This window comes from Halobacillus sp. ABD4_316 (assembly GCF_056161385.1).
In genome coordinates this window covers 1,196,858-1,254,528 of sequence record NZ_JBSWZA010000001.1, presented here as the reverse complement: position 1 = coordinate 1,254,528, position 57,671 = coordinate 1,196,858, and the positions used below count along the sequence as shown (strand labels likewise).

Here is a 57,671-nt window from a genome sequence, read left to right as displayed (position 1 = left end):
ATCTTTAGTTGGAAACAACATAAATAGATTACTTTTGAGGTGATGAGAATGAAAAAAATTGGAGTACTTACGAGTGGTGGAGACGCCCCGGGTATGAACGCGGCCATCCGTTCAGTTGTCAGGAAAGCGATCTATCATGACATTGAAGTGTACGGGATCAAGTACGGTTACCAGGGTTTGATCGACGGTGATATCGAAAAAATGGAACTTGGATCCGTGGGTGACATCATTCAGCGTGGAGGAACCAAGCTTTATTCTGCCCGTTGTGAAGAGTTCAAAACCGAAGAGGGTCAGTTGAAAGGGATTGAACAATTAAAAAAACATGGCATTGAAGGCTTGATAGCTGTCGGTGGTGATGGTACCTTTATGGGGGCTAAGAAACTTACGGAAAAAGGCTACCCATGTATCGGTGTACCAGGAACGATTGATAACGACATACCTGGAACTGATTTCACAATCGGGTTTGATACAGCATTGAATACCATTATTGATGCCATCGACAAAATTCGTGATACAGCTACGTCCCATGAGCGGACGTTCATCATAGAAGTCATGGGCCGCGATGCAGGGGACCTTGCCCTTTGGGCTGGACTTGCAGATGGTGCGGAAAGTATCATGATTCCGGAAGCGGAAGATGAGCTGGGAGATATTATCGATCGTCTTCGAAGAGGACATGAACGTGGCAAGAAACACAGCATTATCATCGTTGCCGAAGGCGTCTGCACCGGAGGCGAGCTTGCCCGCCGCATTGATGAAGCTGCCGGCTTGGAATCCCGTGTCACTGTACTGGGGCATACCCAGCGCGGAGGATCCCCGAGCGCTGCAGATAGAGTTCTTGCAAGCCGCTTAGGCGCTTATGCCGTCGATCTGCTTCTCGAAGGTAAAGCAGGCCGCATGGTCGGTATCCAAGCGAACAAATTGGTGGACCATGACATTGTGGAGATTTTGAACGCCAAGCATACGGTTGACCTTGATATGTATCGTCTTTCCAAAGAACTATCTATATAAACGTAAGAGGCACTAGAGGAGGAAATAATATGTTTAGAAAAACAAAAATCGTCAGCACGATTGGACCAGCGTCTGAATCTGTAGAAAAGTTGACACAGCTTATCGAATCAGGGATGAATGTTGCCCGTCTGAACTTTTCACATGGAGATTTCGACGAACATGGTGCACGTATCACAAACATTCGTGAAGCTTCAAAAGCCGTAGGGAAGACTGTAGCGATTCTTCTGGATACCAAAGGTCCGGAAATTCGTACCGGTTCTCTAAAAGGTGGAGAGTGCTACCTTGAAAAAGGATCCACAACGTACGTATCCATGAAGGATATCGAAGGGGATGCAGGGCGTTTCTCTGTAACTTATTCCGGTCTCATTAACGACGTACACCCTGGATCCAAAATTCTTCTTGATGACGGTCTTGTGGAACTTCAGGTGGAAGAAGTGGACAAGGAAAATGAAGAAATCAAGACAACGGTCCTTAACAATGGACCATTGAAAAACAAAAAAGGCGTCAACGTTCCAAACGTTAGCGTCAACCTGCCTGGTATTACAGAAAAAGATGCCAAGGATATCGAGTTCGGTATTGAGCAGGGTGTTGACTTCATCGCTGCATCTTTCGTACGCCGTGCGTCTGATGTTCTTGAAATCAAAGAACTTCTTGAGAAGCATAACGCCAACCACATTCAAATCATTCCAAAAATCGAGAACCAGGAAGGTGTCGACAACATCGACGAAATTCTTGAAGTCAGTGATGGATTGATGGTTGCCCGTGGTGACCTTGGTGTTGAAATTCCAGCAGAAGATGTACCTCTTGTACAGAAGCAGTTGATCCGCAAATGCAATAAAGCCGGCAAACCGGTTATTACGGCCACACAAATGCTTGATTCCATGCAGCGCAACCCACGTCCAACGCGTGCGGAAGCTTCTGACGTAGCCAATGCCATTTTTGACGGCACCGATGCGATCATGCTTTCCGGCGAAACAGCTGCTGGTGACTATCCGGTGGAAGCCGTCCAAACGATGCATAATATTGCTTCCAAAACAGAAACAGGCTTGAACCACGTATCCCTGTTGCAGGACCGCTCCAAGCACAGTGATATGACGATTACAGATGCCATCAGCCAGTCTGTTACGCACACAGCGATCAACCTGGATGCAGCCGCCATTGTTACGCCGACTGAAAGTGGACATACCGCCCGCATGATCTCCAAGTATCGTCCAAAAGCTCCGATCGTAGCGATTACGTCTGACGAAGAGGTCAACCGTAAGCTTTCACTTGTATGGGGAGTGTATGCAGTCATGGGGCCGCGCGCGTACTCTACGGATGACATGCTAGACGTTGCGGTTGAACGCAGCCTTGCTTCCGGCCTAGCTGACCGCGGGGATCGTGTCATCATTACGGGTGGTGTACCTGTTGGAGAGAGCGGTACAACCAACCTGATGAAAGTTCACGTTATCGGTGATGTTTTGGTCAAAGGCCAGGGTGTCGGCCAGAAGAGCGCGTATGGTCGTGCCATCATCGCTAAAGATGCTCAGGATGCCATCAACCGTGTAGAAGACGGTGATATCATCGTGACTCACGGAACAGACCGTGACATGATGCCTGCCATCGAAAAAGCGGCAGGAATCGTTACACTTGAAGGCGGTCTGACTTCCCACGCAGCCGTTGTCGGACTAAGCCTTGGTATCCCGGTTATCGTGGGCGTACCAAATGCTCTTGAACTGATCAAGGATGGTTCCGATCTTACCATCGACAGTTCCCGTGGTGACATTTACGAAGGACATGCAAGCGTCCTGTAATAGATAGAAGGAAAGGCAGGGATGAGATCCCTGCCTTTTATTTTTTACCTTACAGCTTTAAAAAGGTATAATGGAGGAAAGGAAAAGAAGGGAAGATGCTATGTTTCGCTGGTTATTCATCCTCATATTGATCATACCCGCATTGGAAATCGGTCTGCTGATCGGGGCCGGAAATGTCATCGGTCCATGGTGGGTCATCCTTCTGATCATCAGTACGGGGGCCCTGGGAGCCTGGCTTGCCAAGAAACAAGGGATGGAAACGATCCAGAATGTCCAGCTCTCTATGCAGCAGGGGCGTATGCCTCAGGATGCTTTATTGGACGGGGCTTGTATCCTTGTAGGAGGAGCTGTCCTGTTAACGCCTGGGTTCATTACAGACGCCGCAGGATTCATCCTTCTCCTGCCCATGACGAGAACGCCGTTAAAAGGACTTGTGAAACGGGCGATTCAGAAAGCAATGGATAAAGGAACCGTGACCATTTACAGAAAATAAAAAGACTCCATTTCCGTTCTGGAAATGGAGCTTTATTTTGCTGTAATAAAATGAAAGAGTTCTTTAAAAGCTCCAGTCCTCTTTAATGTCTGAATGACCATCAGCAAAAGCGGACTGAGCATGATTCCATAGACGCCGAGAAGTTGAAAGCCCGCCGCAAAGGTAAGCAGCAGGACAATGGGGGGGACACCGAATTGATCGGCCATCAGCTTGGGCTCCAGAAGCTGCCTTGTCGTAACGACGACAGCATATAGAACAGCAAGCCCAATCGTCATTGGGAAATCTCCAGAAAAAAACTGGAACAGCATCCATGGAATGAAAATCACCCCTGTCCCCACATAAGGAATGAAGTCGACCAGACAGGCGGCAGCCGTTACCGTGAGAGCGTGGGGAGCATCAAGCAGATAGAGTCCGCTGCCTATAATGAGGGTGCTGATGCTTACAAGCATACATTGAGCTCTGATCAGTCCTTTGAATGTCTTTCCGATTTCAACACGCACCTGTTCGGCACGGTCCAGGACAACAGCTGGAATAATCCTCCGGAAAGGCCGGTGAATCGCTTCCCAATCCTTACTGAAGAAAAAAGTACCGATCATAACGATACCTGTGTAAGCTAAAGAAGTCGGAATCATCCCTGCGATATACCGGATACCTTCGAACACCCCGCTTAACAAATCCATACTTACCCGTCCCGCCTGACTCTGCACCGCCTGCAGGTATTCATCAATGGAAGAGGTCACGATTCCGGAGTGCTCCAGAGAGGACTGCAGTCTTAACGTCAACGGTTCCGCCCATTCTCTTCCTTGATTCATTATAAACACTGATAAAGCAGCTGCCTGAGCAGGGAGGTCTGTGGAATAGTGCTGAAATCCCTTGATCAGCTCAGCTACCACAAGGGCGAAGATGCTGAGTGCAAGCAGGGTGAACATCCCGAGAACAAGTAGAATAGAAAGGAAACGGGGCAGACGAAGCCTGCGGGATATCAGAAGGATGAAAGGACGAAGAAGTGCTGCAAAAAGGTAGGCACTCAGAAAAGGATGTAAATAATTCCATAGGAACAGGAAAAGCATAGCTGCTGCCGTTAAGCCTCCAAGAAGCAGAACGGACCTTAAAATGATGGAAATAAGGTGGTTGGTCAACTCCGGCACCCTCTTTTTTCGATGTGGATTGTAAGACTTCTGCCCTGTTTGCACCCTGTTCACTAAGGGAATAAAAGGAAAAAGGTTCGATAAATTCCATCAAAATTAAACGGTTTCAATTCACATTCTCTTCAGAATACTTTATAATTGTTTGTGGGGTCATTTTCCTATTAAGGAATTCTGTTAAATGTAAAGCGTTTTCTTGTCAAACGGACAAGCATTCGTTTGGAACTTTTCGAAAGGGAGAGATTGTATGTCATCATCAACTAAAGGTCTTGAAGGGATTACAGCAACGGAATCATCCATCAGTTCCATCATAGACGATAAGCTTACGTATGTTGGGTACGATATCGATGATTTAGCTGATAACTCAAGCTTTGAAGAAGTGATCTACCTTCTTTGGAACTTAAAGCTTCCTAATTCACAGGAATTGAAAGAGTTCAAAGAAGATTTAATTTCCAATATGGATATTCCAAAAGAGGTCATTGATCATCTTAAATCCTATGATTTAACGACCGTTCATCCAATGGCTGCCCTGCGTACAGCCGTTTCAATGCTCGGTCTGTACGATTCTGAATCCGATGTGATGGAAGAGGAAGCGAACAACCGCAAGGCGCTTCGTCTGCAGGCGAAAATTCCTACTGTGGTCACGGCTTTTGCCCGGATCCGTAAAGGGAAGGAGCCTGTCTCACCTAAAAAAGAACTCAGCTTTGCAGCGAATTTCCTTTACATGCTAAATGGAAAAGACCCGGAAGATCTTGAAGTTGAAGCCTTCAACAAAGCGCTTGTCCTGCACGCAGACCATGAATTGAACGCATCTACATTCACAGCCCGTGTTTGTGTTGCCACTTTATCCGATGTATATTCCGGTGTAACAGCGGCTATCGGGGCACTGAAAGGACCGCTTCATGGTGGTGCCAATGAGCGTGTGATGAAGATGCTTACGGAAATTGATAGTGTGGAAGATGCCGTACCGGCCATTGAGAAGAAACTTGAAAACAAAGAGAAAATCATGGGGATGGGCCACCGTGTCTATCGTTCCGGTGATCCACGCGCCAAGCATTTGAAAGAGATGTCCCGTGAGCTCACAAAGCTGACCGGCCACTCCAAATACTATGAAATGTCTATTAAGATTGAAGATTATATCAAGGAAAACAAAGGACTGCCGGCAAACGTGGACTTCTATTCTGCTTCTGTCTATCACAGTCTTGGAATCGATCACGATTTGTTCACGCCGATATTCGCCGTCAGCCGTGTGTCTGGATGGCTTGCTCATATCCTTGAACAATATTCCAACAACCGCCTGATCCGTCCTCGTGCGGAGTATGCAGGGCCTAAAGGCCAGACGTACACGCCGATTGAAGACCGTTAATAACCGGCAGTGAAGTTGTACCGGCTTTTTATTCATCCTATTTTAACGTATGATAGAATAGGATGAATCATCCATGATTACAGAAAATTTAGGAGGGTTTATTTTGACACAAGCACAAAAAATCGCAGTAGAACAAAACGGAACATTAAACGTACCTGATCGTCCGGTGATCCCATATATTGAAGGTGATGGTATCGGTCCTGACATCTGGGCAGCAGCCAGCCGCGTCATTGAAGCAGCTGTAGATAAAGCCTATAATGGTCAGAAATCGATTGAGTGGAAAGAAGTCCTTGCTGGTCAGAAAGCTTATGATCAGACAGGGGAATGGCTTCCGGAAGCTACACTGGATACGATCCGCGATTATAAGATTGCAATCAAAGGACCTCTGACGACTCCAATCGGTGGTGGAATCCGTTCCTTGAACGTAGCGCTGCGTCAGGAATTGGATCTATTCACATGTCTTCGTCCGGTCCGCTACTTCAAAGGCGTCCCTTCTCCGGTAAAACGTCCTGAAGATACGGATATGGCAATCTTCCGTGAGAATACTGAAGATATTTATGCAGGTATTGAGTGGCAGAAGGGCACTCCGGAAGTCAAAAAAGTCATCGATTTTCTGCAGAACGAAATGGGTGTACATAACGTTCGTTTCCCTGAAACTTCCGGTATCGGTATCAAACCAGTATCTGAAGAGGGTACGAAACGTCTGGTCCGTGCGGCGATTGATTATGCGATCAACGAAGGACGCAGGAACGTAACGCTTGTCCACAAAGGAAACATCATGAAGTTCACAGAAGGTGCCTTCAAGACATGGGGTTACGAAGTAGCGGAAGAAGAGTATGCAGGCAAAGTCTTTACATGGGCTGAATATGACCGCATCGTTGAGAAAGAAGGCAAGGATGCAGCCAACAAAGCTCAGGATGAGGCGGAAGCGGAAGGCAAAATCATCGTCAAAGATGCGATAGCTGACATTTTCCTTCAACAGATCCTGACACGTCCGAAAGAATTCGACGTCGTTGCTACGATGAACTTGAACGGAGATTATATTTCTGATGCTCTTGCTGCTCAAGTCGGCGGGATCGGAATTGCTCCTGGAGCAAATATTAACTTCGAAACCGGCCATGCTATTTTTGAAGCGACTCACGGTACCGCTCCTAAATATGCCGGGCTTGATAAAGTGAATCCATCATCTGTCATCCTGTCCGGTGTCCTTATGCTTGAACACCTTGGCTGGAGAGAAGCGGCTGATCTTATTGCTCAATCCATGGATAAAACCATTGGAAGTAAGGTCGTTACTTACGACTTCGCCCGTATGATGGAAGGGGCAACAGAAGTGAAATGTTCAGAGTTTGGTGACGAACTGATTAAGAACATGGACTAATGGCAAGTGGAAGGAGAGGAACGATGAGTATTCAAAGAAGGAAAATCTCTGTCATCGGTGCCGGATTTACTGGTGCAACGACGGCATTAATGCTTGCTCAGAAGGAACTTGGGGATGTCGTCCTTGTAGATGTTCCGGATATGGAAGATCCGACGAAAGGGAAGGCACTGGATATGCTGGAAGCCAGCCCTGTCCAGGGGTTTGACGCGAAAATCCAGGGAACTTCGGACTATGCGGATACGGAAGGTTCCGACCTGGTGATCATTACCGCCGGTATTGCCCGGAAACCCGGGATGAGCCGTGATGATCTTGTCAGCACCAACTCCAAGATAATGAAGAGCGTAACGAAAGAGATTGTGAAAAACTCCCCGGACTGTTTCATCGTTGTATTGACGAACCCTGTCGATGCGATGACCTACTCCGTCTTCCAGGAAGCCGGTCTTCCTAAAAACCGGGTCATAGGTCAGTCCGGTGTTTTGGATACAGCCAGGTTCCGTACGTTCGTGGCAGAGGAATTGAACATTTCCGTGAAGGACGTCACAGGCTTTGTGCTCGGCGGCCACGGGGACGATATGGTACCAATGCTTCGTTATTCCTTTGCGGGAGGTATTCCGCTTGAACGCCTGATTTCAAAAGAGCGTCTCGAGGCGATTGTCGAACGCACGAGAAAAGGGGGAGGAGAAATTGTAGGTCTGCTTGGAAACGGCAGCGCCTATTACGCTCCTGCCGCTTCTCTTGTTCAAATGGCCGAGGCGATCTTGAAGGATCAGCGTCGTATTATCCCAGCCATCGCCTACCTGGAAGGTGAGTACGGGTATGACGGTATTTACCTCGGTGTGCCTACCATCCTTGGTGGTAACGGTATTGAGGAAGTCATTGAGCTCGAATTGACAGAGGAAGAAAAACAACAGCTGGATCAATCAGCTGACTCTGTTAAAAATGTCCTCCATGTATTAAAATAAAGAAGAGAAGGGGTTCGGGGATATCTCGGACCCCTTTTTTACACCAAATAAGCAAACGCTTTCAAAAAAGGAGTGGCTGCCATGATTGGGAAGAAAAGAAAACTCGGCAGAAAAATACAGGCTTTGAAAGTAGGCGATACTTTTACAACCACATCGAGAGTAGAAGACCGGGATCTGCTTATCTACCTTGGGCTGACCGATGATGCAAATCCGCTTTATATTCAACATGATTATGCATCCCAGACCCCCTTCAAACAGCCGATCGTACCCAGCGTTATGCTGTGTGGTATGGCATCATCCATCGTGTCCATGCATCTTCCGGGACCGGGGAGTCATATCATACATCAGCAGTTAAGTTATCCCCACCCTCTTTACCACTATGCAGAAGTCCGGTTTCATGCTGAAATAACGGATATTAATCATCAGGAACATTACGTCGTTGTGGATATGCACGGATATGACGAGGAAGGAAAAGAAGTCATCAAGGGACAACTGACGGTTATTCCGCCATATGAGCCGGCCTCTATGAATGCCGTTTCTCTCGAAAACTTTTATTGAGTCATTCTCTCGTCTTATGGACAAGCTCTCTCAAACAGGCCTGCGGGGTTTTATCCCGCAGGCCTGTTTCTTTAATGGGTGTAGAAATAGAGTCTTCACGTATGAAGACAGGAATTGGGACTATATTAAAATTAAGTAAAAATCATAAAGATCCGTATTCAAAATGTAAACTTCATTGTATGATGAGATTAACTTTGCAGTTGAGGTGATGGGATTGGAACAACAAAGAATACTAATTGTCGATGATGAAGAATCCATCGTGACATTGTTGAAATACAATATAGACCAGGCAGGATTTGAAACGGAAGTAGCCTATTCCGGAACGGATGCGCTTGAAAAAGCATCAAAATCCACGTTCGACCTCATCGTTCTGGACGTTATGCTTCCAGGGATGGATGGCATGGAAGTGTGTAAACAGCTCCGTCAGATGCAGGTGTCCACGCCGATTTTGATGTTAACAGCCAAGGATGATGAATTCGATAAGGTGCTCGGCCTGGAGCTTGGGGCGGACGACTACCTGACGAAACCTTTCAGTCCAAGAGAAGTTGTCGCTCGGATTAAAGCGATCTTAAGAAGGATGGTACGCGAACCGGCCGGTCCGGAAATGAAAATGATTCAAGTGGCCGATTTGGTGATTTATCCGGAGCAGTATGAGGCATCCATTAAAGACAAGCCTCTGACATTCACACCAAAGGAGTTTGAACTGCTTCTCTATTTAGGGCAGAACCTCGGACGTGTCTTATCCAGGGACCAGCTGCTGAGCGCGGTCTGGAATTATGATTTTGCTGGAGATACCCGTATTGTTGATGTCCACGTCAGTCATCTGCGGGAGAAAATTGAACCGGACACGAAAAAACCGGTGTATATCAAGACGATCCGCGGCCTGGGCTATAAGATGGAGGAGCCGAAATAAATGGCTTCCTCCAATACAAGACCACTCATGACATACTCCGTACTCGTCGTCATCGTCATGCTTGGTCTTGGTGTCATTCTTGCCCAGCTGACGCGCGGGTATTTCATAAACATTTTTGAAGAGCGGGTGGAGCTTGAAAGCCGGTATTTCGTCACCTACCTGGAGAGATTCACGGATGAAGAGGATGTCAGTCAGGATGAACTTTTAGAATTCAGTGATCAGCTGAATACCGGAATGGTCTTCATTTCAGATGATGGTGATACACTGCTGGATACTGTGGAGGCTGTTCCCATTATCAGTAATAGTGAAAAACAGCATATCCTGACTAGAGTGAAGGCCGAACAGATTGAAGATAATGAAGGGTACTTGATCGACAATATCTTTTATTATTCGGTTGATAACCAGGTCAACGATGTCGACGGGACGCTCATTCTCCTCTCGCCGGTCAATTCTTTAACCAACATTACAAAGAACATCTGGCTGTTGATCGGATGTACACTGTTAATCGGACTGGTGATAATCTTCGTTCTTGGCTACAATGTCTTTTCAAAATACATCCGTCCGATCCGTTCGGCAGCTGATGTAGCGAATGAACTGGCAGAAGGGAATTATAAGGCGCGCACGTATGAAGGGCACTTCGGTGAAGCTGGTCAGCTTAGTCAGTCGATTAATATCCTTGCGCGCAACCTTCAGGAAATGACCAGTACGAAGGGGATGCAGGAGAACCAGCTGGAAGCAGTTATTAACAATATGGGTAACGGTCTGATGCTGATCGATGAAAAAGGGTACATCCTTTTGACCAACCGTGCCTTTATGGAGACTTTCGGCGGGGAGCAGAAGGATTACATCGGATATCTTTACCACGATGCCATTCCATATACGACCATTCATGAGACGGTTAAAAAGATTTATATGTTTGAAGAAACCATCAGTGAAACATTTGTGCTCCCGGTCAATATCGATCGGAAACACCTTGAGGTCACAGGAGCCCCTATTTTCAGTGAAGGCCGGAAATGGAAAGGCGTTGTGCTGGTCTTTCATGATATTTCAGAATTGAAGCATTTGGAGCAGATGAGAAAGGACTTTGTGGCTAACGTCTCCCATGAGCTGAAAACACCGATCACCTCCATCCGCGGGTTTTCAGAAACGCTTCTGGACGGCGCAATGAAGGATGAGCAGATGCTGGAGCAGTTTCTTCAGATTATATTGAAGGAAAGCGGTCGTCTTCAATCTCTTATTCAGGATCTCCTGGAGCTGTCCAAACTGGAGAGGGAAGATTTTCTTCTCAATATTGAGAAAGTCGATGTCCAGCGTCTTCTACACGATCTTTTACCCATTGTCGGGCAGCATGCTGAGCAAAAAGGCGTGCACCTTCAGGCATTTGTGGAAGGGGAAACCATTATCCGCGGAGATTCCAGTCGTTTAAAACAGGTGTTTATGAACTTACTGGCCAATGCGATTAACTATAGTCGTGATGATGGAGGGGTTTCATTAACATTTAGAGAAAAAGAAGAAACGGTGATGATTTCCGTGTCTGACAATGGTGTAGGTATTCCGGAAGACGAGGTTCCGAGGATTTTCGAACGCTTTTATCGTGTGGATAAGGCAAGAAGCCGGAATTCTGGTGGTACAGGGCTCGGTCTGGCTATCGTCAAGCATATCGTAGAAGCCCATCACGGAAACATCCACGTGGAGAGTGTAGTAGATCAAGGGACGACCTTCCATGTTGAAATTCCGAAGAAGTTTACGGAAAATTAATATTTCATTAAATTGGCATTAACAATGTTTCGATAAAATATCTTTGAAACCCTTTCATCCAAGGTGTTTTCTCTTATTGGCAGAAGCTTCCCTCGCTTCTGTCTTTTTTTATGTCAAAAAACGAGGTTTTGAAACCTTTTTGTTACAGTTTCGTAAATATTAGTAATCTACATATAAAGGGGAAATCGACATGAGTCTGAAACAGATATATAAGTGGGCCGGCTTAATTGCCGGGGCGGCGGTCCTGCTTGTCGTATTCATGACCACATGGTACACCGTTGATGAGTCCGAGCAGGCGGTCGTGCTTACGTTCGGAGAAGCGGAGGATGGCATTACAGAGCCCGGTCTTCATTTTAAGATGCCGTGGCCTGTGCAGGAAGTAGAGAAAATGTCCAAGGAAACATTCAGCCTTGATTTTGGTTTTGATGAAGAGGGAGAAGAGGCTGATAAAGTGACGATGATTACAGGAGACGACATGATCGTGCAGGCGGACCTTGTCGTTCAATGGAAAATCACCGATCCGTCCGGTTACTTATTTGCATCGGAGAACCCTGAGCAGGTGCTGTTTAACGCCACCTCATCCACACTGAGAGGGGTCATAGGCAGCAGTGAAATTGACGAGGCGCTAACATCAGGAAAGGCTGAAATCGAAAACGAAGTAAGAGAAGACCTTGTCCGTCTGATTGAAGGCTATGAGATTGGGATATCCATCATAGACGTCCGTCTGCAGGAGGTGGACCTGCCCAACGAAGACGTCCGCAGTGCCTTTACAAAGGTGACGGATGCGCGTGAACAAAAACAAAGCAAAGTGAACGAAGCTGAAAAGTATGCCAACCAGATGCGGGAGGAAGCCAAAGGTGAAAAAGATGCCATTATACAAAGAGCAGAAGGGGACAAGGTGGACAGGGTCCGCACAGCGGAAGGAGCGGTGTCCAAATTTGATGCACTGCTAAGTGAATATCAAGGTAACGAAAGTGTAACAAGAGAGCGTCTTGTCATGGAAACGCTCGAGGAAGTCCTGCCTGAAGCAGATGTGTATGTGATGAACGATGATGGAGATACGATGAAGTACCTTCCTCTTCAGCAGCAGAATCAGCCTGCCGCACCTGCACAGGAAGGTGGCGAGGAAACAGAACAAGAAGAGGAGGAGCAATCATGACCGACGATCGAATTCAGGATATCAATGAAAAGCAGCAGAAGGATTTTCGGAAATTCATCAAAGGCGGCCTTGCTTTAGTAGCTGCTGCCGGCTTGATATTGATCGCCCTCAGTTCTGTGGTGATTGTCAAAGAAGGGGAATATAAGGTAGTAAGGCAGTTCGGTGATGTCATTAAAATCCACGAAAGTCCCGGCTTGAAATTCAAGATACCGATGATTCAGGAGGTATCCACGCTTTCTCAAAAGAAAATGGTGTATGACGTGGATGAGAAGGAAATCACCACGCTTGATAAAAAAAGGATGATCATTGATAACTATGCTGTCTGGAGTATCTCTGACCCTGAGAAAATGATTTCCAATGCGAGAACAATGATGAGTGCGGAAGCGCGGATGGGAGAATTCATCTTTTCGATCGTCCGGGCGGAACTTGGGAAAATGAATTTTTCTGAAATCATCAATGAGGAAGAAAGTTCACGGGGAACATTGAACGAAGAAATTGCCAAGCGGGTGAATGAATACCTGGATCGTGATAATTACGGTATAGTCGTGGATGACGTCCGTATTAAGCGTTCGGATCTTCCTCAGGCGAACGAGGAGGCCGTGTTCAATCAGATGATCACGGACAGGGAGAAAATTGCCCAGACGTATTTGTCGGAAGGGGAAGCGGAAAAAAGCCGGATCCGGGCTTCTGTGGATAGAGAAGTCAAAGAGATGCTGTCTACAGCCAGGGCCGATGCGGAAAAGATCCGGGCGGAAGGTGAACAGGAGGCTGCGCAGATTTATAACAATTCCTTCTCTGAGGATCCTGAATTTTATCAATTGTACCGGACGCTGGAGTCATACAAGAAAACCATTGACGGTGAAACAACGATTATTCTGCCTCAGGGATCACCATACGCCGACCTGCTTCTCGGCTACTACGAATAACGGCGGGGTGCGCCTTTTCCTTCTCTCCATGAATCATGGTAGAATGAAGGAAAAGGCGTTTTCTTTAAGGGAACACTGGAATAATTACACTGGAAAATGCAGACGCTCCTCTTCACAGGAGAGAAAGGCATTTCCAGTTAAGGAGTGAGTTTATGGCTGAGAAAGTTGTATTGATTGATGGAAACAGTATTGCTTACCGGGCCTTTTTTGCCCTGCCGCTGCTGAATAATGATAAAGGTGTATACACGAACGCCGTCTATGGTTTTACGACAATGCTGCTTAAAATACTGGAGGAAGACCAGCCCGATCATCTTCTTGTCGCATTTGATGCCGGGAAAACGACTTTTCGTCATGAAACGTACCAGGAATACAAAGGTGGAAGGCAGAAAACACCATCTGAGCTGTCCGAACAGTTTCCTGTACTTAAGGAACTGCTCGATGCGTTTGGAGTGAAATATTATCAGCTTCCGAACTTTGAGGCAGATGATATTATCGGTACGCTGGCGACCCAGGCTGGAGAGAAAGGTCATGAGGTGAAGGTCATCTCCGGAGACAAGGATCTTCTACAACTGGTTAATGATCAGATCACGGTCAGCCTTACGAAGAAAGGGATTACGAACGTCGATACATATACCCCTTCTTTCCTGATGGAAAAAATGGAGGTGCGGGCAGATCAGATTATCGACTTGAAAGCCCTTATGGGAGATAACTCCGATAACATCCCGGGTGTTCCCGGTGTTGGAGAGAAAACAGCCGTTAAGCTGCTGAAGCAGTTTGATACGTTGGAAAACCTGTATGAGAACCTGGACGAGGTCAGTGGTAAAAAGCTGAAAGAAAAGCTGGAGACAAACCGCGGCAATGCTTTCATGAGTCAGCAGCTCGTAACCATCGAGAGAAATGCCCCGATTGAAGTCAGCGTCGATACGATTGGCTATGAAGGATATCAAACGCAGCAGGTGAGCGGTTTCTTCAAAGAACTCGGCTTCCAGTCACTCCTTCCGAGGATCCAGGAAGGGGGAGAAGGAGAGTCTGTCGCAGAGGCGCTGCCGGAGATCGATGTTGAGGTTGTAGAAGAGGTAACTTCTGATTTATTCACTGGTGCAGAAGCCCTTGTCGTGGAAATGCTTTATGAAAATTATCATACCGCTCCAGTTGAAGGGATTGCCATCGTCAATGACGATTCCAAAGTCGTCGTTTCCATGGAGAATGCGGTGAAATCAGAAGCATTCGTCTCCTGGGCGGAGGATGCGTCCAAGGAAAAATGGGTCTTCGATGCAAAACAGACCGCTGTAGCTCTCATGAGACATGACGTGGACATCAAAGGGATCAGCTTTGATCTGCTTCTTGCTTCCTACCTGCTGAACCCTTCTGAAAATAATCATGATATTCCCGCCATCGCCCATCGAATGGGGGAGACCGCGGTCCAATATGATGAAGAGGTCTACGGAAAAGGAGCGAAAATGAAGCGACCGGACGACGATCAGGTCGTCTACGAGCATATTGCAAGGAAGGCTGCCACCCTGTATAAGCTGAAAGGGAATATGGAGGAACAGCTGAAGGCTAATGAACAGTTTGAGCTTCTCGTTGAGCTGGAAATGCCTCTGGCTGTTATTCTCGGACGTATGGAGCACCGGGGCGTCTCAGTGGATGTCGGCCGTCTGCAGGAAATGGGGGCAGAGCTTGAAGAGCGTTTGAATAAAGTAGAACAGGAAGTCTATGAGCTGGCGGGCGAAGAGTTCAATTTGAATTCTCCAAAACAGCTTGGACCGATTTTGTTCGAAAAACTCGGCCTTCCTGTCATTAAGAAAACGAAAACAGGCTATTCCACCTCCGCAGATGTATTGGAACAGCTGGAGGATCAACACGAAATCATTTCTAAAATTCTGTTGAACCGTCAGTTGTCCAAGTTGAAATCCACCTATATCGAAGGACTGCTGAAGGTCGTTCATGAAGATACCGGTAAGATCCACACCCGTTTCAATCAGGCGCTTACCCAGACAGGACGGTTGAGTTCCACGGATCCGAACCTGCAGAACATTCCGATCCGGCTTGAGGAAGGACGGAAAATCCGCCAGGCGTTCATTCCGTCCAGAGAAGGCTGGGTCATGTTTGCCAGTGACTATTCCCAGATTGAACTGCGTGTGCTCGCTCACATTGCAGGGGATGAGAAGTTGATTGAAGCATTCCGGGCGGATAAGGACATTCACACGCAGACCGCCTCGGAAGTCTTCGGCGTGCCGGCTCCGGACGTTACGGGTGACATGCGCAGACAGGCGAAAGCCGTCAACTTCGGCATTGTCTATGGAATCAGCGATTATGGTTTGTCTCAGAGTCTCGGTATTCCGAGAAAAGAAGCGCAGGCGTTCATTGATAAATATTTGGAAAGTTATCCGGGAGTCAAAACCTACATGGAGGAGTCTGTCCGTGAAGCGAAGGAAACGGGCTATGTGCGGACGTTCATGAACCGCCGGCGTTATCTTCCGGATATTACAAGCCGGAATTTCAATAAGCGCAGCTTTGCTGAACGGACGGCAATGAATACCCCGATTCAGGGAAGTGCGGCCGATGTTATTAAAAAAGCCATGATCGATCTGGAAGAAAAGCTCCAGGAAGAAAAGATGGAAGCAAGAGTTCTCCTGCAGGTGCACGATGAACTCATCATTGAAGCGCCGGAAGCCGAAATTAAAAAGCTGGAAACGCTCGTCGCAGACGTTATGGAGAACACCGTAGAGCTTGATGTACCATTGAAAGTGGATTCCTCTTATGGAAATACATGGTACGATGCGAAATAAGTAAGGAGAATGAAAGATGCCGGAATTACCAGAAGTGGAAACTGTAAGAAAAACTTTAAAGCATTTAACCGTAGGAAAAGAAATAAAGGATGTCTCCATTTTCTGGGGGAACATCATTAAACAGCCGAAGGATCCCAATGCCTTCGGTGACCTGCTTAGAGGACAGTCCATCATCGATATCGATCGTAAGGGGAAGTTTCTCATTTTCCACCTTGATGACATTGCCCTCGTTTCCCATCTGCGGATGGAGGGGAAATTCGGCGTTTATGATGGAACACTTGAGAAACCGAAGCATACCCATGTGATTTTCCATTTTACAGATGGAACAGAGCTCCGCTACAACGATGTCCGGAAGTTCGGGACGATGCATGCGTTTAAAAAGGGCGAGGAAGCCTTGAATAAACCACTGGTCCAGCTCGGTCCCGATCCTTTTGACGAAGCTTTCACCCTCGATTATTTTCATCAGAGGCTGCTGAAAACGAGCCGCAACATGAAGGCGGTGCTCCTTGATCAGTCCATTGTTGCCGGTCTTGGCAATATCTATGTAGACGAAGCGCTGTTCCGAGCCGGACTTCACCCGGAGAGAATTGCCAATACATTGACGAGAGAAGAGGCCGAAAGCATCCGGGAAGCGAGCATCACTGTCATTCTGGAGGCGATTGAGCAGGGAGGCACGACGATACGCTCCTACTTAAACAGCCAGGGTGAAATCGGAATGTTCCAACAGCAGCTCCGTGTGTATGGAAAGCAGGATATGGAGTGCCTGAACTGTGGGACACCGATTGTTAAAACGAAAGTTGCCGGCAGGGGCACGCACGTCTGTCCAGTCTGCCAGCCGCTTCACGTATCTGAATAAACAGCCATATACTATCCCACTTCCATGTTAAAGGAGTGGGCGGTATGGGCATCGGGATGTTCATTTTTTTATTTGTGACAGCCGTGAGTGTCGACAGCTTCGGGATTGGCTGTGTGCTCGGGTTGAAAAAAGTAAAACTCGCATTCTGGGGCATTGTGGTGATTGCCTCTGTTTCAGGTATGGTTTTTCTTCTTTCCTCCTACTTTGGTCAGCTGCTCGTTCATGTTGTCAAACCGGAGATGGCGGAAAAGGCTGGAGCGGTGGCCTTAATTGCCATCGGCATTTATTTTTTAAGACAGTTTTTTAAAAAACATACTGAGGATCAGCAGGACCCCTGGCTGAACCCTGCAAAAGTTTTGAATGATCCGGTGACCGCTGATGTGGATAGGTCCGGAGGGATTCAAGGAAAAGAAGTGTGGCTGCTTGGAACCGCCCTCTCCCTTGATACTATAGGGGCGGGCATCAGCGGAGCGCTGATCGGTCTTCCCGTTCTATTGACGGGTGGGCTTATCGCTTCATCCACGTTTCTCATGCTTGGAACTGGGATGATGGCCGGTGCAAAACTGACGAACAGGGTGGAAAGCATCTCCATTCTCCCGGGGGTTCTATTAATAATCATCGGCTTGATCAAGCTATCGTAAAGGAAGGGTTTTATGACACTGGTCATTGGTTTAACCGGTAGTATCGCAAGTGGAAAAAGTACCGTATCCCGCATGTTCGATGAGTGGGAGATTCCTGTCATCGATGCGGATCAAATATCAAGGGATGTCGTCCGCCCCGGTGAGCCCGCCTATGAGGACATCGTACGGGTTTTTGGGAAAGACGTCCTTTTTGATGATGGAACACTGGACCGGAAAAAGCTCGGGAAGGTGATCTTCAGCAGTGAAGAACGAAGGAAAGAACTGAACGGCATCGTTCACCCTCGTGTCCGGGAAGAAATGATCCGGCGGCGGGAATCTTATAAAACAAAAGAAGCAGATGCTGTCGTCCTGGATATTCCCCTTCTATATGAGAGTGGACTGACGGATTATGTAGAAAAGGTGCTTGTCGTTGCGGTCGATGAGGAAACGCAGCTCCAAAGGCTGATGGAACGGGATGGCTCATCGAGGGAAGATGCGCAGGAGCGGATCGCTTCGCAGATTCCTGTCACCCGCAAAGCGGAAATGGCGGATGCGGTGATCGATAATAATGGAACAAAAGAGGAAAGCTTTCTCCAATTAAGAGACATACTTCACCGGTGGGACCTCGTATAATAACACGTCTGAGAAAGACGTGTTATTTTTGTGTAAAATTATTGAACCCACTTCAAAAGCGCTTACAATATGTTATACTATTCCTAGAAATGATCCAAAAAGTATATCATATATAGGGGGCTGGAACATCATGGGGAAAACAAAGATCGCCATTAATGGCTTGGGAAGAATCGGACGTATGGTATTCAGACAGGCGGCAGTAGATGATACCGTGGAGCTTGTGGCTGTCAATGCCAGCTATCCTGCTGAAACGATCGCTCACATGGTGAAATATGACAGTGTTCATGGACGATTCGACGGAGAAGTACGTACGATTCCTGAAGGGTTAATGGTAAATGGGAAGAAAATCAAGCTCTGTTCTACGAGAAACCCGGCTGAGCTCCCTTGGAAAGAGCTTGGTGTGGACATCGTAATCGAAGCTACCGGGAAGTTCCGTACGAAGGATGAGGCTGCTCTCCATCTGGATGCAGGCGCAAAAAAAGTCATCATTACAGCTCCGGGTAAGGAAGTCGATGCGACCATTGTGATGGGGGTCAATGAGGATTCCTATTCCCCTGAAACGCATGATGTTATTTCCAATGCTTCCTGCACGACCAACTGTCTGGCGCCGGTAGTCAAAGTGCTGGAAGATGAATTCGGTATTGAAAACGGCTTGATGACGACGGTTCATTCTTTTACCAATGATCAGAAGAACCTGGATAACCCTCACAAGGATCTGCGGAGAGCCCGAGGGTGTACACAGTCGATCATACCGACCTCCACAGGAGCAGCCAAAGCCCTGGGAGATGTCATTCCAAGTATGAAGGGAAAGTTGAATGGAATGGCTTTACGTGTACCGACACCGAACGTCTCTTTAGTGGACTTAGTCGTCGATCTAAAGAAAGCGGTTACGAAGGAAGAGTTGAATGAAGCGTTCGCATCTGCCTCACAGAGGGACATGAAAGGCATTCTGGAGTACAGCGATGAACCTCTGGTATCCATTGATTACACGACCTCTCCGTCTTCCGCCATCATTGATGGGCTGTCCACACAGGTGATGGAAGGCTCAAAAGTGAAAGTGCTTGCCTGGTATGATAATGAGTGGGGCTACTCCTGCCGCGTTGTTGATCTGGCCAAATATGTGGGAAAATTATTGAAACAGGAAAGGACGGCGAGAGTGTCTTAAAAGACGCCTCTGATTCCAGGTGAAGACTCTTCACGGCCCTTTTCAGGCTTCTTAAATATATCTTGCAAAAACGGGATAAACCCTTTATACTTTCTTTTGAACTTCTGAATTTCAAAAATCTTCATGTCTACTCAAAGGGTTAGGACCTCTCAGGACTAACTTTCCCCCGTGGTAGTACATGGCCGCAATTTCAGAGGGGAAGAAGTTAATGTACAAAGGGGGATCCGTTATGGATACAATGGGAAGACACGTAATTGCTGAACTATGGGATTGTAATGAATCAAAATTGAACGATATGTCGTATATAGAACAGGTTTTTGTTGATGCTGCACTGAAAGCCGGTGCAGAAGTGAGAGAGGTGGCTTTTCACAAGTTTGCCCCTCACGGTGTTAGTGGAGTTGTTATCATTTCAGAGTCACATCTGACGATACACAGCTTCCCGGAGCACGGATATGCAAGCATTGACGTGTATACGTGTGGAGACCGGATCGATCCGAATGTAGCTGCGCACTACATTGTGGAAGCTTTGGAAGCCGGCCGGAATGAAACGGTTGAAGTACCAAGAGGAATGGGTCCTGTAGAAGTCAAGGAAGCCCGTGCTCTGTAAACGCACAAAACGAGAAAGTCATGCAGAAGGTTCTGCATGGCTTTTTTTTCTGCTTACCTATTGGATCAGGCTGTCTGCCCTCTCCTTCTGTAAAACCGTTTCTAATTTTTTAAAGTCATGTTAAAATAAATTAAGATTATGTCGAATGGACTGAAGGAGTCAGATTAGTGAAAGCATTTATTTCCAGGTATCTCAGCACTCATTCCGAAACCAGTGAACAGCATAAGGACACGGCCCTTATCACACACTATTACAAAGCCAAGCATGATGAGGTTTTCCGCGCCGTGGAAGAAATGTTCCCTTCACCATCTGAGATCAAAGCCGTCTCCAGGGAGCGCGGAGAACTGACGATCACTTATAAAGGAAAGCGGCGGGCGTTTGTTGTCGCAACAATTATTATGGTCCGTCCGTTCCGCACGGCCGTGGACTTTTCGGTCACCACTGATTCAGGAGGCCCTGTGGATTTCGGCTACAGCCGTAATCTGATCGTGCAGTTCTATGAACAGCTGGACCGGCAGTTTACAGCTGTGGATCCCGGATGATCAGATGATGAAACGAAGACGATGTGGAGTTGATCAAAGGTGAAGTGTCCAAACTGTCACTACAAAAGCACGAAAGTGCTCGATTCAAGACCAATAGAGGAAGGTCAGACAATCAGAAGACGGAGAGAGTGTGAACAGTGCGGCTTTCGTTTTACAACGTTTGAGCGGATTGAAGAGGTCCCTCTGATTGTCGTGAAAAAAGAGGGAACGCGGGAGGAATTCAGCAGGGAAAAGTTGATGCGTGGGTTGATCAGAGCCTGTGAAAAGCGTCCGGTTGAAGTGGAAAAGCTTGAAGCCGTTACGCTTGATATTGAAAAGGAACTGAGGAACCGCGGCGTTTCAGAAGTGCTGAGTGAGGATATCGGTGAAATGGTCATGGGCCGTCTCTCCGAAGTTGATGAAGTGGCCTACGTCCGGTTTGCGTCCGTTTACCGGCAGTTTAAGGATATAAACGTATTTATTGACGAATTGAAGGAATTAATTAAAGATGATCATGACGAATGAGCCTGAGCCGGCTCATTTTCTTTTTCATAGATTTGGATGAACGAAGGAGGTGTAGACGATGAATCATTCCATTGGCAGACTGCTGCCTGTAGACGGTTTTAAAATCAGGAACGGCGGAGAAATGCCTCGAAATTTTCATCGTTCGTTATCCCATCTATACCAACCGATTGTTGGACGTCTGGCTGTATCTCTCTACCATATACTGCTTTCTGAAGCGGATCTTGCGGATCAGGATGCGATTCAGACCCACCATTCATTGATGGCTTACCTTTCCGCTCCTCTGGATAAAATTTATGAAGCCAGGGGGAGGCTGGAGGCTCTTGGATTGCTGAGAACGTTTCGGTCGAACGAAGAGAGCGATCAGACCGTCTATATATATGCGGTCCATCCCCCTTTTACGCCGGAGGAATTTTTCCAGGATGACATGCTCGCGCTTCTCCTGACCCATGAGTTGGGTCAGGAGAAGTATGAACAGGTAAAAAGCCGATTTGTTAAGCCCGAGCCTTCGGTGGAAGGATATGAAGAAATCACGGCTTCTTTCGACGAAGTGTTTCATCATAAAATGATAGAGTCTGTGCAGAGGGAAACCGAAGTGATTGCGGAGCAGAAGCGTTTTCAGGAATACCGCGGTCCACGAACCTCGGAAAGCCGCGTCGATTTCACCTGGCTCCGCCAAGCCCTTCAGAAGAGAATGTATCCAAGTGAACGGATTTTGACGGGGCGGAATAAGAAACTGATCATTCAGCTGGCGACGTTGTATGATTTGTCCAACGTGGAATTGGAAAAAGCGGTGACATGGGCTATAGATGAAAATCACTGCTTGGTCGAGGAAGAGTTTAAGGCTGCCTGTCACGATTTTATGAAAGAAGAAAAAAATGTACAGCCCGCCTCTGTCGATGATCGTGAGAAATGGGCCTCTATGGAAAAAGAGACGACAGGATCCAAGGAAGACCAGTTTGTTGAAATGCTCGAGCAGATTTCTCCGAGGGAGCTCCTTGAGGATTTGTCCAATGGCAACCGTGCATCGGAACAGGATTTGAAGCTGATCCGGGATGTTATGACCGAACAAGGCATCACAGCCGGGGTTATGAACGTGCTTGTCCATTATGTGATGTTGAAAACGGATATGAAACTGTCGAAATCCTACATGGAGAAAATCGCCAGTCATTGGGCGCGTAAAAACGTGACCACTGTGCGCCAGGCCATGAATCTGGCCAAGGCAGAACATCAGAAATATCAGCAGTGGGGCCGTCAGAAAACACAGAAGCGGACTTCCCAAAAAGACGAAGTTATTCCTGTCTGGTTTAATAAACAGGAAGAGAAGCAGCCTGCCGCCGCGTCTGCTGAGCCTCAGGTCGATAAAGAAGATATCGCAGCCAGAATCGCGAGGCTGACCAATAGAGGAAACTAGAGTAAGGGGTGAATGGAATGGAGCCCATTCAGCAATCGTTGAAAAAATGGATGAAAGATAACAAGCAGTTTCAGCAGCGCTACAATCAAATGAAAGCGGAAGTCCTGGGCTCTGCTGAAGTCCAGCGTCTGATGCATGAAAATGAAGGCCTGGATGAAAAAGCGGTGGAGAAGCATTTGATCAAGCTTTATGAATACCAGACCCAATCGAAAAACTGCGAAAAATGTCCGTCGAGGGAGGGGTGTATCAACATCCTGCCCGGATACGTTCCATCGTTGGAGGTGGAGGGAACCGACATCAAACTGATTTATGATAAATGCAGACGCCAGCGTTCACAGGAACAGCAGTCGTATCAGAAATCATTGGTAAGCAGCCTGCATATGCCGAGAGAAATCCTGGAAGCATCGCTGGAACGAATGGATCTGGAAGACCCCGACCGCGGAGGGGCGGTAGCGCAAACCGTCCAGTACATTGAAACGCTCGGGGATGAGCTTCCTGCAAAAGGCCTGTATTTCCATGGACCGTTCGGTGTAGGGAAAACGTATTTCCTCGGGGCCATTGCCAATGCTCTCAGTGACAAGCAGATCCCATCGATGATCATTTATATGCCTGAATTTGTAAGGGAAATGAAATCATCCATCAAAGATGATTCCCTCAATGATAAAATTACCGCCTTTAAGGAAACGCCGGTGTTAATGCTGGACGATATCGGAGCAGAATCCCAGTCGGCCTGGTTCAGGGATGAGATATTAGGCAGTATCCTGCACTATCGGATGATGGAGCGTCTGCCCGTCTTTTTTACGTCCAACTATACGCTGAACGAACTTGAAAAAGTGTTGATGACAAGCAGCCGCGGCGATGTGGAACAAGTGAAAGCCAAGCGGATTACCGAACGGATCAAACAGCTGAGTGAAACGGTTTATGTCGGCGGTCAGAACAGACGTTCATAAATCTTTGCGAACAGGAAGGTCAGTGACATGATTTACCTATCCCTCTCATAAATATAACAAAGAAAAGACGAGCCGGTCTTGATGATATTTTCTATGCTTCCGGGAAGCATTGATGATAGACATAGGATGGAAAGTCGGGATGAGGGGGGGAATTCTGGTGTTTGACTTATCTTTTTCCAAGCGTCTGGAAGCCGAAACGTTTTATAATGCCATCGTTTCCGAGCAGAAGCTGTGGGTTTATGAGGAGAACGGGAAACATTTTTCTGTCACATTGATGCATGCTTCCTCAAGGGAGTCGGCCTATGTGGATGTCGTGCGTGCGCTGCATCATGTTGTCAGGAAAAGGAAAATTCCTGCCTGGATGGAAGGGGTCCTCCGGTTCTCCTATCATTTCGAGGATGCCGATGAAATTCAGCGCATTCTTGAGATTGAGCAGGACTTTGACTCCCATCCTCCTGCGGGTCTGCGGCTTCCGCCTATTCACCACTACATCAAGTCCTATATACAGGAGTACGTGCATGTAAGGGATACCGTCCTGTTTGATGACTTGAGTGCCGGCTGTCTGGCACATGTCCACAGGTGCCTGACGGATTACACAGGCAAGGTCATTGATGAGTATAAGCAGGAGGAATCGTATCAGCTGCTGGTCGATTCGTGGCGTCACCGTGTTCATCATCAGGATACGGGGGTGCAGCTTCTTCATATTCTCGATGACCGTGGACTGACTTACTTCCATGATGAAGGCAATCCGCTGAGTGATTCGGAGACGCGTCTCTACCAAAAGCAGTACCCGGATGAAGCCGTGTCTGATCTTCCTCTTGAATGGCCGGTCACGCCGGCGCTCGTCCATGCTCCAGAGGAAATCATTATTTACTCCGATCAGGCGGAGAATTCCAATTTGGAACTGCTGATGAATATCTTTGAGGAAAAGGCTGTCTGGAAGCCCAAATCGCAATTTCCTTTTTAAAGCCCTTGATTTCCTTTTCGCAAATGGATATAATACGTACATATTAAATCAATGGCTTTGATAAGGATACGAACGGAAAGTGGCGTATGATCAGAGAGGGGAGTCATCGGCTGGAAGCTCCTTCTTAACGGCTTATCGTTTACCACCTTGGAGCCCTGTCTGTGAAATGATTCAGAGTAATGGACAGCGACTGATCCGCGTTAAGGATAATGAAGCCGCAGCCTTGCGAGGATGCGGGAACCTGGGTGGAACCACGAGAGACAACGCTCGTCCCTTAGCACTATGCTGAGGGATGGGCGTTTTTTTATATTTATTTAGAAAAGGAGTGTTACACATGGCGGATGCGATTCAAATCAAGTTCCCAGACGGAAACATCAAGGAGTTTGAGAGAGGGACTACAGGTGAAGACATCGCTAAATCGATTTCTTCAGGCTTGAAAAAGCAGGCCCTGGCCGTAAAGCTGGACGGCGAACCCTACGACCTGCGACGTCCGATTGAACAGGATGGGGAAATTGAGATTCTTACCTATAAAAATCCAGAAGGCTTGGAAGTGGTGCGCCACTCTACAGCCCACCTGATGGCACAGGCCGTTAAACGCCTTTATGGAAACGTCAAACTTGGCGTTGGTCCGGTCATTGAGAATGGGTTTTATTATGATATCGATATGGAGGAATCCCTGACACCGGAAGATCTTCCGAAGATCGAAAAGGAAATGCAGAAGATTGTAGATGAAAACCACGAAATCGAACGCATAGAGCTTTCAAGAGAGGAAGCGATCGAAAAGTATAAGGAAATCGGCGATGAGCTGAAGCTTGAACTGATCGAAGCTATCCCTGAAGGCGAACAGGTGACGATTTATCAGCAGGGGGAATTCTTTGATCTCTGCCGCGGCGTTCACGTTCCACAGACAAGTAAAATCAAGGTCTTCAAGCTGTTGAGCATTTCCGGTGCCTACTGGAGAGGGGACAGCGACAACCAAATGCTTCAACGTATTTACGGAACGGCCTTTGAGAAAAAAGCCCATCTGGATGAATACCTGCAGATGCTTGAAGAAGCGAAGGAACGCGATCACCGTAAGCTCGGTAAGGAACTGGAGATCTTTACGATCAATCAGAAGGTCGGTCAGGGACTTCCAATGTGGCTGCCAAAAGGCTCGACCATTCGTCGCACGATTGAGCGTTACATCGTAGATACAGAAGAGCGCCTGGGATATGATCACGTGTATACACCTGTTCTGGGAAGTGTTGACCTGTACAAAACAAGCGGACACTGGGATCACTATCAGGATGATATGTTCCCGACAATGGAAATGGACAACGAAGACCTTGTTCTTCGACCGATGAACTGCCCGCACCATATGATGGTTTATAAAAATCAGATGCACAGCTACCGGAACCTGCCTGTCCGTATTGCTGAGCTGGGTACGATGCACCGTTATGAAATGTCCGGAGCTCTTGCCGGCCTGCAGCGTGTGCGTGCCATGACATTGAATGATGCGCATATTTTTGCCCGCCCGGATCAGCTGAAAGATGAATTCAAGCGTGTAGTCCGTCTCGTTCAGGAAGTCTACCGTGATTTCGGTATCAACGATTACTACTTCCGTCTGTCCTACCGTGACCCGGAGGATAAGGAGAAGTACATCGACAATGATGCGATGTGGGATAAAGCGCAGGGGATGCTGAAAGAAACGATGGAAGACATGAAACTGGAGTATGTGGAAGCCGAAGGGGAAGCTGCTTTCTACGGTCCGAAACTGGATGTTCAAGTGAAAACAGCGCTTGGTAAGGACGAAACGCTTTCGACGGTCCAGCTGGACTTCCACCTTCCGGAACGCTTTGATCTGACATATGTCGGGGAGGATGGAGCCGATCACCGTCCGGTCGTTATTCACCGTGGTGTCGTGTCGACGATGGAACGTTTTGTTGCCTTCCTTATTGAAGAATACAAAGGCGTCTTCCCGACATGGCTGGCCCCTGTCCAGGCGAAAATCATTCCTGTATCTGCCGACGTCCATCTGGATTATGCGAAAAAACTGGAAGATGAACTTCGGGAAGCCGGTGTGCGTGTCGAAGTGGATGAGCGGAATGAAAAGATCGGCTATAAAATCCGTGAAGCACAAATGCAGAAAATCCCGTTCCAGCTTGTCGTTGGAGATAAGGAAATCGAAGACCATGCGGTAAACGTCCGCCGATACGGAGAACAGGACTCTGCTACAAAATCTGTAGACACATTCAAGTCTGAAATCAAAAATGAAATTGAGCAGAAGCTTCTGAGAAAGTAATCAGATGAAGCGGAGACGTTTTTGTAAACCCATACCAAGGTGAGTTTTCATCCTGGTATGGGTTTTTATCATTTTATCTCGCTTTGTTTTCACGCTGGTTATCCACGGGCAGAGGCCGCTTCTTTCTTCTCCAGGTATTGGTTTGCAGGAAAGGGATTGATTTTTATCTTGATTTCGATTATCCTTGATTAGGTAGTCAGATAAACAACATTTGATTGTTGACATGCATCATCAGGCATGCTATTATTGTTTAGGTAACTGAATGAACGGATCTAGAGACAAGTAGGAGCACCCGCTTCTCACCTGATCGACGCTGATAAAGCAGTTGGCAGGTCACTAATTCCTTAAATGTTAGGATACGTGTGGGTGCAGAATATGTACCGACACTTTTTTTATTTTCAGCAGGAATCTTGTCGATGACAGATCTCATATAAGTTTTCTAAAACTATTTGGAGGTGGCTCGATATTAGCAAGGATAACATGAACGTTAATGAAAAAATCCGTGCCCGTGAAGTCCGTCTGATCGACGTGAATGGTGAGCAGCTTGGAGTTAAATCCCGTAACGAAGCGCTTGATATTGCAGCAAATGCAAATCTTGATCTTGTTATGGTGGCCCCAAATGCGAAGCCTCCGGTTTGCCGAGTGATGGACTACGGAAAATATCGTTTCGAGCAGCAGAAGAAAGAAAAAGAAGCTCGTAAGAAACAAACCGTCATCAAAGTGAAGGAAGTGCGTCTCAGTCCAGGGATTGAAGACCACGACTTCAACACAAAACTTCGTAACGCACGCAAGTTCTTGTCTAAAGGTGACAAAGTGAAAGCATCTGTCCGTTTCCGCGGACGTGCCATCACACACAAAGAACTAGGGCAGAAAGTACTCGAACGCCTGGCTGAAGAGTGCAAAGATGTCGCCCAAGTTGAGACCAAGCCTAAAATGGAAGGTCGCAGCATGTTCTTAATGCTTGCTCCTCTCGGTGAGAAGTAAGACAAAGTATCAAGTTTAAAGGAGGAAATTCACATGCCAAAAATGAAGACCCATAAAGGTTCTCAAAAACGCTTCAAAAAAACTGGGACAGGTAAAGTGAAACGTTCCCACGCTTTCACAAGCCACTTGTTCGCGAACAAATCAACTAAGCAAAAGCGTAAGCTTCGTAAAGAGGCACTGGTTTCTGCAGGAGACTACCGCCGTATCAAGCATATGCTTCCGAAAGACTAATAAAGACTGATTTAATTAGGAGGGATTACCATGCCACGAGTAAAAGGTGGAACAGTGACACGTCAACGTCGTAACCGTGTCCTTAAACTAGCAAAAGGTTATTATGGTTCAAAACATGCACTATTTAAAACTGCTAAACAGCAGGTAATGAAATCAGGACAGTACGCTTACCGCGACCGTCGTCAGAAAAAGCGCGATTTCCGTAAGCTTTGGATCGCTCGTATCAACGCTGCAGCGCGTTTGAACGACATTTCCTACAGCCGTCTTATGCATGGTCTTAAACTTGCGGGTATCGAAGTGAACCGTAAGATGCTTGCTGACCTTGCTGTCAACGACGCCCAAGGTTTCGCAAGTCTTGCAGAGCAAGCAAAATCTGCTCTTAAGTAATTTTATGAGAAAGAGCCATTTCCGTCCGGTTGGAAATGGCTCTTTTTTTATACCCTGTTCGAATACATAAGGGGAGCGTGAAGGTGATGATGTATGCAGGATTGTATTACTTCGGAGTGAATATCTGGCTGTTTATCCTGATGGGGGTGGACAAAAAGAGGGCTGGAGAACAGAAGTGGAGAGTGCCTGAAAAGCGGTTATGGATGGCAGCTTTGCTGGGAGGCGCATTAGGAGGAGTACTCGGGATGAAGGTGTTTCGTCATAAGACGAAGCATAAATCGTTTGCCGTCGGTTTCCCATTCCTCATAGCCGCGCATGTCGTGTTGACCGGGTATTTGTACGTGCGGTTCTATACCTGAGTATCCTGTCATAAGATGTAGGCAGGGAGGGGATTGACGTGGGCGGGACAACGACAGCAGTGCTGGCATGGTTGGAACATCAGGAAGCCTGGGCGCCGCTCTTGTTTATCGGAATTCATCTGCTTCGGCCTTTTTTGTTTCTCCCGGTCATGCTTGTCTGCATAACCGGAGGCGTGTTGTTCGGACCGATTGCGGGTACCGCGTACTCGGTGATTGGAACGATGATATCCAGCCTGTTGTTTTACCGGACGATCCGTATGGTGCCTTGGGTGATGAAAAGGATGGCGGGAATCAAGGAACGATGGATGAAAAAACAGGCATCCCTGTCCGTCAAGCAGGTAGCTGTGCTGCGTCTTGTTCCTTTTATTCACTTTCACCTGTTGTCGTATTGTCTTATTGAGAGCAGCGCAGATTTTAAGGATTATGCGAAATCATCTTTATTTGCTAATTTTCCGCTTGCCTTTATTTACACCTCTGTCGGTCAGTGGGTGACGCTTTTTTCGCTGCCGATGATGGTCGCTTTTTCAGGCGCGCTTGTTGGTGTAAGTTTCATGATCCGGAAAAAAAGTGAAGTGTTTCTATGGAACGATTTCTTCCAGACGAATCCATAAAAGAACAACCCTCTGCAGCAAAGGGCAGAGGGTTGTTTTAATGGAAGTCATCGTTATTTTTCAAGGGATGGATAATCAGCCGGTTGATCGGGTACTTCCATTCGATGGAAGCATGCGGATAACGGAGGAGGATTTCTTGTTCCATAAAGTATATATCCTCCCGTTCGAGCCCTTGAAGCTTGTTCGGGTCGTGGGCGCTTACATTGATCGTAACGACCTCAAAGGCATCTTCGGTTGTCCCTAAATATTTTTCCCCTTCAAACACATGACCTTTCAAAGTCATCAGGAAATTCTCTTTCGTATCTTCCTGGTTATCATGAAAGTAAAATTCTTTTTTATCCCGGGCAAGATCCAGCTTTCTCCTTGGATTGACGATGAATTTATAAGCGGTGTACATAATAAAGGCTATCGCCAGAAGCAGCAGCAGTCTGAACAAAAGGATGATCATGAACATCGGACTCCTTCCTTGAAGGTACGTGCCTCCTATACGTATCAGCATGTCTTTTTGTTTCAGAAAATGATACATTATTATCGATGATTTTTTTAGGAGGGACAACCAATGTTTTGGGAATCGTTATATCAGATGCAGGAAAAACTGGATCATTATATTGAACAGCAGCACAATTTGGAGAAAGGCGCTTATGTCGAATCCAAAATCCTGGCCTTATTTGTAGAGCTTGGGGAGCTGGCGAATGAAACGCGCTGCTTTAAATTTTGGAGTACGAAAGGGCCGAGCGCTCCATCGGTCATTCAGGAAGAGTATGTAGATGGGGTTCATTTCCTGTTGTCCCTTGGTTTGGATCTGGGCTTCCGCTATACCAGCCAGGAAGAAGAGGGCCGTTCTGTGACAGAGACGGAAGCATTTTTGGACGTATACAGCCGTGTGGAGACGTTTCGTCATGAACAGACGAAGGGAAACTACGAAAACCTGTTTCGTGCCTACGTATCCTTAGGGCGGACCATCGGAATTACGGCAGAGGATTTGAAAGAAGCGTATATAAATAAAAATGAAGTGAATTTTAAAAGACAGGACCAGGGCTATTGATCACAAAATGGCAGAATTTTTGTGAAATCGCTTCAAAAGGTTTATAATAACATTGGATAGAAAAAGGAGGATTTGAATACATATGGCTAAAAAAGATGAAACACTGCAGATGTTGAAAGATCTGACGGACGCGAAAGGTGTACCGGGAAACGAAAGGGAAGCCCGTGACGTCATGAAGCAGTACATCACTCCCTATGCGGATGAAGTCTTCACAGATAATCTTGGAAGTCTGATTGCGAAGAAAGTAGGAAATAAAAAGGGCCCGAGTGTTATGGTTGCCGGTCACCTCGATGAGGTAGGATTCATGGTTACCCGCATTGATGATCATGGCTATATTTACTTCCAGACCGTGGGAGGATGGTGGAGTCAGGTTATGCTCGCCCAGCGTGTCACGATCATGACACGCAATGGTGACCTCACCGGTGTGATCGGATCGAAACCACCGCACATCCTGCCTGCGGAGCAGCGTAAGAAGGCTGTGGAAATCAAGGATATGTTCATCGATATCGGCGCTTCCAGCCGTGAAGAGGCAATGGAATTCGGTGTGAAGCCGGGAGATTCTGTCGTTCCATATTTTGAATTCACACAGATGAAAAATGAAAAAATGCTGTTGGCTAAAGCATGGGATAACCGCATCGGCTGTGCCATTGCGATTGAAGTGCTGAAGCAGTTGAAAGGTGAAAAACACCCGAATACGGTTTACGGTGTCGGAACGGTTCAGGAAGAGGTCGGTCTCCGCGGTGCCCGCACATCCGCCAACCTGATCAACCCGGATATTGCTTTTGGTGTCGATGTCGGTATTGCCGGGGATACTCCGGGTGTATCGGACAAAGACGCTTCCAGTAAAATGGGAGACGGCCCGCAGATCATCCTGTACGATGCCTCTATGATTTCCCATAAAGGACTTCGTGATTTTGTTACGGATACAGCGGATGCGAACGACATTCCTTATCAGTTTGATTCCCTTGCCGGGGGTGGAACGGACTCGGGTGCCATCCACTTAAGCCATGACGGGGTTCCAGCTCTTTCTATTACGATTGCTACGCGTTATATTCACTCTCATGCGGCTATGCTTCACCGTGATGATTTTGAAAATGCGGTCCGCTTAATTGTAGAAGTTATTAAAGGCCTGGATGCGGATACAGTCAAAGAAATTACCTTCCAGTAATACTAAAAAGCCAGCCGTAAAGGGCTGGCTTTTTTCGTGCTTATTTCTGTTTTAAGCCTTGTTCTAATGTATCAAGAATTTCCTGGCGTTCTTGTTCATCGGATTCTTTCCACAGCATTTCAAAGAATACGCCAAGCCCGGGAAGCATTTTTTCCTCACCCTTCTGCAGGGCATCATCAATAGTGGCTTCAAGCTGTTCGGCATTATGATTGCTGACATTGGACAGAATCGCTGCGCGCAGATTTAAATTCATCGTCAAGTCCTCCTTTGTAATAGGATTCGAAAATTATTCATGATTAGTTTGACCAACCGTGGTGCGGCTATGTATGATGAATGAGAAATAAACAGGAAAAGAGGGACGATAATGCTCACTTCCTTACAAAATGCAAAAGTGAAGGATTGGAAGAAACTACATAAACGAAAGTATAGAAATCAAACAGGTACGTTTCTTGTAGAAGGGTTTCATCTGTTTGAAGAGGTGATGAAAAGCGGCTGGACCGTTAAAGAATTGATCGTCCGCGAAGAAACGGACATTGAACTTCCGGATGATATTCCTTATACGATTGTCAGCCGTGATGTTTTTGCGGCTGTTGCTGAAACCGAAACGCCTCAAGGAATTGCAGCGGTTGTCGCTAAAGAAGATTATACTTTTACGCCGGGAAGTCTTACTTTGATGCTGGATGCTGTCCAGGATCCGGGAAATATCGGGACACTGATCCGTACAGCAGATGCTGCCGGTTTCGACCAGGTCATTGTCGGTACGGGTTCTGTGGATATTTTTAATGATAAAGTGATCCGTGCTTCTCAAGGATCTCTGTTTCATTTACCGGTCTTAACAGGAGACCTCGGCGCTTACGTGCACGAATTGAAGGATCAGGGTGTGGAAATCTGGGCCTCTGCGCTGGAGAACGCCGTCTCATATAAAGAGCTGGCGGTTCCTGAGAAAGTTGCTTTAGTGGTTGGAAATGAAGGCAGCGGCATCTCTAAAGAACTTGTCGAGGCGGCAGATCAGCATGTGTATATCCCGATATATGGACAGGCGGAGTCGTTGAATGCTGCCATTGCGGGTGCTGTTCTTATGTATCATTTGAAAAGCTGAGGTTGCATCCAGCAGCAACTTTGACTATAATAAATGCAGTTCTAATAATTACATCGATCAATAGCTGAGATAGAGCAAAGTAAATGAATGGGAATCGTTTCAGGGAGGAAGCACCATAGACTGGGAGTGCTGCCATCGTGACATTCGTTGAAATTTCACTCTGGAGCTGGCCGTTTCGGCCCGGATGAACGTCCGTTATTTCATACAAGTGGGCACCACAGGTGTCAACAAGGGTGGTACCGCGAAACAAACCATACAAGTCTCGTCCCTTTTTACAGGGAGGGGGCTTTTTTTATTTTCATTAAAGGAGGAATTACTGATGAAGGAACGTTTAGAGCAGCTGAAACAGGAAGCGTTGCAGAAGGTGGAGAACGCTGATTCCATTCAAGGGTTGAAAGACATTCGTGTCGAGTATCTAGGGAAGAAAGGACCGATCACGGAAGTACTCCGCGGCATGGGCAAATTATCGAAGGAAGAGCGCCCGGTCATCGGACAGCTCGCCAATGACGTGCGTGAGAGCATTGCAGAAGCGATCGAAGCGAAACAGACAGGTCTTGAGGACGAGGCGCTTGAGAAACAGCTGGAAGAGGAAAGCATTGATGTAACCCTTCCTGCCCGTCCGGTTCACGTAGGCGGTCCGCACCTGTTGACGAGCATAGTAGAAGAAATTGAGGATTTATTCATCGGTATGGGCTTTGAAATCAAGGAAGGACCAGAGGTAGAAACCGATTATTACAACTTCGAGGCGTTGAATCTGCCGAAAGGCCACCCGGCCCGTGATATGCAGGATTCCTTCTATGTTACAGAAGAGTTGTTGATGCGTACCCATACCTCGCCTGTACAAGCAAGAACGATGGGGACAAGAAACGGTGCTGAACCTGTGAAAATGATCTGTCCTGGTAAAGTGTACCGCCGTGACACCGATGATGCCACGCACTCCCACCAGTTCACCCAGATTGAAGGTCTGCTTGTAGATAAGCATGTCCGCATGAGTGATCTGAAAGGCGTACTGAATGCATTTGCGAAGCAGATGTTCGGAGCGGAACGTGAAATCCGCCTTCGTCCAAGTTTCTTCCCGTTCACAGAACCATCGGTTGAGATGGATATTTCCTGTAAAGTGTGCGGTGGTAAAGGCTGTTCCGTCTGTAAGGGAACGGGCTGGATTGAAATTCTCGGCGGGGGCATGGTCCACCCGAACGTATTGGAAATGGCCGGCTACGATTCCAGCGAATACTCCGGCTTTGCTTTCGGAATGGGACCTGAACGGATCGCCATGCTGAAATACGGGGTCGACGATATCCGTCACTTCTATACCAACGATATCCGGTTCTTGGAACAGTATCATAAAGCTTAAGGGAGGAATGGAAAAATGCTTGTATCTTTAAACTGGTTGAACGAATACATTGATGTCAGCGCCTACTCTCCGGAGGACCTGGCTGAAATCATTACAAAAACGGGGATTGAAGTAGAAAGCGTAGAGCCTGTAGCAGAGGGCGTCACGGGGGTCGTGGTTGGACAAGTGACATCCTGTGTGCAGCATCCGAATGCGGATAAACTGAATCTCTGTCAGGTTGACGTTGGTGAAGAAATGCTTCAGATCGTATGTGGCGCGCCAAACGTGGCCGAAGGTCAGAAAGTCGCAGTCGCTGTACCGGGAGCTGTCCTTCCGGGGAACTTCAAAATTAAGAAAACGAAGCTCCGCGGGGAAGCCTCCAACGGGATGATCTGTTCCCTTCAAGAGCTTGGTGTGGATGAAAAGGATGTACCTAAGGAATATGCAGAAGGGATATTCGTATTCCCGGAGGATACAGAAATCGGTGCCGACGCTGTCTCTGAACTGAACCTTGATGATTTGATCATTGAGCTTGGTCTGACTCCGAACCGTTCGGATGCGATGAGTATGGCGGGAGTGGCTTATGAAGTGGCTGCTGCGATTGACGGCGTCTACACACTGGCTGAAGAAAAAGTTGAAACCATTGATGAGAAAGCATCTGATCTGCTTACGGTTGAAGTAGACGACCCAGAGGCCAATCCTTATTACGGCGCTTTCGTCATCAAGGATGTTCAGGTCGGCCCATCACCGTTATGGATGCGCAACCGTCTGACAGCTGCTGGAATCCGTCCGATTAATAATGTTGTGGATATTACCAACTACGTGTTAATGGAGTACGGCCAGCCCCTTCACGCATTTGACTATGACCGCTTCGGTTCTCAAACCATCCGCACACGTCGAGCGGAAGATGGGGAGAAAATCGTCACATTGGATGACCAGGAGCGCACATTGAACAGCCGTCACCTGGTCATAACGAATGGGGAAAAACCGCATGCGATCGCCGGTGTGATGGGCGGCGCGGAATCGGAAGTCCAGGAAGACACGACAACGATCATCCTGGAAGCGGCGTATTTTGCCCCTTCTGTCGTTCGTGAAGCTTCCAAGGATCACGGGCTGCGCAGTGAATCAAGCTCACGTTTTGAAAAAGGGGTGGACCCTAACCGCGTAGAACGCGCCGGAAAGCGTGCCTGTGAGCTTCTTCAAAAGTATGCCGGAGGCCGTGTGCTGGAAGGGAATGCTTCCTTCGACAAGCTGGACCGTTCCGAAAAGCAGGTAACCGTCCATAGGAGTGTGATCAACGACCGACTCGGTACCGAGATTTCCAACGAGGAAATGGCTGATATTTTCCGTCGTCTGCAGTTTGTATACAACCAGGACGGCGGGCAGTTTGATGTAACGATTCCAACCCGCCGCGGCGATATCACCATTTTTGAAGATATCCTTGAGGAAGTTGCCCGTATCTACGGCTATGATAATCTGCCATTCACCCTTCCGGAAGGAGAATCACAGGCAGGCGGACTCACTGTGAATCAACAGTTGAAACGCCGCGTGAAAGCATACTTCGAAGGTGCAGGTCTTCACGAAACCATTACGTACTCCCTGACACATAAAGATAAAGCCGTTATGCTCGTCAGTCCGGAAGTAGAGGAAGCAGCCGAGAGCCCTGTAGGTCTGGCTATGCCGATGAGTGAGGATCACGCCTATCTAAGGTTGAGCATCCTGCCTGAATTGCTGGAATCCCTATCTTATAACGTTGCCCGTCGACAAGAGAACCTGGCCTATTATGAAGTAGGTACGGTATTCATCAGTGATGAGCAGGAAGTGACGAAACAGCCGTCCGAAATGCTGCGTGCCTCAGGAGCCCTTACCGGCGACTGGACATCTCATTTGTGGCAGCAGGAGAAAAAAGCGGTCGACTTCTTTGTCGTCAAAGGCATTGTCGAAGGTCTTGGAGATCAGCTCGGCCTTTCCTTCACTTACGAAAAGGCGAAACTGCCATCCATGCACCCGGGCCGTACAGCTGTCATCCGTCATGAAGGCCGTATCGCAGGCTTTGCTGGTCAGGTGCATCCGAAGCTGCAGAAAGAATTCGGCTTGAAAGAAACTTACGTGTTCGATCTAAACCTTGAAGCCTTGTTCCAGTCTTATGAAAAAGAAGAGACGTTCCGTGTCATTCCGAGACATCCTTCTGTTTCAAGGGATATCGCGCTGGTCGTGGACAAGGATGTATCAGCAGGTGCGATTGAAGCGACGATTTCTGAAGCAGGTGCGCCGCTTGTGAAAGATGTTCAAGTGTTCGACGTCTATCAGGGAGAGCATCTGGAAGCTGGCAAGAAGTCCCTTGCCTTCCGTCTGCTTTATCTTGATCCTGTTCGTACTCTGAAAGACCAGGAAGTAGAAGAAGCCCATGAGCAAATCTTAGCTGCTGTTAAAGACAAGCACGAAGCAGAACTTCGCGGGTAATGCAAAACCCCCGCCGGGATGCCCCGGCGGGGGTTTTCTCTGTCATTTCACAAATTTCTTCGCTTTATCGGTGTTGGCAAAGTGGACTTTCGCCAGTTCATCGAGCTTGTCTTCTCCGTATGCTTCAATGACGGCGGCAGCGGCCTTATCCACTTTCCCTGAAGCGCCCTTTGGAATCGGCAGCCCCGTATCGAATTCAAGCGTGTCCATCGCTTTGACGAAAGCTGACCGGGCAATGATCGATCCAGCTGCTACGGCAATGGAATAGCTTTCCGCTTTCGTCATGAAGTAGACGTTTTCCTGAAGCTGCTGTTTTTCAGACCGCAGATGCTTTTGGTAGACATCCGGCTGGGAAAACTGGTCAATCAAAATTCCTTCCGGCTTTTCGGGGGCGATTTTTTCCAAAAGCCGGTTGATGGCCTGGTGGTGAAGGATCGTTTTCATTTTCCCCTGGCTCCATCCTTTTTTCTGCAGCTGGTTGTATTTTTTATTAGGCAGACGCAGCAGACTGTATGGGATTTTTAAGGCAGCCAGGTCCTTGGCCAGGTCGGTAATCTGTGCATCTGACAGATTTTTGGAGTCCTTAACACCGATGGCCTTCAATTGTGGAATCTGCTCCGCTGTTACATAAGCGGCAGCGACAGTGATGGGGCCGAAGTAGTCACCGGTTCCTGCTTCATCTGACCCGATATGAGAGCTGGTGAATAAGCTTTCTGACGGATGATAGCGGTGGTGGGAGGAACTCTTTTTATTCTGACCGGATGCAGAAGATCCGGTCCCCCATTTGTCGGCTTCTTCTTCAGGATTTTTTCCTTGGAAGAGGACTTTCCCGGAGCGGTAGGCGGTAATGGTGCAGGCCGTTGTTTTTGCAGCAAATAATGCACTGGAAGGGACATTCGGCTTGCTCTGGGATGCGTAATAGGTTTTCATTTTCTCTAAGGTTGAGGTGGGCAGTGTTAAGACAACTTGAGGCATAATTCGTTCCTTTCTTTCGTACCAAAATAATAACCACAGTATAGCAGAACGGCGTAAAAATGAGAACATTTGCGAAAAACATCCATATTGGTTTCCCTAAGGAGAATAGTCATGTTAATATTAAGTTTAGGATTGAGAGAAACTAGGGGGTATGAATGTGTCGCAGTCAGACCAAGAGAAAAAAAGAATCACCGTGGAGATCAATAAACGATCTTACACGATAGTTGGTCATGAAGAGCCTCATCATATCCGTATGGTATCGAGTCTGGTGGATCAAAAAATGCGCGAAATCCATGAAGCGAACCCTAGTCTGGATACTTCCATGCTCGCTGTATTGACCGCTGTAAATACAATGAATGAATACATTAAATTAAAAGACGAATGTGCGGAACTTATGAATTATATTGAAAAGCTGGAGAAAGAGGACGACAGAAAAAATGATTGATTTACTGCTATTGTTTCTTATGTTTATCGGAATACTTACCGGGTTGAAGAGAGGTTTCATCCTTCAGCTCTTTCATTTAATCGGATTTATCGTTGCCTTTGTGGCAGCTGTCATCTATTATGACGATCTCTCCCCGAAGCTGACCCTGTGGGTTCCCTACCCCGAACTGCCGGCAGACGCCTCGTGGGCTGTATTTCTGGATAACCTCCCGCTTGAACAGGCTTTTTATAACGCAGTGGCTTTTGCCATCCTGTTTTTCGGAGCGAAGATTGTGCTTCATATTATAGCCTCCATGCTGGATTTCGTATCGGAGCTGCCGATTTTGAATTCATTGAATACCCTGCTGGGTGGCATACTGGGCTTCGTCGAAAACTATGTCATTCTATTTGTCGTGTTGTACATAGCCGCGCTGGTACCTGTAGCCGGGGTGCAGAGTGCGTTGGACGGGTCCCTGTTAGCCCAGCTGATCATTGAACATACGCCGGTGCTTTCCAATGAATTGGAAAATCTGTGGATTGAACACGTAGCGGGCTGAGCAGGTACGATTTTGGAATGAAGGTTGAGCCGCTGTGATAGTAATCATGGCGGTTTTTTCATGAGCATCTGCATCACTCATATAAAAAGGAGACGATGAACAATGGCTGTCGATAAGAAACAGGTCATTAAATTGCTGGAACAAATCGCTGTTTATTTGGAATTGAAAGGCGAAAATCCATTTAAAATATCCGCCTACCGGAAAGCGGCCCAGGCGTTGGAGCGGGATGACCGCTCCCTGAGTGAGATGGATGATTTTACAAAGATGAATGGGATCGGGAAAGGAACGGCGGCGGTCATCGACGAATATATCGCCAACGAAGAATCAGATACGCTGAAGCAGCTGCAGGCAGAAGTGCCTGAAGGACTCGTTCCTCTTCTGGACCTGCCGGGACTGGGCGGCAAAAAGCTGGCCAAGCTCTACCAAAAGCTTGAAGTGACGGACGCAGAAACGCTGAAGGAAGCACTGGAGTCCGGCAGGGTGGAGGAACTGGAAGGTTTCGGTAAAAAGTCTGCCGAAAAAATGCTGAAAGCTCTTGAAGAGGCAAATTCCCGCCCGGAGCGTCTGCCGATTGCCATCATGCTGCCGCTGGCAGAAAAGGTGGAAGCTTACTTGGAGCAGGCGGAGACGTTTGAGCGCTTTTCCCGCGCAGGAAGTCTGCGGAGAATGAGAGAAACGATCAAGGATCTTGATTTTATTATTGCGTCGGAGAATCCGGCAGCAACAAGAGATGAGCTTCTGGCTTATCCAGACGTGAAAGAAGTCGTCGCTTCCGGGGAAACAAAGGTTTCCATCGTTGTCCATGAGGGCTATGACATCGGCATTGACTTCCGTATTGTGGCGCCTCATGAATTTGCGACCACCCTTCATCATTTTACCGGATCCAAAGACCATAACGTGGCCATGAGACAGCTGGCGAAAGAGCAGGATGAAAAAATCAGCGAGTACGGAATTGAAGACATCCATACGGGTGAAGTGAAAACCTTTGAATCCGAGGAAGACTTCTTTAAGCATTTTGACCTCCATTTCATTCCTCCGGAGGTCCGTGAGAATTATGGAGAGGTTGAAAAATTTAAGGAAAAGATCCAATTTGTCGATCTTCCTGATATACGCTCCGATCTTCATATGCACTCGACGTGGAGTGACGGCGCCCAGTCCATTAAGGAAATGGCGGAAAGAGCGAAGGAAAAAGGGTATGACTACATCGTCATTACCGACCACTCCAAGTATTTGAGAGTGGCAAACGGTTTGAATGAAAAACGATTGCGCGAGCAGCGGAAAGAAATTGAAGAAATCAATGAAACGATGGAAGGTTTTCATATATTTGCAGGCATAGAGATGGACATCCTCCCAGACGGAAGCCTCGACTTTGAGGATGACTTTCTTCAAGAGATGGACTTCGTAATCGCATCGATCCACTCAAGCTTCCAACAATCCGAGGAGCAGATTATGGAACGATTGATGAATGCCCTTGAGAACCCGCATGTGCATATGATTGCCCACCCTACGGGACGTTTGATTGGACGCCGTGAAGGCTACGCGGTAAATCTGGAACAGTTGATTGAAGGAGCGGCACGCACAGGTACCATTCTTGAGCTGAACGCCAACCCCAACCGTCTTGATTTGAACTGGGAGTGGCTCATGAAGGCCCAGGAAGCTGGTGTGAATATTGCCATCAACACGGATGCTCACAGCTACGCTATGCTGGAGCACATGAGAATCGGGGTCGGCACGGCCCGTAAAGGCTGGTTAAGAAAAGAAACGGTCGTGAACACATGGACGAAAGAGCGGTTCATGGACCAATGTAAGATTCGTAAGTAGGAATAAAAGGAGTCGGTCAGGCATGAATCAAAGAATCCTTCATGTACTTGAATATAAAAAGATTATTGAACAGCTGAACGAGCAGGCAGCCTCTTCTTTGGGAAAAGAGAAAACAGCAGCACTCAAGCCGTCATCAGAACTTGATGAAGTCATCCAGCTGCAGAAAGAAACAGATGAAGCCGGGCAGGTCCTCCGTTTAAAAGGGCATGTGCCTCTTGGTGGGATCTTTGATATTAAGCCGAGCATCAAGCGCACGACCATCGGCGGAACACTGAGCCCGCTGGAGTGTCTGGATATAGCGAGCACCATTTACGGCGGCCGTCAGCTGAAGCGTTTCATAGATGATATGGAAGATCCGGAAATGCCGATTCTGAGAGAACTGGCCGCCAGTCTTGTTCCATTAAAAGAACTGGAGCAGGAAATCAGGAACTGCATCGACGAGCATGGAACAGTGATGGATGGGGCTTCTGAAAAACTCCGCACCATCCGCTCCAGCATTCGTACGTATGAGAGCCGGGTGAGGGACAAAATGGATTCCTTTACAAAATCAAAATCCAAAATGCTCTCAGACTCCATTGTGACCATCCGTAACGAACGTTACGTCCTCCCGGTCAAACAAGAGTACCGTGGCTCAATTGGAGGGATTGTCCATGATCAGTCTTCTTCAGGAGCCACCTTGTTTATCGAACCTCAATCCGTCGTGGATTTGAACAATAACCTGCAGGAAGCTCGCGTGAAGGAAAGAAATGAGATTGAAAAGATTCTCAAAGAACTATCTGAATCGATTGCGGAGGAACACGCGGTCCTGTCGTACAATGTACAGATTCTTGGACAGATCGACTTCATGTTTGCCAGAGCCAAACTCGGACAGCAGATGAAAGCCTCCATGCCTGCCATGAATAATGAAGGCCGTATTAAGATGAAACAGGCGAGACACCCCTTGATTGACGGTGAGGAAGTAGTCCCGAACGATATCGAGATCGGAGAGGATTACACATCCATTGTCATCACCGGTCCGAACACCGGGGGTAAAACCGTCACCCTGAAGCTGGTAGGCTTATGTACGCTTATGGCTCAGTCCGGCCTGCAGGTCCCCGCGCTTGATGGATGTGAGCTTGCGGTATTCAAAGAAGTTTATGCGGATATAGGGGATGAGCAGTCCATCGAACAGAGCTTATCTACGTTCTCTTCCCATATGACCAATATCGTGGATATTTTAGATAAGGTCGACCATCAATCCCTCGTCTTATTCGATGAGTTGGGAGCAGGAACAGACCCGCAGGAGGGGGCTGCTCTTGCGATGTCAATCCTGGATGAGGTCGTTCAACGGGATGCCCGCGTCATCGCAACGACTCACTATCCTGAGCTGAAAGCCTACGGATATAACCGGGACGGGGTCATTAATGCGTCTGTGGAGTTTGATATCCAGACATTGAAGCCGACATACCGGCTGTTGATCGGCGTCCCGGGACGCAGTAACGCTTTTGAGATATCCAGACGTCTTGGTCTGAAGGAAAACGTGATTGAATCTGCGAAAAGCCATATCGGTGTCGATTCACAGAGTGTGGAAAATATGATTGCCTCTCTCGAAGAATCTAAACGTGAAGCCGAACGCGATTATGAAGAAGCCGAAGAGATGCTCGCCGAGGCAGAGAAGCTGAAGCGTGAACTGGAGGAAAAATGGAACCAGTTCGAGAATCAGCGGGAAAAGCTGTATGAAAAAGCGGAGCAGAAAGCGGAAAAAGCGATCCAGCAGGCCCGTGAAGAGGCAGAAACCATTGTCGGCGAAATCCGGAATATGAAAACCCAGTCGCAGATGAAAGAGCACGAGTGGATTGAAGCCCGGAAGATGTTCGACGAGGCGCAGCCAGAACTGGCGAAGAAAAAAGCCAAGGAAGCTCCGACACCTAAAAAGAAAGAAACAAAAGAACTGAAGCCGGGTGACGAAGTGAAGCTGCTTACACTGAACCAGCAGGGCACCATCGTGGATCAGACGGGAAAGAACGAATATCAGGTCCAAGTTGGAGTTATGAAAGTAAAAGCGAAACGAAAAGAACTGGAATTCGTAAAAGCTAAGGAGCCTTATAAAGAAAAGCCTATGGCGACGGTCAAAGGGAAAAGTTTTCATGTAAAACCAGAACTGGACCTGCGCGGGGAGCGTTACGAAGATGCCCTGAACCGGTTGGAGAAGTATGTGGATGATGCACTGCTTGCCGCATATCCGCAAGTGTCCATCATTCACGGAAAAGGTACAGGAGCGCTGCGGACAGCGGTTCAGAACTATGCGAAAAACCACCGGAGCATAGCCTCCCACCGTGCAGGGGGTATGAATGAAGGTGGAAGTGGAGTCACCGTACTGGAACTCCGCTAATGTTCAACGAAAAGGGGAGCGGGAGCGAGTATGACTGATTTTTGGGAACATCCATTAGTGGAAACAGCCGCCAGTTACAGTGTTGTCGTCCTGTGTCTGGTCGTATTCATGGCGATTTTTGAAATTGTGACTTCCTATAACAACTGGGAGGAAATAAAAAAAGGCAATCTCGCCGTAGCTATGGCTACGGGCGGGAAATTATTCGGGATCGCTAACATATTCCGCTTCTCCATTGAACATAATGATGCCCTCACCCAGACGATGGGATGGGGCCTTTACGGCTTCTGTCTTCTGATTGGCGGGTATTTCATCTTTGAATTTTTAACGCCTTCGTTCAAGATAGACGAGGAAATTGCTGCGGACAACAGGGCTGTCGGTTTTATTTCCCTTATCATATCCGTCGGTCTTTCCTATGTGATCGGGGCGAATATTATTTAGGGAGCGAGTCGTTTGGAAACCTTAGCGAAAGTCCTCATGGTCGTTGCCGCTCTATTTCTCATAGTCGGTATTTTGTATTTCATCATTTAGCTGTATCGTGTACTAGAAGAGAACGATTGAATTCATCGGAGACGGACTCCGGTGAATTTTTTTATTTTCTGTAGATTTTTGTCAAATATTCTCAAAATTTTAAATTGTATTTCAAATGTTGGGGAAGTGTCGTTATAATAGAAGAGAAGATAAAAAAGGGGGCATGTGAGTATGACAGACTTTCAGCGTCCATGGCACAAGTACTACCCGCCGGAAGTACCGGTGGAAATGGAGTACGACCAACGTCCACTGCAGGATTACCTGCGCGATACCGCTCAAGCTTACGGAGAAAAGAAAGCGCTTTATTTCATGGGGAAGGAGCTTTCCTATAAGGAAGTGTACGATCAATCCCTGGCTGCAGCCAGTTACCTGCAGCAGCTGGGTGTGGAGAAGGGGGATCGTGTTTCGATCATGCTTCCCAACTGTCCGCAGTCGGTCGTTGCGTATTACGGTGTGCTTCTTGCCGGTGGGATTGTCGTTCAGACGAACCCGCTGTATATGGAGAGGGAACTGGAGTATCAGATGAAGGACTCTGGGGCCAAGGTCATCATTTGTCTCGATATCCTGTATCCGAAGGCGGCGAATGTGAAGCCGGAAACAGATCTGGAACATATTATAGTGACGGGAATTAAGGATTACCTTCCATTTCCTAAGAATAAGATTTATCCTTTTATACAGAAGCGTCAATATCAAGTGCTCGTTAAGCCCGAGCAATCGACGGACACCCACCTCTGGACCCATCTCTTAAAGGAGAGCACACGGGAAGTAAAGCCGGTTGATGTGGATCCTTTGGAGGATTTAGCGCTGCTGCAGTATACCGGCGGCACGACTGGATTTCCAAAAGGGGTAATGCTGACCCATTACAATTTGATCGTCAATACACAGATGGCGAAGAAATGGCTGTATAAATGCAGGGACGGAGAAGAGCGGGTGCTTGCCATCCTGCCATTTTTCCACGTGTACGGCATGACTTCGGTGATGAACTTGTCGGTTATGATGGGCAACAAAATGATCCTTATGCCGAAATTCGATGCGGAAGCTGTATTGAAAGTCATCGAGAAACAGCGTCCGACGCTTTTCCCTGGAGCACCTACCATTTACATTGCGCTGTTGAACCATCCGAACTTGAAGAAGTATGATCTATCCTCGATTGAAGCCTGCATCAGTGGTTCTGCGCCTCTTCCGGTTGAAGTGCAGGAACAGTTTGAGAAAATCACCGGGGGCCGTCTCGTGGAAGGCTACGGTTTGACTGAAACGTCACCGACCACGCATTCCAACCTTATCTGGGGCCATCGGGTCAGCGGAAGCATCGGTATTCCATGGCCGGACACAGACTCGAAAATTTTCAAGATGGATGCGGATGAGGAAGCGGATTATGGAGAAATCGGGGAGATTGTCGTCAAAGGGCCTCAAGTCATGAAGGGATATTGGAACCGTCCGGAGGAAACAGCTCAGGTGTTGAGTGAAGATGGCTGGTTCCGGACCGGGGATATGGGCTATATGAACGAAGATGGATATTTCTATATCGTGGACCGTAAAAAGGATATGATCATCGCCGGTGGGTACAACATTTACCCGCGTGAAGTGGAGGAAGTGCTGTATGAACACTCCGAAGTGCAGGAAGCGGTTGTAGTCGGAGTACCGGATCCGTATCGCGGGGAAACCGTCAAAGCTTTCATCGTTAGAAAGCAGGACAGCGATATTACGGAAGACGAACTGAATGAATTCTGCAGGAAGCATATGGCGGCCTTTAAAGTACCGAGGTTATATGAATTCAGAGATGAGCTTCCGAAGACGGCTGTTGGTAAGATTCTGCGTCGTCAGCTCGTTGAGGAGGAGAAGGCGAAATATGAAGAATCCGAAAGTATTCAATAAACATAAAAAAGAAAGTTGACAGAATATTTCCTTGAATGTAATATAATAAGTGAATGATGATTCATTCATTTTCAGTATACAGATCAAGGAGATATCCACATGAAAAAAAACAAACCGAAATTCAAACAGATTATAGATGCAGCGGTCGAGGTCATTGCTGAAAATGGGTACCATTCCTCACAGGTATCAAAGATTGCTAAAAAAGCAGGAGTGGCGGACGGCACGATTTATTTATACTTCAAAAACAAGGAAGATATCCTCGTTTCACTGTTTCAGGAGAAAATGGGGCAGTTCATAGAAAAGATTGAGCAGGAAACCACCTCCAGGCAGTCAGCGGATGAAAAGCTCCATACGCTGATCCATACGCACTTTGAGCAGCTGGCTGCCGATCACCATCTGGCTATTGTCACCCAGTTGGAGCTGAGACAATCAAACAAGGACTTAAGACAGAAAATCAACAATGTCTTAAAGCGCTATTTGAATGTCATCGACCAAATCGTCGAGGAAGGTGTGGAGGAAGGGCTGTTCCGAAATGGCTTGGACCGCCGTCTCGTACGTCAGATGATTTTCGGGATGATGGATGAGACGGTAACCAACTGGGTCATGAAGGATCAGCGTTATAACATAGTAGACCAGGCAAGTGAAGTCCATAGCTTAATTATCTATGGATTAGCCCGGAATCGTGAAGAAGAGGAGAGGTAATGTTGTCAACATTAACGATGGAAATCCAAAACCATGTTGCAGAGATCACCCTGCAGAGTCCTCCGGCCAATGCTTTGTCGAGCCATATTCTAAAGGACCTCTCTGCAGAACTGGATAAGGTGGAGCAGGACGCATCCGTCAAGGCCATCCTTCTGAAAGGCGAAGGAAGATTTTTCTCGGCCGGGGCAGATATTAAGGAATTCACGACCCTGCAGGGCGCGGATGATTACAAGTCCCTGTCCTCCAAGGGACAGAAGCTTTTTCAGCGGATCGAAAACTTCCATATCCCAGTGATTGCATCCATACACGGAGCTGCCCTTGGAGGCGGCCTGGAACTGGCGATGGCGTGTCACATCCGCTACGCCGCAGAAGATGCCAAACTCGGACTTCCGGAAATCAACCTTGGAATTATACCAGGCTTTGCAGGGACCCAGCGGCTTCCAAGGTACGTCGGAGCAGCTAGAGCTTATGAAATGATTTTGACGGGTGTTCCAATCACCGGGCAGGAAGCGGCGGCCAGCGGGCTGGTCAACAAGAGCTTTTCTGCTGAGGAAGTGCATGGAGAGGCGGCAAAACTGGCCGCTGCTATTGCGGAGAAGAGCGGTCCGACGATTCATCATGTGATGAATCTCGTTCCTCTGACACATAATCCTCAGTTCGAGGAAGGGAACCGCGCTGAGGCGGAAGCCTTCGGCGATGTCTTTGGGAAAGAGGATGCCAAAGAAGGCATTCAGGCGTTTATTGAGAAGAGGAAACCTGATTTCAAACATTAATGCTTTAGGAGGTCATAGACAATGAACATTTATGTACTGCTTAAAAGAACGTTTGATACAGAGGAAAAGATCGCGGTCAATGGTGGAGCGATTGCTGATGACGGAGCTGAATACATCATCAACCCTTATGATGAATATGCCGTGGAGGAAGCGATCAATCTCCGTGACGCCCACGGCGGTGAGGTTACGGTCGTGACGATCGGCGAAGAGGACGCTGAGAAACAGCTTCGTACAGCCCTGGCGATGGGGGCGGACAAAGCCGTCTTGGTTAATACAGAGGATGACCTTGAAGAAGGTGACCAGTTTACAACCGTCAAGATTTTGGAAGCCTTTTTCGAGGATAAGGAAGCCGACATCATATTAGCTGGTAATGTCGCGATTGACGAGGCCAGCGGTCAGGTCGGCCCACGCCTGGCAGAACGGCTGGATATGGCCTGTGTGACGACGATTACGAAGATCGAAGTCGATGGCAGCACCGTGAATATCGAGCGGGACGTGGAAGGGGATGTAGAGAAGGTGGAAACTTCCCTGCCCTTGATCGTTACGTGCCAGCAAGGGTTGAACGAGCCGCGCTATCCATCTCTTCCTGGAATCATGAAAGCGAAGAAAAAGCCGCTGGAAGAGCTGGAGATAGATGATCTGGACTTAGAGGAAGATGATGTAGAAGCGAAAACAACCACCATGGAGATTTTCCTTCCACCTGCGAAAGAAGCCGGCAAGGTTCTTGAAGGGGAAGTCGACGATCAGGTGAAAGAACTGGTTTCCTTACTAAAAACTGAAGCGAAAGTCCTGTAAATAGACAAAGGGAAAGGAGAATGGGTTATGAGCAAAAAAGTATTGGTCATTGGAGAAGCGAGAGAGGGATCTCTCCGTAACGTCACTTTTGAAGCAATTGCTGCAGCGAATCTCGTCAGTGATGGCGGCGAAGTGGTCGGTGTCCTCTGCGGAGACGGGGATTTGAAGGAAATGGCACAGGAAATGGTGTATTACGGCGCCGCACGTGTCATCACTGTTTCAAACCCGGAATTGAAAACGTATACATCCGATGGATATGCCCAGGCAGTCCATCAGGTGATTGACGATGAGTCTCCGGAAGGGATCATCATGGGGCATACCGCCATCGGGAAGGACTTGACGCCGAAGCTTGCCAGCAGGCTGGAGTCCGGGCTGATTTCAGATGCAACGGAAGTTGTAGTCGAAGGCGGAGATATCGTCTTCACCCGTCCCATTTATTCTGGTAAAGCTTTTGAAAAGAAAAAGATTACAGACGGACTGATTTTTGCTACCATTCGTCCAAATAACATCCCGTCCCTGAATCGTGATGATTCCTTGACCGGTGCGGTATCAGAGAAAGAGGTCCAAATCTCCAACATCCGCACAATCATCAAAGAGGTCCTGAAAAAATCCTCCGATGGCGTGGATTTATCCGAAGCCAAAGTCATTGTAGCCGGAGGACGCGGGGTGAAAAGTGCAGAAGGATTCGAGCCGCTTGAACAGCTAGCCGAAGCGCTCGGCGGAACCGTAGGGGCCTCCCGTGGTGCGTGTGATGCCGGTTACTGCGACTACTCCCTGCAGATCGGTCAGACAGGGAAGGTCGTTACACCGGACCTCTACATTGCCTGCGGGATTTCCGGTGCGATTCAGCACTTAGCGGGAATGTCCAATTCCAAAGTCATTGTAGCCGTCAATAAAGATCCGGAAGCGAATATTTTCAATGTAGCTGATTACGGCATCGTCGGTGACTTGTTCGATGTCATCCCGAAACTGACCGAAGAAATCAAGCAGATGAAAGTAAACGCATAGGAAAAAGCCGGAGCCGATCATTTGGCTTCGGCTTTATTCCATGTTTAAATAGGGTATAAACAAAATATTAGTCACTAACAATAGATAGTGATATACTCTTTACAGACTAAAAGGTCGAGGAGGAATTATAGTATGGCAATTGTAAAAGCGACTGATCAAACATTTACAGAAGAAACAGGCCAGGGACTTGTCCTTGCAGATTTCTGGGCACCTTGGTGCGGACCTTGTAAAATGATCGCTCCTGTATTGGAAGAAATCGATGCGGAAATGAGCGACCAAGTAAAAATCGTGAAACTCGATGTTGATGAAAACCAGGAAACAGCTGGTAAATTCGGCGTTATGAGTATCCCGACACTGCTTCTTTTCAAAGACGGCCAGGTTGTTGACCAGGTTATCGGCTTCCAGCCTAAAGAAGCGCTAACTGAAATCATTACGAAACATGCCTGAGTAAAAAGGTGATCGTAGAAAGCCGCGCTGTATGCAGCGCGGCTTTTATCATGCATAAATGTACCGGTCGTGTGGTATTTTCATTATATATCCTTCTGACAGTATGGAGTGAAAACAATGAATTCAACGATTAAGGAGAAACTGGCCGTTTTACCAGACCAGCCCGGCTGTTATTTAATGAAAGATAAGCACGGGACAATTATTTATGTGGGGAAATCCAAAGTATTGAAAAACCGCGTGCGCTCCTACTTTACCGGAGCCCATGACGGAAAGACCCAGCGTCTTGTGCGGGAGATCGTCGATTTTGAATACATTGTCACCACCTCTGAAATAGAGGCGCTGATTCTTGAGATGAACCTGATCAAAAAGTATGATCCGAAATACAATGTTCTATTGAAAGATGATAAGACTTATCCTTATTTGAAAGTGACCGGTGAACGTCATCCCCGGCTGATCGTAACGAGGAATGTGAAGAAAGATAAGGGGAAATACTTCGGTCCCTATCCGAACGTCATTGCGGCAAGGGAGACGAAGAAGCTGCTCGACCGGCTGTACCCTCTGAGAAAGTGCAACACGATGCCGGACCGTGTGTGCCTGTACTATCATATGCACCAGTGCCTCGGCCCCTGTGAGTTCAAGGTTACAAAACAGACGAATGATGAAATCGTCCAGCAGATTACATCCTTCCTGAACGGTGGTCATAAGGAAATCAAAAAAGACTTAAAGCAGAAGATGCTCGATGCCTCAGAGGAGCTGGATTTTGAGCGGGCCAAGGAGCTCAGAGACCAGATTGAACACATTGAATCGGTCATGGAGCAGCAGAAGATGACCATGAACGATCAAGTGGACCGGGATATTTTTGGATACAGCTATGATAAAGGGTGGATGTGCGTGCAGGTCTTTTTCATCCGCCAGGGCAAGCTGATCGAACGCGACGTCTCGCTGTTCCCGTTCTTTGATGATCCGGAAGAGACCTTCCTCAGCTTCATCGCCAGGTTTTACCTGCATCAAAACCACCCGTATCCAAAGCAGGTGCTCGTGCCTGTGGCGACGAACGTTGATGTTCTGGAAGGCGCCATTGATACGAAGGTGATGATTCCGATGCGGGGGCGCAAGAAGGAACTAGTGGAACTGGCCATGAAAAACGCCAAGATTTCCCTTGAAGAGAAGTTCGCCTTGATTGAGCGTGATGAAGAGCGGACGATCAAAGCCGTGGAATCGCTGGGAGAAAAACTTCATATCGAAACCCCGCACCGGATTGAGGCGTTTGATAACTCCAATATCCAGGGCGCGGATCCGGTTTCAGCGATGGTCGTCTTTACGGACGGCCGTGCCGATAAAAAAGAGTACAGAAAATACAAAGTCCGGGATGTTAAAGGCCCGGATGACTATGAAACGATGCGTGAAGTGATTCGCAGGCGGTACCAGCGTGTCTTAAAAGAAGACCTCCCGCTGCCGGATCTGATTGTGGTAGATGGAGGGAAAGGGCAGATGTCCGCCGCCCTTGATGTGTTGGAGAACGAGCTTGGGGTAGATGTTCCGCTCTGCGGCCTTGCCAAGGACGATAAGCACAAGACGAGCGAACTCCTGTATGGAGATCCTCCTTCGCCGGTGGATCTGGATAGAAAATCGCAGGAATTTTACCTCGTCCAGCGGATTCAGGACGAAGTCCACCGATTCGCCATCTCCTTCCACAGGCAGCTGCGCGGAAAAGGAGCCATCCAGTCCGAGCTGGATGAAATTCCTGGTGTCGGTCAGAAGCGGAGACGCCTCCTGCTTCGTCATTTTAAATCCGTGACAGAAATCAAGGAAGCAGATATTCAGTCAATTACGAAGCTCGGAATTCCGGAACCTGTAGCCAACACGATCCTCATTCATTTGAATGACAACCAGGACGATCCTGATGAACAAGAAGAACCAGCTGAGGAATAACAGCTGGTTCTTTCTTATGCTTTCATCGCTTTGATTTCCACGACATTGTCTTTTTTGTTTACTTCTTCAAAGCACTCATATGTATCATCGGTCATTTGTGTAATGGATTCGGAAAGAAATCCGCATTCCAAACGAAAATCCACGTCCAGCAGTTTTTGGTGGAGGCGTTTTTCGATCATGTGCCCTTTCAGGTGAAAGGTGTATTCGGTCTTCTTTTCTTTTATTTTAACGAGCTCTCCCCAGCCCATGTACTGGAAGAATTCAAAGAGCTCATCGAAAGTTTCAAGACTGGTCTGACGGGCCATGTTTTTCCCCATGTAATAAAGGAGATAAGGGGCATCTTTTCCGAGAAAGTCAGGGAGGGTGAAGTAGCGCATTAAATCGAACCCTGCTCCGGTGCCCACAAGCGATGAAATGTTGCTTGTTGTTAGTTTCGTAGATTCTTTCAAAACGCTCATTCCTTTCTCTCTTTATTATCACTCGAAATCTTCAGTGGTGCAATATGATTTCTTTCATTTTATCAAAAGGAAATAAATGTGTATTTTTGAACATTTTATAATCCCGCTTTCTTGACGCTTATTCGGGATAGAAGTACAATAAACATGTCACAAATTGTACATTCGTCAGACAAGTTTAGGGAATGGGGCTTTTCCTATAATTTTTTTAAGCGGAATTAAAGCGCTTAACTGTCTGAAAAATGTCCATATTCAATCTGTTACTATCTTGAGGGGGGTAAATATGGCGGGAACGCGCGGATACGTCAATCGAAGACTACATTCATTACTGGGAGTTATTCCAATCGGGATCTTTTTGATTCAGCACTTGACTGTAAACTATTTTGCAACACGTGGTCCACAGGCATTCAATGATGCGGCACATTTCATGGAGAGTCTGCCTTACCGGTATGTGCTGGAAACCTTTATCATTTTCCTACCACTGTTGTTTCACGCAATTTACGGTGTGTATATTGCCTTTACAGCCAAAAGCAACTTGTCTAATTTCGGATATTTCCGGAACTGGATGTTCATTTTCCAAAGAATCACAGGGATTGTTACGCTGATCTTTATTGCGTGGCACGTCTGGGAGACACGGATCGCCATCGGTTTTGGATGGGCGGATCTTAACTATCAGTTGATGGAAGGGATTTTAACGGAGCCGTTCTTCTTCTGGTTCTATGTAATTGGTGTAATTTCCACAACCTTCCACTTTTCCAATGGACTGTGGTCCTTCTTTGTCAGCTGGGGCATCACCGTGTCACCACGCTCTCAGAAGATCATGACCTACGTAAGCATCATCGTTTTCGTTGCCATTTCCTATGTGGGAGTGCGCACGTTGATTCAGTTTGCCTACGGAATTTAAACTATGAACATAACAATGGCAGTTTTATAGATTTTCAGTACTTAAGGGAGTGAGCTTCAATCATGACAAATAAAAATATTGTTGTTGTCGGCGGCGGCCTGGCCGGCTTGATGGCAACAATTAAAGCAGCAGAACAAGGGGTTCACGTAGATCTTCTATCTATTGTGCCCGTTAAACGTTCTCACTCTGTATGTGCCCAGGGCGGAATTAACGGGGCCGTCAATACAAAAGGGGAAGGGGATTCCCCGTGGGAGCACTTTGATGATACGGTCTACGGCGGCGACTTCCTCGCCAACCAGCCGCCGGTCAAAGCGATGTGTGATGCAGCGCCCGGCATCATTCACCTTCTGGACCGTATGGGAGTCATGTTCAACCGTACGCCGGAAGGGCTTCTCGATTTCAGGCGCTTCGGTGGAACGCAGCACCACCGGACAGCCTATGCCGGAGCTACGACAGGGCAGCAGCTGCTGTACGCCCTTGATGAACAGGTCCGCCGCCACGAGGTGAACGGTCTTGTAACGAAATACGAAAACTGGGAGTTCCTTTCTGCGATTATCGGCGACGATGGTGTCGGCCGTGGAGTGATCGGACAGAACTTGAGCACCCATGAAATTAAAGCGTTCCCTTCCGATGCCGTCATTATGGCAACCGGAGGTCCCGGGATTATCTTTGGCAAGTCCACCAACTCGGTCATCAACACGGGCTCTGCTGCCGGAGCCTTGTATCAGCAGGGTGTGAACTACGCCAACGGGGAGTTCATCCAGATCCATCCGACTGCTATTCCCGGCGATGATAAACTGCGCCTGATGAGTGAGTCGGCACGTGGAGAAGGTGGACGTGTCTGGACTTACAAAGACGGGGAGCCTTGGTATTTCCTTGAAGAAAAATATCCGGCATACGGAAACCTTGTGCCGCGTGATATCGCAACGAGGGAAATTTTCGACGTTTGTGTTAACCAGAAACTGGGAATCAACGGAGAAAACATGGTATACCTTGACCTCTCCCATAAAGATCCTAAGGAACTGGATGTTAAGCTTGGCGGCATCATAGAGATTTATGAGAAGTTCGTCGGTGAAGATCCGAAGAAGGTTCCGATGAAAATTTTCCCAGCCGTACACTATTCGATGGGCGGCATGTGGGTCGACTATGATCAGATGACCAACATTCCTGGAATTTTTGCCGCTGGTGAATGTGATTATACACAGCACGGAGGCAATCGTCTCGGAGCCAACTCGCTTCTTTCCTCCATTTACGGCGGTATGGAAGCAGGTCCGAATGCTGTGAAATATCTGGATGGTCTTGAAACCCTTGCAGACGATATGAGTTCAGCGCTGTTTGACAAAGCCGTCAAAGAAGAGCAGGACAAATTCGAGAACATTATGAGTATGGACGGCGACGAAAACGCCTATCAGATTCATAAAGAGCTTGGGGAATGGATGACGGATAACGTGACCGTTGTCCGTGATAATGACAAGCTGCTGGAGACGGATAAGAAGATTGTTGAGCTGATGGAACGTTATGAACGCATCAACATCAACGATACATCCCGCTGGAGCAACCAGGGAGCGATGTTTACCCGCCAACTTTGGAATATGCTGCAGCTGGCCCGTGTCATCACACAGGGGGCCTATAACCGTAATGAAAGCCGCGGTGCCCATTATAAGCCTGAATTCCCGGATCGTAACGATGAAGAATGGCTGAAGACAACGGTAGCAAGCTACGACAAAGAAAATAACAAGCCGGTTTTCCGTTATGACGATGTCGATACATCCTTAATCGAGCCTCGTAAACGTGACTACTCGAAGAGTAAATAAAGGAGGTAACGATCATGAGCGAAAATAAAATGATTACGATGATCATCAAACGACAGGACGATCCTGATCAGTCTCCGTATGAAGAAAAGTTTGAGATTCCGTATCGTGAAAATATGAATGTCATCTCTGCGCTTATGGAAATCCGTCGGAACCCTGTCAATGCTGAGGGAGAGGCGACCACCCCGGTCTATTGGGACATGGGCTGCCTGGAAGAAGTATGCGGGGCCTGTTCTATGGTGATCAACGGAACACCACGACAATCCTGTACAGCGCTCGTGGATCAGCTGGAACAGCCGATCCGCCTGGAGCCGATGTCCACGTTCCCGATCAACCGTGACCTTGCGGTTGACCGGAGCCGGATGTTTGATTCCTTGAAGAAGGTCAAAGCCTGGATCCCGATCGATGGAACATACGATCTTGGTCCTGGACCACGTATGGCCGAAAGCAAGCGTCAGTGGGCCTATGAGCTTTCCAAATGTATGACATGCGGTGTCTGCCTGGAAGCCTGCCCGAACGTAAACAGCAAGTCCGACTTTATCGGACCTGCACCATTGTCCCAGGTGCGCCTGTTCAACTCCCATCCGACAGGAGAAATGAACAAGAGCGAGCGTCTGCAGACGATTATGGATGGCGAAGGTCTGATGGGCTGCGGGAACGCACAAAACTGCGTACAGTCCTGTCCGAAAGGCATTCCTTTGACAACATCCATCGCGGCACTGAACCGTGATACCGCCGTTGAATCTTTCAAGAGCTTCTTTGGCAGTGATAAACAGGTATAAATCCCTGCGAAGGACCCCGGAGCCGACCGGGGTCCTTTTTTTACTGTCATTGTCAGGAGGTGGACAGAAAACTTACAAGTTCTTCCGACTATAAGGGGGTTGTAGGACTTGAGAAGGATAGTATAATAGATGTGACTGAAATTCGCTCAAGTAAGAAGGTGAGCCGTAGTATGAAAAACTTCAAATGGTCTCAATGGATTGTTTTGACCTTTTTTATTGTATCAGCGTGCTATTTAATAATCTTATCCGTAACCCAGCCTTATCTTGGGATTGATGCTGAACAGCAGGAAAGCGGCTGGGTCATAACCGACATAGAGAGTGGGGGCTGGGCGGACAGGCAGGACGTCCCGCCGGGATCTGTTATTCTCTCTGTGGATGGGGGGAGCCCGGGGCTTCACCATTCTCTTTCGATGTTCAATGAACTGGAAAATGCCCAGTCCTTCACGGTGGAATCTTCCGGACAAGTACGGATGTACAGGGACATCGACCAGTTCAGCCGGGTCCACTGGGTGTTTTATATTCTGCTTCCTGCGCTGTTTTTTGTGGCGATTCTAGGAATCTCTTATCTGGTTCATAAACGGGTGCCTAAACGGTATTCGGCCGAACAGCTGATTTTGTATTTCCTGGCAATTGCTACGGCTTATTTGAGTAACAGTGGAGCCGTGAGGGATGACTTGTATAGTCTTGTTTTGAATACCAGTTTATTCCTGATTGCTCCTGTTATCCTTCTCCATTTCCTGCACAATTACTTTCAGGAATTGAAGGTCGTCTGGTTCTCTAAGAACATTCTCTATTTCTTATACGCTGCCATGGCAGGTGTTTCCCTGCTGGATACGTATTATTTAGTAACTCTTCAAAACCCGTCCTACTTTCAACTGGTGCCGCTCACGTGTCTGCTTGGGTTGTATATCATTACCTTTGTGATCGTCTACAGGGGTGTATATATTTACCGGCATGCCGCTGTCGGACCGGTCTTTAAGTATATGGCGATCGGAATGACCGTTGCGTTTTTCCCTTATATTCTTCTTTACTTGATCCCTGTCCTCGTTTCCGGCGTGACCATTGTGTCGCTGGAGTTCGGTGCCATGTTTCTGATTGCTATTCCAGCCACATTCATGTATTTGATTACACGGGAACAGCTGATTGATATCAATTTCATCATGAACCGCCTGCGCTATTACTTTATCCTTTCTGTCCTCCCGTCTTTCGTACTGACAGCTGTTATCGGGTGGATTGTATCCGGCTTGTCGATGGTGTCCTATATCCAGCTGTATTTATTGATGCACACAGCGTTGATTGCCTTCTTATCCTTAAAGGAAGGGCTGGACGTCCGTATGCAGCGGTTTCTCTTTTCAGCACGGTACAGCTACCAGGAAAGTATGCACCGGCTGGCCAGCGACATGAAGGATCAGTCCAATGCGGTTGATTTGATGAAGGTCGTGAGGGATGAAATTAAAAACGTGATGAGTGTACGCGACATCTACATTTTCTCCAAACACAATAAGCGGAAGATGTACTGTGTCTACAATGAAATTCCCGAGGGGATTGTCGACCATTTTGACGACCACCTGTTCCATCACCCTTATGACATCGGCTCCATCATTGAAACGGATAAAGGATTCGGTGTCGTCGTCGGGCTGTCACTTGAGAAGATGACGATGCTCTGGTGCAGAGGGAAAAAGGACTTTACCACTTTAAACCGGGATGAAAAAACGTATTTACAAACCATCTCCCATCATGCCAACATTGCGATAGAGAATATGAATTTGATTGAGGATCTGGTCAAGGAGCTACGCACGTTAAGAAACGATCAGACGCAGAAGTATCCCGCATGGCTGTCCCGGCTCTTATTTACGATTGCGGAGAACCAGCGGAAGCAGCTGTCGATCGATATCCACGATACGGTGCTCCAGGAGCAGCTGTATCTGTACCGTAAAATGGACGACCTGATCCGCAACCGGACCGATTTATCCACGAGTCTTCATGCTGAGTTGAAGATGTATAAGGAATCTCTTCTGGACAGTATCCACCTCACGAGGGAAACGTGTAACGAGCTGCGGCCGGCCTTTATCGAAGAACTCGGGCTCGTGCAGTCATTGAAGAATTTGATCCATCAGTATCAGCTTCGTTCCAATTTCACCGTTTACTTTTCTCATGAACGGTTTGAATCAGAGCTGGATCAAGAAAGGATTCTCGGAATTTTCCGGATTGTCCAGGAACTGTTGACGAATGCCATGAAACATTCCGAAGCAAAAATTGTCAAACTCTCTCTTTTCAATGAGAAGGACCAGGTGGTTCTCTATTATTCAGATAATGGAAAAGGAATGGATTATTCCATGAAGCGGGACCTGTTTTCCCATATCGGGCTTTCGGGAATTGAGCAGAGGGTCAATGGTTTAAATGGAAGTCTGGAAATCACCACAGCACCAGGGGAAGGATTCAGGACGACCATCACTTTCCCCTATCCGTCACACAAGGAGGTCCAGCACGTATGATTCACGTATTAATAGTCGACGACCACCCCGCTGTTGGAGCAGGCACCAAAGCGATGCTCGAGCAGGAGGGGGATATGCAGGTGGATGTCATCCACGAAACCGATCATCTGGAAAGCTGCCTCGAAAAGAAAGCCTACGATGTGCTGCTTTTGGATTTATATATGCCCGGCCTGAACGGCATTGAACTGGCCAAACGGCTAAGAAAAACGTTCCCGGATATTAAAATGCTCATCTATACCGGCTTCGATTTGAGCACGCACTTCAATATGATTGTGGAAGCGGACATCAACGGCTTTGTCAGCAAAACTGCGGCAAGTGAACAGCTCGTTACAGCGATCAAAGCGGCTCTCAGAGATGAAGTGATCATTCCGCTCCATCTTTTCAAGCAGCTGCGCCGGACAGAAGCCTGCACGGCCGAAACGATCGAGTCAGCTGAAAATAAAGGCATCTCCCTGAATGAGAAGGAGCAGTCGATTTTAAAGGAAGTCGCTTCCGGTTTCACCAACAGGGAAATCGCCCAGACGCTCCACATGTCCCAGCGGAGCGTGGA

General features: G+C 47.6%; 55 protein-coding genes and 1 other annotated feature (1 of these 56 cut by a window edge). Of the genes, 50 read left to right on the top strand and 5 right to left on the bottom strand.

All coding sequences use genetic code 11. The features are described from left to right. Positions 1 to 48: 48 nt before the first annotated feature. The 3 genes from pfkA (at position 49) to ACXAJH_RS06760 (ending at position 3,294) form a co-directional block, all read left to right on the top strand. A complete protein-coding gene (pfkA, locus tag ACXAJH_RS06770) occupies positions 49 to 1,008 on the top strand; it encodes a 6-phosphofructokinase (protein WP_474969183.1) in 960 nt (319 codons plus the stop codon). Positions 1,009 to 1,037: 29 nt separating this feature from the next. Further along, a complete protein-coding gene (gene pyk / locus ACXAJH_RS06765) occupies positions 1,038 to 2,801 on the top strand; it encodes a pyruvate kinase (RefSeq protein ID WP_474971149.1) in 1,764 nt (587 codons plus the stop codon). 100 nt (positions 2,802 to 2,901) lie between these two features. Continuing rightward, positions 2,902 to 3,294: an FxsA family protein gene (locus ACXAJH_RS06760; protein ID WP_474969182.1), complete on the top strand. Its 393-nt coding sequence runs from the start codon at positions 2,902 to 2,904 to the stop codon at positions 3,292 to 3,294. A gap of 32 nt (positions 3,295 to 3,326) precedes the next feature. On the opposite strand, the gene ytvI is transcribed toward ACXAJH_RS06760, so the two are convergent. Then, positions 3,327 to 4,433 carry a sporulation integral membrane protein YtvI gene (gene ytvI / locus ACXAJH_RS06755; protein ID WP_474993415.1) on the bottom strand — a complete coding sequence of 369 codons (1,107 nt, stop codon included), beginning with the start codon at positions 4,431 to 4,433 and terminating at the stop codon, positions 3,327 to 3,329. A 253-nt stretch (positions 4,434 to 4,686) separates the two neighbouring features. Here ytvI and citZ point away from each other — a divergent pair, with 253 nt between their 5' ends. The 25 genes from citZ (at position 4,687) to ACXAJH_RS06630 (ending at position 29,359) form a co-directional block, all read left to right on the top strand. Further along, positions 4,687 to 5,805 (top strand): citrate synthase, encoded by a 1,119-nt coding sequence (citZ, locus tag ACXAJH_RS06750; RefSeq protein WP_474969180.1) that lies wholly within the window; start codon positions 4,687 to 4,689, stop codon positions 5,803 to 5,805. Positions 5,806 to 5,908: 103 nt separating this feature from the next. After that, on the top strand, positions 5,909 to 7,183 hold the full coding sequence (icd, locus tag ACXAJH_RS06745; protein ID WP_474969179.1) for an NADP-dependent isocitrate dehydrogenase: 1,275 nt from the start codon (positions 5,909 to 5,911) through the stop codon (positions 7,181 to 7,183). Positions 7,184 to 7,206: 23 nt separating this feature from the next. Beyond that, positions 7,207 to 8,145 (top strand): malate dehydrogenase, encoded by a 939-nt coding sequence (mdh, locus tag ACXAJH_RS06740; RefSeq protein ID WP_027955163.1) that lies wholly within the window; start codon positions 7,207 to 7,209, stop codon positions 8,143 to 8,145. Between the two features lie 81 nt (positions 8,146 to 8,226). Next, positions 8,227 to 8,703, top strand: a complete 477-nt coding sequence (locus ACXAJH_RS06735) for a MaoC family dehydratase (protein ID WP_474969177.1) — start codon at positions 8,227 to 8,229, stop codon at positions 8,701 to 8,703. Between the two features lie 214 nt (positions 8,704 to 8,917). Beyond that, complete coding sequence (locus ACXAJH_RS06730) at positions 8,918 to 9,616, top strand: response regulator transcription factor (protein WP_422875648.1); 699 nt, start codon at positions 8,918 to 8,920, stop codon at positions 9,614 to 9,616. Then, a complete protein-coding gene (gene pnpS / locus ACXAJH_RS06725; protein ID WP_474971151.1) occupies positions 9,617 to 11,374 on the top strand; it encodes a two-component system histidine kinase PnpS in 1,758 nt (585 codons plus the stop codon). It begins immediately after the preceding gene. 190 nt (positions 11,375 to 11,564) lie between these two features. Then, on the top strand, positions 11,565 to 12,533 hold the full coding sequence (gene hflK / locus ACXAJH_RS06720) for an FtsH protease activity modulator HflK (RefSeq protein ID WP_474993413.1): 969 nt from the start codon (positions 11,565 to 11,567) through the stop codon (positions 12,531 to 12,533). Continuing rightward, positions 12,530 to 13,459: a protease modulator HflC gene (gene hflC / locus ACXAJH_RS06715; RefSeq protein WP_474969174.1), complete on the top strand. Its 930-nt coding sequence runs from the start codon at positions 12,530 to 12,532 to the stop codon at positions 13,457 to 13,459. The genes hflK and hflC overlap by 4 nt, the downstream gene beginning before the upstream one ends. A 152-nt stretch (positions 13,460 to 13,611) precedes the next feature. Continuing rightward, complete coding sequence (polA, locus tag ACXAJH_RS06710; RefSeq protein WP_474993412.1) at positions 13,612 to 16,251, top strand: DNA polymerase I; 2,640 nt, start codon at positions 13,612 to 13,614, stop codon at positions 16,249 to 16,251. 16 nt (positions 16,252 to 16,267) lie between these two features. Next, the gene (gene mutM / locus ACXAJH_RS06705) at positions 16,268 to 17,107 is read left to right on the top strand and encodes a DNA-formamidopyrimidine glycosylase (RefSeq protein ID WP_474969172.1); all 840 of its coding nucleotides are present in this window, start codon (positions 16,268 to 16,270) and stop codon (positions 17,105 to 17,107) included. Positions 17,108 to 17,151: 44 nt separating this feature from the next. After that, positions 17,152 to 17,748 carry a manganese efflux pump gene (locus ACXAJH_RS06700; protein WP_474969171.1) on the top strand — a complete coding sequence of 199 codons (597 nt, stop codon included), beginning with the start codon at positions 17,152 to 17,154 and terminating at the stop codon, positions 17,746 to 17,748. Positions 17,749 to 17,760: 12 nt separating this feature from the next. Beyond that, the gene (coaE, locus tag ACXAJH_RS06695; RefSeq protein ID WP_474993411.1) at positions 17,761 to 18,360 is read left to right on the top strand and encodes a dephospho-CoA kinase; all 600 of its coding nucleotides are present in this window, start codon (positions 17,761 to 17,763) and stop codon (positions 18,358 to 18,360) included. A gap of 130 nt (positions 18,361 to 18,490) precedes the next feature. Beyond that, positions 18,491 to 19,525 (top strand): glyceraldehyde-3-phosphate dehydrogenase, encoded by a 1,035-nt coding sequence (locus tag ACXAJH_RS06690; RefSeq protein WP_027955173.1) that lies wholly within the window; start codon positions 18,491 to 18,493, stop codon positions 19,523 to 19,525. A 229-nt stretch (positions 19,526 to 19,754) separates the two neighbouring features. After that, a complete protein-coding gene (speD, locus tag ACXAJH_RS06685) occupies positions 19,755 to 20,132 on the top strand; it encodes an adenosylmethionine decarboxylase (protein WP_027955174.1) in 378 nt (125 codons plus the stop codon). Between the two features lie 167 nt (positions 20,133 to 20,299). Then, the gene (locus ACXAJH_RS06680; RefSeq protein WP_206935525.1) at positions 20,300 to 20,674 is read left to right on the top strand and encodes a cytosolic protein; all 375 of its coding nucleotides are present in this window, start codon (positions 20,300 to 20,302) and stop codon (positions 20,672 to 20,674) included. A gap of 39 nt (positions 20,675 to 20,713) precedes the next feature. Beyond that, complete coding sequence (gene nrdR, locus ACXAJH_RS06675) at positions 20,714 to 21,178, top strand: transcriptional regulator NrdR (RefSeq protein ID WP_027955176.1); 465 nt, start codon at positions 20,714 to 20,716, stop codon at positions 21,176 to 21,178. A 58-nt stretch (positions 21,179 to 21,236) separates the two neighbouring features. Beyond that, positions 21,237 to 22,589: a replication initiation and membrane attachment family protein gene (locus ACXAJH_RS06670; RefSeq protein WP_474971155.1), complete on the top strand. Its 1,353-nt coding sequence runs from the start codon at positions 21,237 to 21,239 to the stop codon at positions 22,587 to 22,589. Positions 22,590 to 22,606: 17 nt separating this feature from the next. After that, entirely contained in the window at positions 22,607 to 23,539 is a 933-nt protein-coding gene (gene dnaI / locus ACXAJH_RS06665) for a primosomal protein DnaI (RefSeq protein ID WP_474969167.1), read from the top strand. A 157-nt stretch (positions 23,540 to 23,696) separates the two neighbouring features. Beyond that, positions 23,697 to 24,506: a sporulation protein YtxC gene (ytxC, locus tag ACXAJH_RS06660; protein WP_474969166.1), complete on the top strand. Its 810-nt coding sequence runs from the start codon at positions 23,697 to 23,699 to the stop codon at positions 24,504 to 24,506. A gap of 334 nt (positions 24,507 to 24,840) precedes the next feature. Continuing rightward, positions 24,841 to 26,787, top strand: coding sequence for a threonine--tRNA ligase (gene thrS, locus ACXAJH_RS06655; protein WP_474969165.1), 1,947 nt, complete (start codon positions 24,841 to 24,843; stop codon positions 26,785 to 26,787). Between the two features lie 274 nt (positions 26,788 to 27,061). Beyond that, positions 27,062 to 27,186, top strand: a sequence feature (ribosomal protein L20 leader region). 81 nt (positions 27,187 to 27,267) lie between these two features. Further along, complete coding sequence (gene infC, locus ACXAJH_RS06650) at positions 27,268 to 27,771, top strand: translation initiation factor IF-3 (RefSeq protein ID WP_160836317.1); 504 nt, start codon at positions 27,268 to 27,270, stop codon at positions 27,769 to 27,771. Between the two features lie 33 nt (positions 27,772 to 27,804). Continuing rightward, the gene (gene rpmI / locus ACXAJH_RS06645; RefSeq protein WP_027955182.1) at positions 27,805 to 28,002 is read left to right on the top strand and encodes a 50S ribosomal protein L35; all 198 of its coding nucleotides are present in this window, start codon (positions 27,805 to 27,807) and stop codon (positions 28,000 to 28,002) included. A 30-nt stretch (positions 28,003 to 28,032) separates the two neighbouring features. Then, positions 28,033 to 28,389, top strand: a complete 357-nt coding sequence (gene rplT, locus ACXAJH_RS06640; RefSeq protein ID WP_160836316.1) for a 50S ribosomal protein L20 — start codon at positions 28,033 to 28,035, stop codon at positions 28,387 to 28,389. 86 nt (positions 28,390 to 28,475) lie between these two features. After that, positions 28,476 to 28,748 (top strand): DUF1294 domain-containing protein, encoded by a 273-nt coding sequence (locus tag ACXAJH_RS06635; RefSeq protein ID WP_474992323.1) that lies wholly within the window; start codon positions 28,476 to 28,478, stop codon positions 28,746 to 28,748. Positions 28,749 to 28,786: 38 nt separating this feature from the next. Further along, positions 28,787 to 29,359 carry a TVP38/TMEM64 family protein gene (locus ACXAJH_RS06630; protein WP_051254684.1) on the top strand — a complete coding sequence of 191 codons (573 nt, stop codon included), beginning with the start codon at positions 28,787 to 28,789 and terminating at the stop codon, positions 29,357 to 29,359. 37 nt (positions 29,360 to 29,396) lie between these two features. On the opposite strand, the gene ACXAJH_RS06625 is transcribed toward ACXAJH_RS06630, so the two are convergent. Next, positions 29,397 to 29,807 carry a sigma-w pathway protein ysdB gene (locus ACXAJH_RS06625; RefSeq protein WP_474970425.1) on the bottom strand — a complete coding sequence of 137 codons (411 nt, stop codon included), beginning with the start codon at positions 29,805 to 29,807 and terminating at the stop codon, positions 29,397 to 29,399. Positions 29,808 to 29,918: 111 nt separating this feature from the next. Here ACXAJH_RS06625 and ACXAJH_RS06620 point away from each other — a divergent pair, with 111 nt between their 5' ends. Beyond that, the gene (locus tag ACXAJH_RS06620; protein WP_474993410.1) at positions 29,919 to 30,404 is read left to right on the top strand and encodes a dUTP diphosphatase; all 486 of its coding nucleotides are present in this window, start codon (positions 29,919 to 29,921) and stop codon (positions 30,402 to 30,404) included. Positions 30,405 to 30,486: 82 nt separating this feature from the next. Then, positions 30,487 to 31,572 carry a M42 family metallopeptidase gene (locus tag ACXAJH_RS06615; RefSeq protein WP_027955188.1) on the top strand — a complete coding sequence of 362 codons (1,086 nt, stop codon included), beginning with the start codon at positions 30,487 to 30,489 and terminating at the stop codon, positions 31,570 to 31,572. A 40-nt stretch (positions 31,573 to 31,612) separates the two neighbouring features. Here the strand turns inward: ACXAJH_RS06615 and sspI are convergent, their stop codons facing one another. Beyond that, positions 31,613 to 31,825 carry a small acid-soluble spore protein SspI gene (gene sspI / locus ACXAJH_RS06610; protein ID WP_474969163.1) on the bottom strand — a complete coding sequence of 71 codons (213 nt, stop codon included), beginning with the start codon at positions 31,823 to 31,825 and terminating at the stop codon, positions 31,613 to 31,615. Positions 31,826 to 31,936: 111 nt separating this feature from the next. On the opposite strand from sspI, the gene ACXAJH_RS06605 reads away from it, so the two are divergent. The 3 genes from ACXAJH_RS06605 to pheT all read left to right on the top strand — a co-directional run bounded on the left by ACXAJH_RS06605 (position 31,937) and on the right by pheT (position 36,467). Beyond that, a complete protein-coding gene (locus ACXAJH_RS06605) occupies positions 31,937 to 32,671 on the top strand; it encodes a TrmH family RNA methyltransferase (RefSeq protein ID WP_474993409.1) in 735 nt (244 codons plus the stop codon). A gap of 319 nt (positions 32,672 to 32,990) precedes the next feature. After that, on the top strand, positions 32,991 to 34,025 hold the full coding sequence (gene pheS / locus ACXAJH_RS06600; RefSeq protein ID WP_474969160.1) for a phenylalanine--tRNA ligase subunit alpha: 1,035 nt from the start codon (positions 32,991 to 32,993) through the stop codon (positions 34,023 to 34,025). Between the two features lie 15 nt (positions 34,026 to 34,040). After that, a complete protein-coding gene (pheT, locus tag ACXAJH_RS06595) occupies positions 34,041 to 36,467 on the top strand; it encodes a phenylalanine--tRNA ligase subunit beta (RefSeq protein WP_474993407.1) in 2,427 nt (808 codons plus the stop codon). Between the two features lie 42 nt (positions 36,468 to 36,509). On the opposite strand, the gene rnhC is transcribed toward pheT, so the two are convergent. Next, positions 36,510 to 37,442 carry a ribonuclease HIII gene (rnhC, locus tag ACXAJH_RS06590; protein ID WP_474993405.1) on the bottom strand — a complete coding sequence of 311 codons (933 nt, stop codon included), beginning with the start codon at positions 37,440 to 37,442 and terminating at the stop codon, positions 36,510 to 36,512. Positions 37,443 to 37,593: 151 nt separating this feature from the next. On the opposite strand from rnhC, the gene zapA reads away from it, so the two are divergent. The 12 genes from zapA (at position 37,594) to uvrC (ending at position 50,674) form a co-directional block, all read left to right on the top strand. Then, positions 37,594 to 37,887 carry a cell division protein ZapA gene (gene zapA / locus ACXAJH_RS06585; RefSeq protein WP_474969156.1) on the top strand — a complete coding sequence of 98 codons (294 nt, stop codon included), beginning with the start codon at positions 37,594 to 37,596 and terminating at the stop codon, positions 37,885 to 37,887. After that, positions 37,880 to 38,422 carry a CvpA family protein gene (locus tag ACXAJH_RS06580; RefSeq protein WP_474969155.1) on the top strand — a complete coding sequence of 181 codons (543 nt, stop codon included), beginning with the start codon at positions 37,880 to 37,882 and terminating at the stop codon, positions 38,420 to 38,422. The genes zapA and ACXAJH_RS06580 overlap by 8 nt, the downstream gene beginning before the upstream one ends. Positions 38,423 to 38,524: 102 nt before the next feature. After that, positions 38,525 to 40,243, top strand: coding sequence for a DNA polymerase/3'-5' exonuclease PolX (gene polX / locus ACXAJH_RS06575; RefSeq protein WP_474993404.1), 1,719 nt, complete (start codon positions 38,525 to 38,527; stop codon positions 40,241 to 40,243). Positions 40,244 to 40,265: 22 nt separating this feature from the next. Beyond that, positions 40,266 to 42,614, top strand: a complete 2,349-nt coding sequence (locus ACXAJH_RS06570) for an endonuclease MutS2 (protein ID WP_474989519.1) — start codon at positions 40,266 to 40,268, stop codon at positions 42,612 to 42,614. 30 nt (positions 42,615 to 42,644) lie between these two features. Beyond that, complete coding sequence (locus ACXAJH_RS06565) at positions 42,645 to 43,052, top strand: DUF350 domain-containing protein (protein ID WP_474969152.1); 408 nt, start codon at positions 42,645 to 42,647, stop codon at positions 43,050 to 43,052. Positions 43,053 to 43,313: 261 nt separating this feature from the next. Further along, positions 43,314 to 45,017, top strand: coding sequence for a long-chain-fatty-acid--CoA ligase (locus tag ACXAJH_RS06560; protein WP_474969151.1), 1,704 nt, complete (start codon positions 43,314 to 43,316; stop codon positions 45,015 to 45,017). 99 nt (positions 45,018 to 45,116) lie between these two features. Beyond that, positions 45,117 to 45,719 carry a TetR/AcrR family transcriptional regulator gene (locus tag ACXAJH_RS06555; RefSeq protein WP_027955200.1) on the top strand — a complete coding sequence of 201 codons (603 nt, stop codon included), beginning with the start codon at positions 45,117 to 45,119 and terminating at the stop codon, positions 45,717 to 45,719. Beyond that, positions 45,719 to 46,492, top strand: coding sequence for an enoyl-CoA hydratase (locus tag ACXAJH_RS06550; RefSeq protein WP_474971162.1), 774 nt, complete (start codon positions 45,719 to 45,721; stop codon positions 46,490 to 46,492). Before ACXAJH_RS06555 ends, ACXAJH_RS06550 begins: the two co-directional genes overlap by 1 nt. 21 nt (positions 46,493 to 46,513) lie before the next feature. Continuing rightward, on the top strand, positions 46,514 to 47,287 hold the full coding sequence (locus tag ACXAJH_RS06545; RefSeq protein WP_474971163.1) for an electron transfer flavoprotein subunit beta/FixA family protein: 774 nt from the start codon (positions 46,514 to 46,516) through the stop codon (positions 47,285 to 47,287). A 27-nt stretch (positions 47,288 to 47,314) separates the two neighbouring features. Next, a complete protein-coding gene (locus tag ACXAJH_RS06540) occupies positions 47,315 to 48,295 on the top strand; it encodes an electron transfer flavoprotein subunit alpha/FixB family protein (protein ID WP_474969148.1) in 981 nt (326 codons plus the stop codon). A gap of 90 nt (positions 48,296 to 48,385) precedes the next feature. Further along, on the top strand, positions 48,386 to 48,742 hold the full coding sequence (gene trxA, locus ACXAJH_RS06535; RefSeq protein WP_280513303.1) for a thioredoxin: 357 nt from the start codon (positions 48,386 to 48,388) through the stop codon (positions 48,740 to 48,742). Positions 48,743 to 48,859: 117 nt separating this feature from the next. Next, on the top strand, positions 48,860 to 50,674 hold the full coding sequence (gene uvrC, locus ACXAJH_RS06530; protein ID WP_474969147.1) for an excinuclease ABC subunit UvrC: 1,815 nt from the start codon (positions 48,860 to 48,862) through the stop codon (positions 50,672 to 50,674). Between the two features lie 14 nt (positions 50,675 to 50,688). Here uvrC and ACXAJH_RS06525 read toward each other — a convergent pair whose 3' ends face one another. Continuing rightward, positions 50,689 to 51,132, bottom strand: coding sequence for a YslB family protein (locus ACXAJH_RS06525; RefSeq protein ID WP_474969146.1), 444 nt, complete (start codon positions 51,130 to 51,132; stop codon positions 50,689 to 50,691). A gap of 280 nt (positions 51,133 to 51,412) precedes the next feature. Between ACXAJH_RS06525 and ACXAJH_RS06520 the strand changes: the two genes are divergently transcribed. The 5 genes from ACXAJH_RS06520 to ACXAJH_RS06500 form a co-directional block, all read left to right on the top strand. Continuing rightward, complete coding sequence (locus tag ACXAJH_RS06520; protein WP_027955207.1) at positions 51,413 to 52,033, top strand: succinate dehydrogenase cytochrome b558 subunit; 621 nt, start codon at positions 51,413 to 51,415, stop codon at positions 52,031 to 52,033. Positions 52,034 to 52,095: 62 nt separating this feature from the next. Beyond that, a complete protein-coding gene (gene sdhA / locus ACXAJH_RS06515) occupies positions 52,096 to 53,847 on the top strand; it encodes a succinate dehydrogenase flavoprotein subunit (RefSeq protein WP_474989515.1) in 1,752 nt (583 codons plus the stop codon). A 14-nt stretch (positions 53,848 to 53,861) separates the two neighbouring features. Further along, a complete protein-coding gene (sdhB, locus tag ACXAJH_RS06510; RefSeq protein ID WP_160836293.1) occupies positions 53,862 to 54,626 on the top strand; it encodes a succinate dehydrogenase iron-sulfur subunit in 765 nt (254 codons plus the stop codon). Positions 54,627 to 54,796: 170 nt separating this feature from the next. Beyond that, entirely contained in the window at positions 54,797 to 57,121 is a 2,325-nt protein-coding gene (locus tag ACXAJH_RS06505) for an ATP-binding protein (protein WP_474993403.1), read from the top strand. Then, positions 57,118 to 57,671 carry the 5' portion of a response regulator transcription factor gene (locus ACXAJH_RS06500; RefSeq protein ID WP_027955211.1) on the top strand. Its footprint extends 97 nt past the window's final position, so the window shows 554 of its 651 coding nt (coding positions 1–554); the start codon lies at positions 57,118 to 57,120; the stop codon falls past the right edge of the window. The genes ACXAJH_RS06505 and ACXAJH_RS06500 overlap by 4 nt, the downstream gene beginning before the upstream one ends.

Coding starts and splice junctions, on each gene's coding strand:
- pfkA (WP_474969183.1), top strand. CDS start 49: ATGAAAAAAATTGGAGTACTTACGAGTGGTGGAGACGCCCCGGGTATG.
- pyk (WP_474971149.1), top strand. CDS start 1,038: ATGTTTAGAAAAACAAAAATCGTCAGCACGATTGGACCAGCGTCTGAA.
- ACXAJH_RS06760 (WP_474969182.1), top strand. CDS start 2,902: ATGTTTCGCTGGTTATTCATCCTCATATTGATCATACCCGCATTGGAA.
- citZ (WP_474969180.1), top strand. CDS start 4,687: ATGTCATCATCAACTAAAGGTCTTGAAGGGATTACAGCAACGGAATCA.
- mdh (WP_027955163.1), top strand. CDS start 7,207: ATGAGTATTCAAAGAAGGAAAATCTCTGTCATCGGTGCCGGATTTACT.
- ACXAJH_RS06735 (WP_474969177.1), top strand. CDS start 8,227: ATGATTGGGAAGAAAAGAAAACTCGGCAGAAAAATACAGGCTTTGAAA.
- pnpS (WP_474971151.1), top strand. CDS start 9,617: ATGGCTTCCTCCAATACAAGACCACTCATGACATACTCCGTACTCGTC.
- hflK (WP_474993413.1), top strand. CDS start 11,565: ATGAGTCTGAAACAGATATATAAGTGGGCCGGCTTAATTGCCGGGGCG.
- hflC (WP_474969174.1), top strand. CDS start 12,530: ATGACCGACGATCGAATTCAGGATATCAATGAAAAGCAGCAGAAGGAT.
- polA (WP_474993412.1), top strand. CDS start 13,612: ATGGCTGAGAAAGTTGTATTGATTGATGGAAACAGTATTGCTTACCGG.
- mutM (WP_474969172.1), top strand. CDS start 16,268: ATGCCGGAATTACCAGAAGTGGAAACTGTAAGAAAAACTTTAAAGCAT.
- ACXAJH_RS06700 (WP_474969171.1), top strand. CDS start 17,152: ATGGGCATCGGGATGTTCATTTTTTTATTTGTGACAGCCGTGAGTGTC.
- coaE (WP_474993411.1), top strand. CDS start 17,761: ATGACACTGGTCATTGGTTTAACCGGTAGTATCGCAAGTGGAAAAAGT.
- ACXAJH_RS06690 (WP_027955173.1), top strand. CDS start 18,491: ATGGGGAAAACAAAGATCGCCATTAATGGCTTGGGAAGAATCGGACGT.
- speD (WP_027955174.1), top strand. CDS start 19,755: ATGGATACAATGGGAAGACACGTAATTGCTGAACTATGGGATTGTAAT.
- ACXAJH_RS06670 (WP_474971155.1), top strand. CDS start 21,237: ATGAATCATTCCATTGGCAGACTGCTGCCTGTAGACGGTTTTAAAATC.
- dnaI (WP_474969167.1), top strand. CDS start 22,607: ATGGAGCCCATTCAGCAATCGTTGAAAAAATGGATGAAAGATAACAAG.
- thrS (WP_474969165.1), top strand. CDS start 24,841: ATGGCGGATGCGATTCAAATCAAGTTCCCAGACGGAAACATCAAGGAG.
- infC (WP_160836317.1), top strand. CDS start 27,268: ATGAACGTTAATGAAAAAATCCGTGCCCGTGAAGTCCGTCTGATCGAC.
- rpmI (WP_027955182.1), top strand. CDS start 27,805: ATGCCAAAAATGAAGACCCATAAAGGTTCTCAAAAACGCTTCAAAAAA.
- rplT (WP_160836316.1), top strand. CDS start 28,033: ATGCCACGAGTAAAAGGTGGAACAGTGACACGTCAACGTCGTAACCGT.
- ACXAJH_RS06635 (WP_474992323.1), top strand. CDS start 28,476: ATGATGTATGCAGGATTGTATTACTTCGGAGTGAATATCTGGCTGTTT.
- ACXAJH_RS06625 (WP_474970425.1), bottom strand. CDS start 29,807: ATGATCATCCTTTTGTTCAGACTGCTGCTGCTTCTGGCGATAGCCTTT.
- ACXAJH_RS06620 (WP_474993410.1), top strand. CDS start 29,919: ATGTTTTGGGAATCGTTATATCAGATGCAGGAAAAACTGGATCATTAT.
- ACXAJH_RS06615 (WP_027955188.1), top strand. CDS start 30,487: ATGGCTAAAAAAGATGAAACACTGCAGATGTTGAAAGATCTGACGGAC.
- sspI (WP_474969163.1), bottom strand. CDS start 31,825: ATGAATTTAAATCTGCGCGCAGCGATTCTGTCCAATGTCAGCAATCAT.
- ACXAJH_RS06605 (WP_474993409.1), top strand. CDS start 31,937: ATGCTCACTTCCTTACAAAATGCAAAAGTGAAGGATTGGAAGAAACTA.
- pheS (WP_474969160.1), top strand. CDS start 32,991: ATGAAGGAACGTTTAGAGCAGCTGAAACAGGAAGCGTTGCAGAAGGTG.
- pheT (WP_474993407.1), top strand. CDS start 34,041: ATGCTTGTATCTTTAAACTGGTTGAACGAATACATTGATGTCAGCGCC.
- rnhC (WP_474993405.1), bottom strand. CDS start 37,442: ATGCCTCAAGTTGTCTTAACACTGCCCACCTCAACCTTAGAGAAAATG.
- zapA (WP_474969156.1), top strand. CDS start 37,594: ATGAATGTGTCGCAGTCAGACCAAGAGAAAAAAAGAATCACCGTGGAG.
- ACXAJH_RS06580 (WP_474969155.1), top strand. CDS start 37,880: ATGATTGATTTACTGCTATTGTTTCTTATGTTTATCGGAATACTTACC.
- polX (WP_474993404.1), top strand. CDS start 38,525: ATGGCTGTCGATAAGAAACAGGTCATTAAATTGCTGGAACAAATCGCT.
- ACXAJH_RS06570 (WP_474989519.1), top strand. CDS start 40,266: ATGAATCAAAGAATCCTTCATGTACTTGAATATAAAAAGATTATTGAA.
- ACXAJH_RS06565 (WP_474969152.1), top strand. CDS start 42,645: ATGACTGATTTTTGGGAACATCCATTAGTGGAAACAGCCGCCAGTTAC.
- ACXAJH_RS06560 (WP_474969151.1), top strand. CDS start 43,314: ATGACAGACTTTCAGCGTCCATGGCACAAGTACTACCCGCCGGAAGTA.
- ACXAJH_RS06555 (WP_027955200.1), top strand. CDS start 45,117: ATGAAAAAAAACAAACCGAAATTCAAACAGATTATAGATGCAGCGGTC.
- ACXAJH_RS06550 (WP_474971162.1), top strand. CDS start 45,719: ATGTTGTCAACATTAACGATGGAAATCCAAAACCATGTTGCAGAGATC.
- ACXAJH_RS06545 (WP_474971163.1), top strand. CDS start 46,514: ATGAACATTTATGTACTGCTTAAAAGAACGTTTGATACAGAGGAAAAG.
- ACXAJH_RS06540 (WP_474969148.1), top strand. CDS start 47,315: ATGAGCAAAAAAGTATTGGTCATTGGAGAAGCGAGAGAGGGATCTCTC.
- uvrC (WP_474969147.1), top strand. CDS start 48,860: ATGAATTCAACGATTAAGGAGAAACTGGCCGTTTTACCAGACCAGCCC.
- ACXAJH_RS06525 (WP_474969146.1), bottom strand. CDS start 51,132: ATGAGCGTTTTGAAAGAATCTACGAAACTAACAACAAGCAACATTTCA.
- ACXAJH_RS06520 (WP_027955207.1), top strand. CDS start 51,413: ATGGCGGGAACGCGCGGATACGTCAATCGAAGACTACATTCATTACTG.
- sdhA (WP_474989515.1), top strand. CDS start 52,096: ATGACAAATAAAAATATTGTTGTTGTCGGCGGCGGCCTGGCCGGCTTG.
- sdhB (WP_160836293.1), top strand. CDS start 53,862: ATGAGCGAAAATAAAATGATTACGATGATCATCAAACGACAGGACGAT.
- ACXAJH_RS06505 (WP_474993403.1), top strand. CDS start 54,797: ATGAAAAACTTCAAATGGTCTCAATGGATTGTTTTGACCTTTTTTATT.